A 57,001-nucleotide genomic window follows, 5' to 3' on the forward strand; every position below is an offset into this window, starting at 1 on the left:
ACAATTAAGATGAACCAAAAAGGTATAACTCCTAAATTGATCCACATATAAAGCACATCAATTGTGAAGTAGTTATAAATTTGTTCGATCATATTTATATTATATAAAATCTAACGATGATTCCTATAAGAAATAAGAGAAAAACACTTCAAGTTACTGTTGATGAAATGAGGAATTTTGCGTTTGCCTATGTTGAAAAATATGCACCTTCAAAACAACAACTTAAAACATATTTATTAAAAAAATACATGAAACTCTCTGCAACAGACTCTAGAAAAAAAGATGTAAACAAATTAATTGATATTGTTCTATCTGATCTAGAAAAAAATAAATTTATCAATGATCAATTTTATTCAGAAAGCAAAGCAAAGAGCATGATCCAAAGAGGAAACTCTATAAATAAAATTAGAAATTATTTAATGGGTAAAGGAATTGATGATGGTTTTATTAAGGATACAGTTGAGAAAATAAAAGAAGATAATTCTGATCAGGATTTCTTTTCAGCAATAAAATTATGCAAGAAAAAGAGAATAGGACCAGCAAGAGCAGAAGATAATAGAACTTTGTTTTATAAAAAAGATATTTCTTTACTTGCAAGAAATGGATTTGATTTCGAAACATCCAAAAAAGTGATGGATATTGATAAAAATGAATATGAAAAGATAATTAAATTACTTTAATTTTCTTTTTTTCTCTTCATCAACAAGATGATTTATTTTGTTTCTAATATAATTTTTAACAAAAACAAAAACTAGTAATCCAAAAATTGAGACGGATACTATTATAATTAAAATAATTCTTAATTGCTCATCCATTAAATTATATTTTTACTTTTCAAAATTATACTTGGATTTTTTAAATCTTTCTTACCATATAAAATTTCATTACCATCAAAGTCTCTAACAGATCCTCCTGCATTTTCTAAAATTGCATGTCCTGCTGCAATATCCCATTCATAAGCTCGAGGTTCAGCAACATAACCATCAAACTCACATGCAGCAACAACACAAAATTTTAAAGAACTTTTCATTCTAGTATGTTCTTTTACACCTAAATCATCATAAATTTTTTGTATCTCAGGTTTAATTTTATTGCTGTAAGAAATGAAATTAAGTGGGTCTGTTTTTTTAGACTTTAACTGAGAAAGGTTTATTGTTTCGTTATTAGCAAACTCAAAAGATTTCCCTTTCCCATATGAATAAAACATTCTTTTTTTAGCAGGAGCATTTATTAAACCTGCAACAGGTTTATTATTAATAATTAAACCTGCATTAATAGTAAATTCCTCTAAATTGTTTATGTAATCATAGGTTCCATCTATAGGATCCACCAACCAAAAATCTTTTAATTTAGAATTATCTTTGTTTTCAGAAGTTTCTTCTGAAATAATTGGAATGTCAGGTGTTACTCTTGATATTTCTGAAGATATAAAATTATTTACTTCAATATCACCATTACTCACCGGTGTATTGTCAGATTTAATTTCTTTACTTAATCCTTTTTCTCTAAGCTGAAGAGATAAGTCTCCTGCTGATAAAAAAGTATCAACTAAATCCTCAATAATTTTTTGTAAGTCCATCTTTTATTTACTTATTTTTTTTAATTCTATATTTTTTGCATTTATTACTTTTTTACCTGCATTTTCAAAATTAACAGTAACCTTATCTTTTATGATTGATTGTACTTGTCCAATACCCCAGTCTTTATTCTCAGGATTAGTGACTTTGTCACCTGGTTCATAATCTAAAATCATTTAATTTAACTTATATTGTAAATAAGTATAAATACCACCTAATGAATAAAGAATTAAACTCTATCGGAATTGACAAAAAACCTGAAGATACAACAGTCGTTGTTGCAATGTCTGGTGGAGTAGACTCGTCAACTGTAGCAGGAATTATGAAAAACGAAGGTTACAAAGTTATAGGTATCACTCTTAAACTATATGACGATGGAAAAGAAGTAGCACAATCTAAACAGTGTTGTTCAGGTCAAGATATAATGGATGCAAAACGTGTTGCTCATAAATTAGGTATTGAGCATAAAATTTTATACTATCAAGATAAATTTAAGCAAGGGGTAATAGATAACTTTGTTGATAGTTATTTAAAAGGTGAAACTCCAATTCCATGTGTTCAATGCAATCAAACAGTAAAGTTTAAAGATTTATTTGAAGTTTCAAAAGATCTTAAAGCAGATGCATTAGTTACTGGACATTATGTAAAAAATATCACATCAAACAACATCAATAATATGTACAGAGCAATTGATGAAAATAGAGATCAAAGTTATTTTCTATTCAACACAACTAGAGAGCAATTAGATTATTTAAGATTTCCATTAGGTGGAATGTTAAAAGACAAAACAAGAGAAATTGCTAAAGAGTTAGATTTAAATGTAGCTGATAAACCAGATAGTCAGGATATTTGTTTTGTGCCTAATGGAGATTATGCATCTGTAATTAGAAAATTTAGACCAGACTCTTTTCAAAAAGGAAATATTAAAAATTTAGATGGAAAAGTAATTGGTGTTCATGATGGTATTATTAATTTTACAATTGGACAAAGAAAGGGAATTAAGGTTTCAGATAAAGAAGCTTTATATGTTTTAAAAATAAATTCTGATAAAAATGAAATTATAGTAGGACCCAAAGAAAACCTTGGAAAAAAAGAAATATCTTTAAAAGATTTAAATTTATTAACTGATAAAAAAGACCTTGATCAAAATATATTTGTAAAGGTTAGATCAACAGGCAGTCTTCTTGAGGCAAAAGTACATTTAAAAGATAATAATACTGCAAATGTTCATCTATTAAATCCTGAGGATGGAATATCTCCAGGACAGGCGTGCGTATTCTATAGCAAAGACCAATATGGCCATAGAGTTCTTGGTGGTGGGTGGATTAAAGAATAAAAGAATTATTTCTTCTTATTTTTTCTTTTTGCTCTTCTCTTTTTGGAGCCTTGTTTTCTTCGACCCCTATGTTTCTTCGGATAACTCATTTAGTCCTATTTATTAATTTATTGACGTTTTTTACGGGATATAGCATTGTCTTTTAAACATATCAAATTTTATTATGAGTAATTCTTTTAAAACATTTTTAAAACATACAGCGAAAGACTTTCATAATCAGTCTGTAAATCCACCAATTGTGCGTGCATCAACGATTATTTTCAAATCGATGCAAGATATTAGAAAAACTCAAGAGAAAGCCAAAAAAAATCCGACTGGTGGACATTTTGATTATGGAAGACAAGGAACTTCAACGACTCATATATTGCAACAAATTTTATCTAAACTAGAGGAAAGTTACTTTACTTTTTTAACACCTACCGGATTTGGATCTGTATTTCTTGCAATTTTCAGTGTGACAAGACCTGGTGATGAAATAATTGTTGCTGATACAGTTTACAGTCCAACAAGGTTGCTAACAGAAGATTTTTTAAAAGAATTTAAAATCAAAACAACTTTTTATAATCCTCATGATCTTAAGACATTAGAAAAAGCTATTACAAAAAAAACTAAATTAATTTTTGTAGAAAACCCAGGAAGCAATACATTTGATTTTCAAGATTTAGGTAAAATTATTTCAATTGCAAAAAAACATAAAATTTTAACAGCAATTGATAATACTTGGGGAACTCCTTACTTCTTAAAACCTATTAAACTTGGTTTTGATATGGCAATTGTTTCAGCAACAAAATATTATTCTGGGCACTCTGATGTAATGGGTGGAAGTCTAGCAGTAAATAAAAAAGTTTTTCCTAAAGTTAAAGCAGCAGAAAGAATTACAGGTTTAAGATTAGGACCTGATGATGCTTATATAATTACAAGAGGATTAAGAACTTTAGATGTTAGATTGGATAGGCACAGAGAAAATGCAAAAAAAGTAGCAGAATTTTTATCTAAATTTAAAAATATAAAATTATTGTATCCATACAAAAAAGATTCTTACAATTTTAGAATGTGGAAAAAATATTATTCAGGTGCATCAGGTTTAATGGGTTTAAGAATTAAAGCCAAAAGTGAAAAAGCAGTTGTTAAATTTGTAAATAATTTAAAATTATTTGGACACGGTTACAGTTGGGGAGGGTTTGAAAGTTTAGCTTTACATCAAAATGTTAGAGAACAAGGAAATAGAAGCTATCTTAAATTAGCAAAAAACGAATACATAGTTAGACTGCATATTGGTTTAGAGGATCCTACAGATCTTATAGCTGATATAAAACAAGCTCTCAAAAGTCTTAAATGAGCTCAGAAAATTTTACTATAAGTAAAAAAGCTTTAATTACTCTAATAGCTGCATCGATAGTAGTAATAATTTCTTTAGGTATAAGACAGACTTTTGGTTTGTTTTATTTTGATTTCAATACTGACTTAGATATTTCTATTTCTCATTTTGGATTTGCTATGGGATTGCAGTTATTACTCTGGGGAGTATTTAGTCCATTATTTGGTGTAATTACTGATAAGTATGGAGGAGCAGTTGCAATATTTATTGGTTTTGTTTTTTATTTAGTTGGAGTTTTATTTTTTTATTCTGGATTTAATACCGGAAGTTACTTTACTTTAACTATTGGAGTAATGATAGGGATTGGATTAGGTTCTACTGCAATAGGTATTCCTGTATCAGTTGTAGCTAAGCATTTTCCAGCATCTAATAGAACTATTGCAACAGGTATTGTTACATGCGCAGGTTCTTTTGGATATTTTGTTTCTCCTTTGCTCGTAAGATATTCTTTAGTTGAAACAGGTTGGGAAAATACTCTTTTATACTTTTGTCTTCTTTTAGGAATTGGTTTGGTAGTATCTTTATTTGTTAGCACTCCAAAAATACCAGTTGGTGTTAATAAAGATAACAATCAAACTGCAAGAGAAGCCCTAAGAGAAGCATTTGCAAATAAAAGTTTTATCTATCTTACTTTAGGTTTTTTTGTTTGTGGTTGGCATATAGCTTTAGTAGCAACACATATTCCAACTTATATGGCAGACAAAGGTTTGCCTGACTGGACACCTGCAATGGTACTAGCTTTAATTGGTGTATTTAATATGGCAGGTACAATTACGAGTGGTTATTTAGCAACAAGGTATAGTAAGAAAAAAATATTAAGTGCAATTTACTTATTAAGAGGAGTTTCAATTATTTATTTTATTTTTTTACCACCAAGCATATTTAATTCTGTCATCTTTGGAGTTACTTTTGGATTTTTATGGCTATCTACAGTTCCTCCAACAAATGGAATTGTGGCCCATATATTTGGCACAAAATACGTTGGACTTTTATATGGAATAGTTTTCGTAAGCCATCAAATTGGTTCTTTCTTAGGAGCATATCTAGGTGGTGTATTTTATGAATTAAATGGAAATTTTGACTATGCTTGGTACGGATCTATCGCATTATCATTATTTGCAGGTCTGATACACTTACCTATAGTAGAGAAAGCAATTGAAAGAACACAGCCAGCATAAACTTAAATTCAACCCTTACTTAGAGGATCTGTATCAATCAGATAAGCCTTTAATAATTTATAAAGTAGATGGTGGATACAACATCTATACTGATTTTTCTAAAAAAATCATTTTAACAAAAAAAAATATATATAAATTTCTTAATTCCATCGAGAAAAAAAAGTTTAAAAAAGAAACAGATTTATATCTTGGTTTTTTTGGTTATGAAATTTTATGTAATTTAATTGGTATTAATTTAAAAAATAAAAAAAGAATAAATTTTTATAAAGGAATTTTTTACAAACCTGAGACAATAATTAAAATTAGAAAGGATATTAAAGTTATATCTAATATCAAAAAACACACATTCAATTATCAATTTAATAAAACTCAAATACTAAGTCCTTTCAAGATTAATATTTCTTATGCAAAATATAGAAAAATATTTGAATTATTTTCAAAAAAAATAAGACAAGGAGAAACTTATCAAATTAAAATTTGTACAAAATATAAGAATAAATCTTTAATCAATCCTGTTAATTTTTTTTGGAAATTAATGCGTGTCAATTCTTCACCAGAGTCATTTATGATTAAAGATAAGGATTATTCTATAGTAAGCTGTTCTCCTGAAACATTAATAGATAAGAAAAAAAATAAAATAATCACCAAACCAATAGCTGGTACCTTTAAGAAAAAATTATTATCAAATAAAAGTATAGCTCTTAGGTATTTTAAAAATAATGAGAAAGAAACCAAAGAACACAACATGATAGTTGATATGGAAAGAAGTGATTTATCCAAAATTTGCAAACCCGGAAGTGTAAAAATACTTAAAAAAAAATATGTCGAGGAATATAAGCATCTTTTTCATTATGTGACTTCAATTGGTGGAATATTAAATAAAAATACTAAATTGATTGATATTATTAAAGCAATGATGCCAGGTGGATCTGTAATTGGTTGTCCTAAAATTAGGACTTTAGAACTTTTAAATAATCAAGAAAAAGAAAGTAGAAATATTTTTACTGGGAGTTTTGGATTTATTAAATTTAATCAAGACATGAAGTTTAATATTATAATCAGATCTATATTAAATTATAAAAATCAATCAGAGATTTCAGCTGCGTCTGGAGTAGTGCTGGATAGCTCGCCAAAAAAAGAATTTAACGAAAATTATATTAAAGCAAAATCTTTATTGGAGTTATTTAAATGATTTACATAATTGATCATCAAGACTCTTTCACATGGAATGTTGTTCATCAATTTGCAAAGTTTGATAAAGTAAATTGCTCAAACTATTATGAAGTTAATGAAAGATTGCTAGATAAAAGTGATGTGATTGTTTTATCTCCAGGACCTGGATCACCAAAAGATTATCCCACTACCTCAAAAATCTATAAAAAATATAAAGGAAAGAAAAAAATTATTGGTATTTGTCTTGGATATCAAATGATTTTACATAATGAGGGTGGCAAAATAATACAACAGAAAAAAATTTACCATGGTTTTCAATCTAAAATAAAAACAAATAATCAAAGTAAAATTTTTAAACATAATCAACAGTTTAAAGTGGGAAGATATCATTCATTAAAATTAATGGAGCCATTTAAATCAAATTCTATTAAAATAACTATGAGATGTAGTAAAACAAAAATACCAATGGGCCTTGAGGATAATCAAAACAAAATATATGGATTTCAATTTCATCCAGAATCTTTTTTAACAGAAAATGGTAACACTCTTATTAAAAAAATCTTATCAGCTAAGTAATCTTAAAGAAGTTGCATTTAAAGATCTTTGGGGATCCAGAGGTGTATTTACAACAATGCGAATGGTTGGAAAACCTTCCAAGCTAATATTGTTAAAACCACATATTGAAAATTTAATTAAATCTACAAAAAAATATGAAATTACAAAAAAAAACTTAAAGAATATTATTTTAGATCTAATTAAGAAAAATACACTCTACAAAGGTCCTGACAATTTATTTCGAATTGCTTTAAATAAAAAACTAATATCTGTATCTATAAGAAAAAGACCAAAACTTAAAAAAAATTTTAGTCTTTTATTATTTAAATATAAAAGAGTTGAGCCAAATTATAAAAATCTTTATTACAAAAAAATTTTAGCAAAACTTAATAAGGTTGACTCATCTAAATTTGATATTGCTTTAGTTGCAAACAATAAAATTTTAGAAACTGGTACTTCAAATTTAGTCTTTGTTAAAAAAGGAAAAATATTTTCTCCAAAAAAAAATTGTTATTTTGGAAATACACTTAAATTTATAAGTAAAAAAGTTAAAATTAATTTTAAAGATATATCAATCAAAGAAATTAACGATTTTGAAGAAATTATTCTTATTGGATCAGGAAAGGGAGTTACATCAGTGTCAAAAATAGATGAATTGAAATGGAAAAGTAGAAATAATATTTCCTTTAATAAACTTAGCAATATATATAATACTCTTATTTAAACATGAGAGATCCAAACAATCCTTGTTTATTCTGTGATTCAAAAAAAAGTGGTATTGCTCACGAAAATGATCTTGCTTATGCAAGTTACGACTCTTATCCTGTTTCTGATCATCACTGTTTAATAATTCCAAAGCGACATATTAAAGACTATTTTGACATGACTAATGATGAGTTGATTGCATGCAATGATTTATTGCAAATGATTAAAAATGAGATTTTAGAAAAAGATAATACTGTAAAAGGGTTTAACATTGGCACAAATGCTGGAAAAATTGCAGGTCAATCTATACTGCATTGTCATATACATTTGATACCAAGAAGAGAAGGTGACGTAGATAACCCCCAGGGTGGGGTAAGATCAGTAATACCCAACAAACAACATTACAAACGTAAACCGTAAGTTGTTATTAATGACAATAATGACCAATAGTTTTGGTTGAACTCTTTATTTAACTAGATTAGAAAATCTCAAACTAACTTTATAAATAATTAAAAATTATGTTATCTACAAATCCTTTTTCAATATTAGCTGAAACTATTTCACCTTTTGCAATGCAAAGCTTCATAATTGCTATGGTAATTTTGATTGCAGCTGGAACAATTATACAGATGATTGTTCACAAAAATGTTACTTATTTTTTTAACAATGCAAAAAAAGCAAAAGCAAATGCTGTTAAGGAATTGAGTTCAGGAGAAAGAGCTTCAATTATCGCAAAGACAACAGTTTATGATATCGGCACAACTGCAGAACTTGGATTTGGAAAAAGAAGACTTGCACATGTTCTTGGTATGTACGGGACAATATTATTTTGGGTTGCATCAGCAGTACTAGTATTCTGTTATACAGGAGCTGATAAACCAACTTCATCTACATGGTCAATGATTTGGCATGTAGGAGCAATACTTACATGTATCGGTGGATATTGGTTCTGGTTTTTCTTAAGAGTAGATGTATCTGCGGAAGCGCATCCTTGGTACAGAATAATTAAAGCTGATTTATTTGTTTTAGCTTTATTAGCTTGTTCGACTTTTGGTTTGTTGTGGTCTTACACACAATCTAATGGTCAAGCAGGTTTATCTTATTTATTTTTGACTTTATTTGTTCTTTCAAATTTAGTTTTATTTGGAGGAGTTTATTGGTCTAAATTTGCACACATGTTTTATAAACCTGGTGCAGCAATACAAAAAAACTTAGCAGAAGCAGATGGTTCTCGAGATAACTTACCACCTCCTGCTGATGCGCCTGAACAGTTTGGTTTAGGTATTAAAAGAGAACAACCTAAACACTATTAATATGATGAAATTAAAAAAGGAGAATAAATAATTATGTCAACTTTCGTATACATGACAAGATGTGATGGCTGTGGTCACTGTGTGGATATTTGTCCATCAGATATTATGCACATAGATGAAAATATCAGACGTGCAAAAAATATTGAACCTAACTTTTGTTGGGAATGTTATTCATGTGTAAAGGCATGCCCAAATCATGCAATTGATGTGAGAGGTTATGCTGATTTTGCTCCTATGGGTCATAGCGTTAGAGTTAGAAGAGAAGAAGAAAAAGGAACAATCTCATGGAAGATCAAATTTAGAAATGGAACAGAGAAAAACTTTGTTTCTCCAATTACTACAAAACCATGGGGTAAATTTATTCCAAAACTTGCAGAAGGTGACAAACCAAACCAAGGTGAGATTAATTCACAAAGACTTTACACTGAGCCAGAAGGTTTAAATATTGATGGTGAATTACCATCAGTTCCAAAGGAGTCGTTTAAAAAAGGAGTTTACTACTAATGGCTAGACATAAGACACATTACGAGGATTGCGATATATTAGTTGTTGGTGGTGGTATGGCAGGAACAGGCGCTACGTTCGAAGCTAGACACTGGGGAAGAGATATGAAAATTGTTTGCGTAGAAAAAGCAAACATAGATAGAAGTGGAGCTGTTGCTCAAGGTCTTTATGCAATCAATTGTTACATGGGAATGCAATGGGGAGAAAATCAACCTGAAGACCATGTTAGATATGCAAGAAATGACTTAATGGGAATGGTTAGAGAAGATTTAGGTTACGACATGGCTAGACACGTAGACTCTACTGTTCACATGTTTGATGAATGGGGTCTTCCAATGATGAAAAATGAACAAACTGGAAGATATTTAAGAGAAGGTAAATGGCAGATCATGATCCATGGTGAAAGTTACAAACCTATTGTTGCTGAGGCGGCAAAAAAATCTGCTGATAAAATTTACAATAGAATAATGATCACTCATTTACTTATGGATGAGTCTCAAGATAATAGAATTGGTGGAGCCGTTGGCTTCAACATGAGAACAGGTGATTTTCATGTTTTTAGAGCAAAAGCTGTAATAGTTGCAGCTGGTGGTGCTTCTCATATCTTCAAACCAAGAGCAGTTGGAGAAGGAATGGGTAGAACTTGGTACGCTCCTTGGAGTAACGGTTCAGCATATGCTCTTCCGATTGCTGCTGGAGCTAAAATGACACAAATGGAAAATAGAATTGTGTTATGTAGATTTAAAGATGGTTATGGTCCTGTTGGAGCTTATTTCTTGCACTTAAAAACATATACTCAGAACGCTAATGGGGAAAATTATGAGAAGAAATGGTATGATCAAACCAAAGAGTTAGTTGGCGAATATATTGATCATCACCCAACACCTACTTGTTTAAGAAATCATGCTTTCATTCAAGAAGTTGCTGCTGGCGGTGGGCCAATTCATATGGTTACAACTGAAGCTTTCCAAGATCCACATTTAGAAACAGTTGGTTGGGAGAATTTCTTAGGTATGACTGTTGGTCAAGCTGTAGTATGGGCGTCTCAAAACATTGATCCTAAATACACAAATCCTGAATTAACAACTTCAGAACCTTATGTAATGGGTTCACACGCTACTTGTTCAGGAGCTTGGGTAAGCGGTCCTGAAGATTTATCTCCACCAGAATATTTCTGGGGTTATAACAGAATGCTTACAATTGATGGTTTATTTGGTGCTGGAGACACTGTGGGTGGAAGTGCTCATAAGTTTTCATCTGGATCTTTCACGGAAGGTCGATTAGCTGCTAAAGCTGCTGTTAAGTATATCGAAGATAAAAAAGCTGAAGGAGTAAAGGTTTCAGACAAACAATGTGAGGATTTCAAAGCTATGGTTTACAAACCACTTGTAAACTTCACTGTTGCACAAAACGAAATCACTGGTGGAACTGTTTCTCCTAGCTATATATCACCAATCCAAGGTCTACAAAGACTACAGAAGATTATGGATGAATATGTAGGTGGAATTACATCTAATTATATGACTAATGGCAATATGTTGAAAAGAGGCCTTGAATTACTTGAATGGCTTCAAGAAGATCTTGAGCATGTTGGTGCTGAGGATTATCACCAATTGATGAGAGCTTGGGAGTTGAAACATAGAGCTTTAACTTCTCAGTGTGTAACTGAACATACTTTATTTAGAGAAGAAACTAGATGGCCAGGATACTATTATAGAGGAGATCATATGAAACTTGATGATGATAATTGGCATTGTCTGACAGTTTCTAGAAGAGATCCAAAAACTGGTAAATTTAGTATGGAGAAGGTTCCGGTCTACCACATCGTGGATGAGAACGAGAAGAAAAAAGCTTCTTAAGATACTTTAATTAGAATTAGATAAGTAATGGATATTTTATCAAAAAAAGATGATGAAATATATGAGTTGGCCAAACCTATTTGGTTCAACTTGGTAAAATCATCAAACCTTAAAGATTATGGTGGATTTACTAGAGATTTTTCAACTCAGATGCTATTTGGAGCTAATGAGGTAGAGCTTGGAAAACAATGGGCTAATAATAAGCTAATTACAAATCTTCATGAAACGTTCGAGCCTTTTGGATGTCTTAGAAGAGGAGAGCATATAACTGTTCTAATCAAACAGACTAACAAAGAAATACCAGGAGAATTTTTGGGAAGGTTAGTTTTAGGTGTTGAGGATGAAACGGTTAAAGTTTTTGGCGCAACCATCTATTAGAAAAAAATTTCTCTAATATTAAAATAATATTTGACAATTTGTTCTCTGGGTGTATTGACGCACTTAATGCAATTTTCTAACGTAAAAATTTTTAATAAACTAACTAGCTTAAAAGTTTCTTTAATGAAAACAGGTATATTTTTAAGTCTGGCTGCTTATTGGGGAGTTATTATAGTTGGAACTTTTATTACTTTTAACTAAGTTGTTTTTAAACAATTTATTTATTTAAATGGATGTATTTTTACCCATCGCTCAAGTTTTTGTTAATCCAATAGAAATTTTAATTTTAAGCGCGATCGTTGGTGTCCTTTCTGGATTGTTTGGAGTGGGTGGTGGTTTTTTAATGACACCTTTTTTAATTTTTTTAGGCATTCCTCCTGCATACGCAGTTGCAAATGAAGCAAACAATATCCTAGCTACCTCAGTTTCTGGTTCAACAACACATTACTTAAAAAACACTTTAGATTACAAAATGGGTTTAATGATTGTCATTGGTGGGGCGATAGGTACCTCATTAGGAATTTTTACCTTTTCTTATTTTAAAGGTATCGGGAAGATAGATACTGTAATCTCTTTAGCTTACATGTATATTTTAGCAATCATTGGATCTTTAATGTTAGTCGAGAGCCTAGGTGAGATTGATAAAGCTAAAAGAAATATTTTAGTTAAAAAAAAATTACATGTTCATTATTGGATCCATGGTCTTCCTTTAAGAATGAGATTTCCAAAATCAAAATTATATGAAAGTATTTTTACCCCAATAGTTATTGGTTTAGTAGTTGGTTTTATTGCTGCAATAATGGGAATAGGTGGAGCATTTATATTAGTGCCAGCAATGATTTATATAATTAAGATGCCAACTAAACTTGTTCCCGGAACATCGCTTTTTGTTACTATTTTTGTAAGTGTAATTGTTACTTTCCTGCATTCATTTAATTACGGCTCGATTGATTTACTTTTAGTATTTCTACTTGTTATTGGATCAATAATTGGTGTTCAGATTGGACAAAAACTAGGAGAAAAAATTGATAGCTCAGGATTACGAGCATTGATGGCTATTTTGATTTTAGCAGTTGGTATTGCTATTGCTTATGATTCATTTTTTGCAGATCATGATACAAACTCAACAACAACTTCTGTAATTCCTGATTTAAATTTTTTCTCACAATTTATTTTAGATTTTTCTAATGAGATGCCATTCTTTTATGGTTTGTTTTCAATTATGTTTGCAATATTTCTAGGTGTAGCAGCAGCTTTTATAAGAAGATTTTTTTCAAATTTTAAAAAACAAATGTTGATAAAATCTTAATTAAATAAGAAAAGATATAATTCAATAGTCCCTAAACAAACAATCCCAACAGTAGCCATTCCCACAAATCCAACTACAAAAGGTTTGTATCCCATATTTTTTATATCTCTTAAATTAGTAGACATACCAATTGCTGCCATTGCCATTGTTAGGAATATTTTTGATAAAGATTTAATGTTATCTACAGTGCTAAGCCAAATTTCACTATTGTTTATAATAAAAATTTGATCACCAATATTTCGAAAAATAATCATTGCAACAAATCCAAGGACAAAATAGGGAAAAATATTAATTATTGAGTATTTTTTTTCTTTAGATTGGCCTCTATTATAAAGATACGCAAACAAGGGTATCATAATAATCAAAAAGGTATTTCTGATTAGTTTAGTAACTGTTGCTACATTTAAAGTTTCTGGACTATTGAATTGCTGATCATAGATCAATCCAGCAGCTGCTACTTGTGCTGTTTCATGTATAGAAGTTCCTAAAAACAAACCAATTAGAAGTGGTTCACCATTAAAATAAAAATTTGCAAAGTATGGATAGATCAACATTGAGAGAATTCCAAACAAAGTGATGTTCGCAATTGCATAGGATATCTCATTTTTTTTGGCACCAATAACGGGAGCAGTTGCCATGATTGCAGTTGTTCCACATACCGTGCTTCCGATAGAAATTAGATAAGCCATATTTCTAGGAATCTTTAATTTATTGATTAAAAGTTTAATGACTACTAATACACTTACGATACAAATTACTATTAAAGGAATAGCAATTGCACCAAATTCTAGAAACTCAAAAGGTTTTAATTGAATACCTAAGCAAATTATTCCAAGTTTTAAAATATTTTTTTGAGTAAAATCCAAACCTCTTATGAAACTTTCTCTTATTTTAAAAACATTTCCAAAGAACATTCCTAAAAGGATTGCTATCATTGCAGTGGATATAGGACTTTTTTCATATCCGAGTAACTCTGTGCCTATAATATTATTAAAACCTTGCGATAGCGTGTAAAGAACAAACGCAAGTATAATACCAGGTAAAAGTACCAGGTACTTATTTTTAGACATAAACTAGGGTTATTTATTAAGCACTTCTGTAAAGCTTAGTCATTACGAATTCTCTATGACCTAATGCTTCAGCACAAGTTAACCTTCCATTAGCTGTTCTAACAGTTGCTTTAATTAGTTCATCACCAGCTTGATCCAAATTCATTTCTCTAGAAAGTATTTTAGAAACATCGCAGTCGATATGCTCTTTCATGCTGACTGCTGTTAATGGATTAGCTGTTAATTTAACAACCGGCTCAATTGGGTTTCCAATAATATTTCCTTGTCCTGTTGGGAATAAGTGAATATTAAAACCACCAGCGGCTTGCAAAGTAACACATTCTGCTGCAGCTGAAGAAGTATCCATAAAATATAATCCTGGACCTTTTTGTGGTTCTTCAGCAGGTGTTAAAACATCTACGAATTGTCTTGATCCTATTTTTTGAAAATTTCCAAATGCTTTTTCTTCAATTGTAGACAGACCTCCTGCTATATTTCCAGCAGTGGGTTGACTTTCTGATAAATCATCTGTTGCTTCTTTTAAAATGAAATCATTGTATTCATTCCATGTTTTTTTAAACTTCTCTTGTGCTTCTGGAGTTTTACCTCTTTTTTCACAAACAGTTTCAGCACCTGTAAGTTCTGAAGTTTCACCAAAACATAAATGAACTCCTAATGGTTCTAATTTATCCATTAAATTTCCAACTGTTGGATTAGACGCAAGACCTGAAGTAGTGTCAGATTCTCCACATTTTACTGAAATCCAAAGATCACTTATTGGACATTCTTCTCTTTGTTTTTCAGATGCCCACATTGAAAATTCTTGAGCTTTTTTTGAAGCTTTCATGATTGTCTCAATGTCGCCAGCACCTTCAATACTAAAACCTTCAACAGGTTTTCCAGTTTTTGCTACTTCATCAACAATTCTTTTAGTCCATTTAGGCTCAATGCCAATAATTATAGCAGCAGCAACATTTGGATTTTTTGCTGTACCTATCATTGTTCTAAAATGTAACTCTAAATCAGCACCAAACTGTAATCTTCCATACGAGTGAGGTAACGCAATTGTGCCTTTAATATTGTTTGCGACAGCTTCAGCACAAGCATTTGAAATATCATCAACAGGCAAAATGATTACATGATTTCTTGTTCCAGCTCTGCCATTTTCTCTTTTATAACCTAAAAAACTTTTTGGGATTTCCATATTACTACCACTTCTTTGTTTTAACATTGTGAACATGTACGTGTTCACCTTTTTTGATTGATTTGACTACTTTACCAATATCATGACCGTATTTAATAATAGTGTCACCTTCATTTAAATCGCTCATAGCAATTTTGTGTCCTAGAGGAATTTCATCTTCAGATTGAATGTTAACTGTCTTGTCGTTTTCCATGATCCAGCAAGAGCAGTCCTGTTTTGGAGTGATTTTTTCAATAACAACTACTCCTACGTTGTCTTTTTCGTCGTGTATAATGATGTCTGTAGCCATAATGTTGTGTCGAATTGTTTGTTTGAAATTTAGAAAATCTTATATATTAATCGCGAAAATTGACAAACGAATTTTATAAATTCTTAATTATTATACTTTAGAGAGGTTCTAGTCTTATGACAAAAATGACAACAGAAGAAGCTTTTGTAAAAGTTTTACAAATGCACGGTATTGAGCACGCTTTTGGAATTATTGGTTCTGCTTTTATGCCAATATCAGATATTTTTCCTGATGCAGGAATTACTTTTTGGGATGTAGCCCACGAAACAAATGGTGGTTTAATTGCTGATGGTTATACAAGAGCTACAGGTAAAATGTCTATGGTCATTGCACAAAATGGACCAGGAATAACAGGATTAGTAACTCCAATTAAAACTGCATACTGGAACCATACTCCTCTATTGTTGGTAACACCACAAGCTGCAAACAAAACTATGGGCCAAGGTGGTTTTCAAGAAGTTGAACAAATGAACCTGTTTAAAGATATGGTTTGTTATCAAGAAGAAGTTAGAGACCCTTCAAGAATGGCTGAAGTTCTAAATAGAGTAATCGAAAAAGCTATAAGAGGCTCAGCACCTGCGCAAATAAATGTTCCTAGAGATTACTGGACACAAGTAATAGATATAGATCTTCCCCCAATAGTTAGACTTGAGAGACAGGGCGGTGGTTTTGATGCGATTAATAAAGCAGCAGATTTATTATCTAACGCAAAATTTCCTGTAATACTTTCGGGTGCTGGTGTTGTGATTGGTGGAGCTATAGATGCAACTAAAAATCTTGCTGAAAAATTAGATGCACCAGTATGTTCTGGTTATCAACATAACGATAGTTTTCCAGGAAGTCACCCACTAGCAGTAGGACCTTTAGGTTATAATGGTTCTAAAGCTGCAATGGAATTAATTTCAAAAGCAGATGTTGTTTTAGCACTAGGTACAAGATTAAATCCATTTTCAACTTTACCAGGATATGGAATTGATTATTGGCCAAAAAATGCAAACATCATTCAGGTAGATATCAACCCTGATAGAATTGGTTTAACTAAAAAAGTAACTGTCGGAATTAGTGGTGATGCAAAATTAGTTGCAGAGCAAATTTTAGCAAAACTATCTTCAAACGCTGGAGATACTGATAGACAAGCTAGAAAAGATTTAATTCACCAAACAAAATCTGCATGGTTACAAAAACTTTCAAGTTTAGATCATGAAGATGATGATGAGGGAACAGTTTGGAATAAAGAGGCTAGAGAGAGAGATGCAGACAGAATGTCACCAAGACAAGCTTGGAGAGCCATTCAATCTGGAATGCCTGATGACGTAATAATTTCTAGTGATATTGGAAATAACTGTGCAATAGGAAATGCTTATCCTACTTTTGAAAAACCAAGAAAATATTTAGCTCCAGGTTTATTTGGACCTTGCGGTTATGGATTTCCATCTATACTTGGTGCAAAAATTGGTTGCCCTGATACTCCAGTAATTGGTTTTGCAGGTGATGGAGCTTTTGGAATTAGTATGAATGAAATGAGCTCATGCGCTAGGGAAGAATGGCCTGCAATTACAATGGTAATTTTCAGAAATTATCAATGGGGTGCAGAAAAAAGAAATACTACCCTATGGTTTGATAATAATTTTGTTGGAACTGAGTTAGACCCTGAATTAAGTTACGCCAAAGTTGCTGATGCATGTGGTTTAAAAGGTGTAACTGTTAGAACAATGGAAGAGACAACAAATGCAATCAAGCAATCTTGTGAAGATCAAAAGAAAGGAATTACAACGTTTATAGAAGTAATTCTAAACCAAGAGCTTGGAGAACCGTTTAGAAGAGATGCGATGAAGAAACCGGTAAGAGTTGCTGGTATAAACAAAGCTGACATGAAACCTCAAAAATCTTTAAATGGATGATGTTAAAATAGGCTCTAATAGAAGTTTTGGAATTGTATTTTTTGTAGTTTTTTTAATTATAGCAACATATCCATTGATTAAAGGTGATGTGTTAAGGCTATGGTCTTTAATTATATCAATTGTTTTTTTATTTCTTGGATTAGTAAATTCTAAAATTTTAAATCCACTCAATAAACTGTGGTTTAAATTTGGAATTTTTCTCGGAAAAATAATTTCACCATTAGTTATGGGCATTATATTTTTTTTAGTTGTAACACCTATAGGATTACTGATGAGATTGTTAAATAAAGATTTATTGAATTTAAGATTTAACAATAATGGTTCTTATTGGATTGAAAAATGTGAACCAAAAAGTAAAATGAAAAATCAATTCTAACATGAATTTTATAAAAGAATTTTGGGAATTTTTAAAAGTAAGAAAAAAATATTGGTTGTTACCAATAATAATAGTTTTAGTTTTATTTGGTGGATTAATCGTTTTAACTCAGGGTTCGGCTGTAGCTCCATTTATTTATACTATTTTTTAAAGTGAAGTCCATTCTAGGAATATCAGCTTTTTATCATGATAGCGCGGCATGTATAATTAAAAATGGTGAAATCATCGCTGCTGCACAAGAGGAAAGATTTACAAGAAAAAAACATGATCCAAATTATCCTAAAAATGCAATAAATTTTGTTTTAAATTATTCAAATTTAAAATTAAGTGAAGTTGATCAAATAGTTTTTTTTGAAAAACCTTTTTTAAAATTTGAAAGATTATTAGAGACTTATGTTGCTTTTGCTCCAAAAGGATTTGTTTCATTTAGTAAGGCAATGCCATTATGGATTAAAGAAAAACTTTTTCAAAAAAACTTATTGTTTAACAAGTTAAAAGAACATGATGAAAATTTCAAATCAGATGAAAATATTTATTTTTCAGATCATCATTTAAGTCATGCAGCTAGTGCTTTTTTCCCATCTCCATTTGAAGAAGCTGTTGTTTTAACCGCTGATGGTGTGGGAGAGTGGGCAACAACTACAGTGGCTGTTGGTAAAGGAAATGATTTAGAAGTAAAAAAAGAAATACAATTTCCACATTCTTTAGGACTGTTATATTCAGCATTCACTTATTATACTGGCTTCAAAGTAAATAGTGGAGAATATAAGCTCATGGGATTAGCTCCATATGGTTCGCCAATTTATCAAGATAAAATAAAAAAACTTATAGATGTTAAAGATGATGGAACTTTTCGTTTAAATCAAAAATATTTTAATTATGCAACAGGTCTTACCATGACCAATAATAAATTTCATAAATTATTTGGCAAAGAACCTCGTGACCCCAAAAAAGATCAAATAACCCAATTCCATATGGATATCGCTTCTTCTATTCAAAATGTGACAGAAGAAATAATGATCAAACTAGCAAAAGGAATTCGTAATGAATATGGTATTAAAAATTTATGCCTTGCAGGGGGTGTAGCTTTAAATTGTGTAGTTAATGGCAAAATTTTAAAAGAAAAGATTTTTGATAATGTTTGGATACAACCTGCTGCTGGAGATGCAGGAGGTTCGTTGGGTGCTGCTCTTGCACTTTGGTATATTGAACAAGGTAACTCCAGAACTGTTGACAAAAATGATAGTATGAAAGGTTCATATTTAGGCTGCGAGTTTAATCAACAAGAAATCGAAAAAGAACTAGATTTGCTAGGTGCTAATTTTCAAACATTTGATTACGAAAGTTTAATAGAAAAAACGGCAGAATATTTGGCGAATGAGAAAGCTATTGGATGGTTTCAGGGTAGAATGGAATTTGGTCCAAGAGCATTAGGAGGGAGATCTATATTAGGAGATCCAAGATCTGATAAAATGCAAAAAAATCTTAACTTAAAAGTCAAATATAGAGAGAGTTTTAGACCTTTTGCACCATCAATTTTAAGAGAAGACTTATCAAAATGGTTTGATCTCGATGTTGATAGTCCATATATGCTTTTAGTTTCTGATATTAGTGCCGAAAAAAAAATAGAAATGTCAGAACAGCAAAAACAATTATTTGGTATTGATAAATTAAATACTAAAAGATCTGAAATACCAGCTGTTACTCATGTCGATTATTCAGCTAGAATACAAACAGTTACAAAAAATACTAACAAAAGCTATTTTGATTTAATCACAAAGTTTAAAGAAAAAACAGGATGTCCTGTTATTGTAAATACTTCTTTTAATGTAAGAGGTGAACCAATTGTGAATACACCAACAGATGCTTTTAATTGCTTTATGGGAACAGAATTGGATTATTTAGTGATAGGAAATTGTATTTTAAATAAAAAAGATCAAGATCCTAGTTTAAAGAAAGACTATACAAAAGAATTTGAATTAGATTAAATAATCTCTATGCAAGTTCAAAATGATAGCAGTTGTAGTTGGATAAATGATCTTAATCCAAGAACAAACATCAAGTCTCTTCTATCAAACGACGAGTGTGATTGGTTAATAATAGGAGCTGGTTACACAGGTCTGTCTGCTGCAAGAAAATTAGCTCAAATAAATTCAAATTTAAAAATTATACTAGCAGATGCCCAACTAGCAGGTGAAGGTGCTAGTGGAAGAAATTCTGGTTATTTGGTTGATACAACTTTAAACGATGGTTTTACATCAAATAAAGAACTGCAAAATTACAAAAAGAAAGCTGATATTTATTCATTAGGAATAGATGTAGTAAAAAAATTTATTAAAGAACATCAAGTAGATTGTGATTGGAATGAATGTGGTAAATATTTTGCTTCATCAAAAATTGAAGATAAAAAAATTTTAGAAAATTTTTCAAATACATTATCTAAGCTAAGCTTTGAACATAGTTTATTAGGGAACAAAGAGTTGTCTGAAAAATTGGGCACTAGTTTTTATAATATCGGACTTTACACTAAGGGTGGAATTCTACTACATCCAGGAAAATTAGTTAGAGCAATGGTTGATGCTCTTCCTACCAATGTTATTTTGTATGAAAATTCTTGTTTGTTAAATTGGTCTAAAAATAAAGATTTAATTTATTGTAATTTTAAAAACGGAATAATTAAAACAAAAAATATTATTTTTGCTACGAATGGTTTCTTGAAATCACTTGGGATAAAATCAAAATATAACTTTCCCATTACTTTAACTGCGAGCATGACAAGAAGATTATCTGATAAAGAATTTAAATCTATTGGTAAACCAAAAGAATGGGGTGTATTACCAGTAAGGCCAATGGGTGCAACAATTAGAATCACAAAAGATAGAAGAGTTTTGATTAGAAATACAGCTGAAGTACACAATCCATTTGTTATGTCAAATTCTACTCTTAAAAAAAGATCTTTAAATCAGAAAATTGGAATACAAAAAAGATTTCCACAATTACCCAATGATATAATTAAATCATCTTGGTCTGGAATAGTATCAAGAACAAGGAATAGTTCTCAAATATTTGAAAAAATTGATAGTAATATTTTTGCTGCAGGTTGTTACAACGGTTCAGGTATTGGTGTGGGAACTTTATTTGGTGAACAAATTGCTCTTAAAGCAATTAACGAAAGTACAAATGAAATAAAAACAATAGAAGCAAGGAACAAACCTACATGGTTACCTCCGCAACCATTTTTGAATTTAGGAATAAAAACTAGATTAGTTTACGAACGTTTGAGAGCTAAATCAGAAATCTAATTGGTTCTAATTTTTTGATTTATCACAAGAACTGCACCAATGATTAAAATTGGAAGACCCATTATTAAATCATATTGCCATTCTAAATTTTCAAATATTGTTGAAATAATTAATGCTAATACGGGCATTACAACACCAACATAACCAGCTCTTCCAGGTCCAACTTTTTCAAGTAACTTTAAATAAGATATAAAAGCAAATATTGAACCAAAAATTGAAAGATAAAGCAGTGAAGAGATGTAGCTAAAACTAGTTTCAAATAATAATTCAGCTCCTCTAAATTTTGTAATTATCAGTGTAACAATTGAACCATAAAACATAGCATATGCTATTGTTTGTATTGGAGGAAAATCATGGTTTAAGTTTCTTTGGTGAACCATATTACCTGTTGATGCACTAAATGTTCCAATCAAAGCTAGAAACAATCCTATATGGGTTCCTTCGCTGAAACTAAAATTGAAAATTTCATCATTGAAAATGATCAAAATACCCACCATACCAATTGAAGCTCCAATTAAAGTTTTTATAGAAGGCTTCTTTTTAAAATAGAAGGTTTCCCCAACTATATTCATTATTACTACAGTGGAAAATACAATTGCTGGAAAAGCACTAATCAAATAAGTGTTAGACAAATAGAAAAAAACATAATTTACCGAATACAAACAAACTCCAAAAAACAAAAACCAAAAATGTTGATTAATTGAAAATTGTAATTTTTCTTTTTTAATTATTAAAAAAATAAAAATTATAAATGAAGCTATTAAAAATCTATAAAATACAGATACAAGTGGATCAACATAGCCTAATTGAAATTTAATCAGATACCAGGTGGGTGACCAACAAAAAAGAGTGATTATAAAAAGAATAAAATTATTCATGATTAATTAATTTTTACACACGTATTCTATGAATAAAATTATCCTTATGATTATAATATTATGAAATAACTGCTCTTACAGATCCAAGTTTATCAATTTTTGCTGTATATGTTCCTTTTTTTATAATAGGCACAACCCCAACTGTGGATCCTGTAAAAACATAAAAATCTTTGTCTAAATTAATTTTATCTTTTTTAACTTTATTTAAAACAAATCTTAATGAATTTATTGGATTTACATAAACAGCATTTGTGTTTCCATCTACACTTTGCTTAGCTTTTTTATTTGAAATATTTGTTTTTAAATTACCTATGTTAATTTTTTTAAATTTTTTCTTTTGACCAATCAAAAATTTAATATTACCTCCAAAGTCACTACTTAAATCTCCAAAAGAAGTAATACCTTTTCTTTTTTGCCTATATCCAACTACTTCGATACAGGGTGCCATGTGTGAAATATATTTAGTTACGTTACTATTAGTGATCTTAACTTTTGAAGTAAAAAAAGTTTTTTTGATTAAATAACAAACTTCAAGTTCAATCCCTAAAGCATATTTATTTATTTTTACTTTCTTTCCACTTTTTATTAAGTTTTTTTTGAAAACAGATGCAATAAAAGGCTCTTTTTCTTTTAATTTTTTCATTAACGGAATGCCAGTTCCACCAGCTTTAAAACCTATTGTTGGATCTTTTATTTTGCTTTCACATAATTTTCTAAATTTGTCTGCCTCAGTAAGTTTTTTTGTAAATCTACTAGGTATAGGAGAGATAATTTTATTATTAAGAAAAGCATTAACTAATTTATCTGAAATTTTATCTTTAAGTGTTTTTGTCATAAGAATTTTTAATTTATTTTTTTGATGTTTGATTAATAACAAATATTCCTGAAGTTGTAATTATTATTGCGCCTATAATAGTAAATAAATCTGGAACATCATCATAGAAGAAAAATCCAAAAATTATTGCCCAAAAAATTAAAGTATAATGAAATGGTTGTATTATGCTAGCTCTTGCATTTTTAAGTGCTAATATTTGGAAGTATATACCTAATGAAAAAAATAAACCAATTGGCACAAAGAAATATAAAGAATTAAGATTTACAGGTTGCCAAAAATTAAATGCCATTATTGAGGTTATAATAATCCCAACTAAAGAAGAGTAGAACAAGGATACTTCAGGAGCATCATATTCAGTTATTTTTTTTGTTGCGATTTGATAAAGACCCAGAAAAAAAGCTGCTAGCAACGGAATAAAAGAATTTACACTAAATACATCAGACGCTGGTCTAATAATTATCAAAACTCCAATAAAACCTATAAAGATTGCTATCCAAGTTTTGATTGATACTCTCTCATTTAAAATAAATACAGATAAGGCAACTATAATTATAGGTGCTAGTGCACCTATGCTATGAGCGTTCGCTAAAGACAGGTGTTTAAAAGATAAAACAAAAAAACCAGATTCTAAAATAGATAATAGACTTCTTATAATTTGAAGTTTTAAATTATTAGATCTATAAAAATTATTATTGTTAGCTCTTTTTGCTTCTATCAAGCCCAACAAAAGCACAAAAGTATATTTGATAAATAATAATTGAAATATAGAGTAATGAATAACCGCAGTTTTCTGAATTGCATCAAGAATTGAAAATGAAAAGTAAGCAATTATTGCAAAAATAATTCCTAGGGTTTCTCTTGATTTAAATTTCATTTTTTTTGTTTTAATTTTATCTCAAGTTGTTATTGATTAATTCAGACCGTCATGGATTTTGTATTATTATATTTTGTTATAGCAAGTTTTTTAATAGTGATAGTGCCTGGCCCCACTGTCAGTCTGATAATTGCTAATTCTTTAAGATCTGGTGTAAAAGCAGGATTATTAAACGTTTTTGGTACCCAAGTTGGCGTTTTAATTTTGTTATTTTTATTAGCACTTGGATTTGAATTAGTTTCTCCTTTTCTAGAAGTGATTATTAATTATGTAAGAATACTAGGTTCAATTTATTTAATTTCACTTGGAGTAATTACAATTAAGTCAGATATTGATTTAAACAAAACTCATGTAACTAAATTTGAAAAAAAATATTTTCTCCAAGGATTAATAGTAATTTTAACTAATCCAAAAATATTTTTGTTCCTTGGTGCATTTATTCCTCAATTTATTAATATAAATGAACCTGTTAGTTATCAGATAATTTATTTTGGAATTATCTTTATAATTGTAGCTACAATATTTGATAGCTCATATGCATTTGTATTTGGTAAGTTTAGAGAATTCATAGCATCAAAATATTTAAAAATTTTAAATCAAATTGGTGGGTTTATATTAATCCTGGTTGGCATTTGGATGTTTTTTTATTAATTTTTTTATTTGATTAGAGCAACTGCTTCTTTAGTCAAGATAGCGTATCCTTTATTTGTATAATGATCCCATTTGTTGTTAATATTTTTAAAAATATTTAAAATATTTTTCTCATCATAATTTTTAATCAAATAATCACTGTAATCGAAAAAACTTATGTTTTGTTTTTTTAAATGAGATTTAATCATACTGATTTTATCATTCACAAGTTTTTTAAATTTTTTTTGCTCTAAAGTTTTGGCGTAAAGAATATCTGGGGTTAATGAATTAAAAACAACGTAAAAATTTAAATTATTCTTATCGGTTTCATTAATAAATTGATTAAGTATTTTAATAAATAATTTATCTATTTTTTTATTTTGAAGATATAAATACTCACTACTTGTTGATTGTTTTTTTTTAAAAAATAATTCAATTAAATTCCCAACTTGTTTAAGATTTAAATGGTATACACTAAAAAAATCGTTCCATAATCTTTTTGCTTTATTTCCAAAATATTCATTTAATACTTCAACTTTTTTATCTCTATTATTTTTAGTCGACAAATTTTGTTTATAATTTTCATCATTTAAATACTTTATTAATATCTGATTATTTTTTTCTTTAGAGAGATCATAAAAATCATTTTCTGGAGTAATGAATAAAAATATATTTTTTACTTTATAATCAAACTTATACTCTTTAAATGTAGCATACTCCAATAGTGGACCATTGCCACCAACACCAAAACTTAATGTAGATAGACCTAATTTTTTAAATTGTTGATTTAAATTAAAATTATTATCAACACACATTCCTTGAACGTAAGAATCTCCAATTAGAAGAGTGTCTATATTTTCAATTTTAGAATTATTAAAGCCATTTGCATCTGAATTAAAATAGATTGGTTTATTATTTTCGTCTAAACACAAAAGAATTTTAGAATTTTCATAACCTGATAAAGGCAAAATATCATTTTTTTTATCTAAAAGCTTGTAGCTACCAAAATTTAAATAAATTTTTTTACTCAAATTTTTTTTTAAGTCTTTATTTAAATAATATAATCTTGTTTTTTCAAATATTTTGTCATTATTAAAATTTATGATTAATTCCAAAATATAGAGAAAAAAATAAAGCAATATGAAATTTATAAAAATAATTTTTGTCAATTTATAATATTTCATTATTTTAAAACTGACATTGGGTCCAATCTAGTTTGAAACCAATTAATTCTAAAATCAAGATGAGGTCCAGTTGATCTACCTGTCGATCCTACGGTTCCAATAATATCCCCTTGATTAATTAAATCTCCAACAGAAACTAAAACATTTTCTAAATGTGAATATATAGTTGATATACCATGACCGTGATCCATAATTACTGTACCACCGGTATAATATAAATCATCTTCAGCCATTGTAACTTTTCCCGAGCCAGATGATTTAATCATTGTCCCTTGTTTTGCTGCTATATCAATTCCGTAATGTGGCCATCTAGGTTTACCGTTTAAAATTCTTTGACTCCCATAAACACCACTAATTATTCCTTCAACGGGCATTATAAATTTTTGCTTAAAAAACTGTAATTCGGAATTAATTGCTCTTGCTTCACCAATTGCATTATTTTCTTTTTTTATTCTTTTATAGACAGACTCGGGTGGGGTTACTTTGCTTTCTTCTAAGCCATCTATTCTTTGAATGTTGTATTTTCTTTTTAAAACTTTTTTGGTTATTGTAGATTTTTTTTCATCAAAGATTTTTGTAAAAGTAAGATCATATTTTTGATCTCTATCAATACCAAAAACGAAAAAACCATCTTTTGATACTCTTACTTCTTTTTTTCCAACAATTATCTTTGCACCAGGATTTGTTTTTCCTAAGATAAAATGACCTTGTAAGAATTTACCTTGAAATTCTATTGCGTTTGCAGTTGAAAAAAATAAGAAAAATATTAAAAAAAATCTATTTATTACTGAGCTGTCCATCCACCATCTATTATAATTGATGTTCCAGTTATCATTGAGGAAGCAGGTGAGGCTAAGAAACAAACTGTTGTTGCTACATCACTTTCAGTTGCTGCTTTTCCCATTGGAATATTTCCAAGTGCTAGTTTTTTAAATTTTTTATTTTTAAAGAAATTTTTAACCATTGGAGTTTCAACAAACGTAGGAGCTACTGTGTTAACTCTTATATTTCTTTTAGCTAACTCTACTCCCATACCTTTTGTCAAACCTTCAATCCCAAATTTAGTCATATTGTAAACATTTCTCCCACCCATACCAACATGACCTAATTGAGAAGACATGTTGATAATAGAGCCGGGTCTCTTTTTATTTTTAAGCATTTTTTTAACTACTAGTTGTGCAACGTTAAATGCAGCTTTTAGATTTAAATCTACCAAGTAATTCATGCTTTTTTGTTTAATTTTTTCAAAAGGTTCAGGAATATTAGTTCCAGCATTGTTTACCAACACATCAATAATTTTGATTTTTTCTAATTTTGCTTTTAGATCTTCATAATTCATTACATCACAAGGAACTTTGATTACTTTACCTTTAATTTTTTTAATATCTTTTTCTAATTTATTTAAATCAGATGGAGTTCTGCTTAAAGCTATTACAGTTGCCCCAGCTTCAGCTAGTGCAATAGAACAAGCCCTCCCAAGTCCTTTACCAGCACCAGTAACTAGTGCATACTTATTTTTAAGATTAATTTTTTGAAGATACATTAAAAGAATATTATTTTAATATCTGTATAAATCAACTCAACAGCTACTATTAATATTGCCAATAACCCAACCCATGCAATCCATTTGTATTTTTTTATCCATCCAGAAATTAATGTTGCAGCAGTTGCCATTAAAACAATCGATAGAACCAATCCAAATACAAGTAATCCATAATGATCACCTGCAGCACCAGCAACACCCAAAACATTATCTAAACTCATTGTGAAATCAGCAAGTAAAACCGTCCAAATTGCTTTTAAAAAGCTTGAGTTATCTACTTTTATATCTTCCTCTGAATCTGATCCTTTGATTACATCAACATAAAGTTTGTAGACAATATAAAGAAGTAAAATTCCACCAATAAGTCTCAGTCCAGTAATTTGTAATAAATAAGCTGTTAGTAATGTTAATATTATACGTAATATTACTGCACCACCAATTCCCCAAAATATAACTTTCTTCCTTTGTTCAACAGGAAATTTTGAAGCTACCATTCCAATTATAATGGCATTGTCACCAGCTAGTACTAAATCAATAAAAATAATTTGTGTTAAAATAGCAATTTGCTCGGGAGTAAAAAATTCTGCAAACATTATTGTTGTAGTATCATGTCAGCACCTTTTTCTGCAATCATAATCGTAGGTGCGTTAGTGTTTCCCGAAGTAATGTTAGGCATTATCGATGCATCAATAACTCTAAGATTTTCTATTCCTCTTACTTTTAATTTTTCATCAACTACTGACATTTCATCTTGTCCCATCTTACATGTACCGACAGGATGAAAGATGGTTTGTGCAAAGTTTGATGCTTCTTTTACCAATTCTTCGTCATCATCAATATGAATACCAGGTCTATATTCCTCAGGTGTATATTTCTTAAATGTTTCAGATTCCATTATAATTTTTCTTGTCAATTTTAATCCTTTAGCAGCAATCATCCTATCGTGATCAGTTGACAGGTAATTTTGTTTTATTTTTGCGTAAACGCGTGAATCTTTATCGACAATACTTACATGACCTCTACTTGTGGGTCTTATATTAGAAACAGTTGGAGTGAAGGCGTGAAAATCGTGATTTTTTGTAGCTCCCAATGTATCCATACTCATTGGTTGAACGTGCCATTGTAAATCTGGTAATTCTAAAGAAGGATCACTTTTTGCAAACATACAAAGCTGACTTGCTCCCATAGTCATTGGACCACTTCTTTTAAAAACATATTCTAATCCGATAAGTAAATTTCCAAACAAACTATTAATTTTTTTGTTAAGAGATTTTAAACCATTAATTTTATAAATAGGTCTTAACATTAGGTGATCGTGTAAATTTTCACCAACACCATTTAAATTATGGACCATATCAATTCCCAATTTTTTTAGTTTTTCTGGATTTCCAATTCCTGATACTTGCAATATTTGAGGAGAACCAATTGCACCTGAAGAAACTATAACTTCTCTATTTGCTTCAGCTGTTTTCAATTCATTATCTTGCCAATACTCAACTGATTTTGCCTTTTTATTTTCAAAGTTAATTTTTTTAACATGAGCGTGAGTAATAATTGTTAAATTTTTTCTACGCTTAACAGGGTTTAGATAACCAACAGCAGTGCTGCATCTAAATCCATCTTTTTCTGTTACTTGAAAATAACCACAGCCATGATTATCACCTGTATTAAAATCTTTCGTTTTTGGTACACCAAATTCCTCAGCAGCGTTTTGAAACTCATCTAAAAGAGGAAGATGTATTCTTTGATCTGAGACAGAGAGAGGTCCACCAACTCCATGATATTCACTTTTGCCCCTTTCTTGATTCTCTGCTTTTATAAAATAGGGCAGAACATCATCCCAACCCCAGCCAGTATTTCCAAGCTGTCTCCAAATATCATAATCTCTGTGTTGTCCTCGTATATATAAAAGTCCATTGATAGAAGAGCTTCCTCCTAAAGTTTTTCCACGGGGATAACGTATTGAAATATTATTCATGCTTTCATCTGGTTCTGTCTTGTAACACCAGTCAGTACTAGGGTTATGCATTGTCTTAAAATAACCAACTGGAATATGGATCCATGGGTAATTATCTTTACCTCCAGCCTCAATCAAAAGAACTTTGTGTGAGGAGTTTTCTGATAGCCTATTTGCTAAAACACAGCCTGCAGATCCAGCTCCTAGTATAATAAAATCAAAATTATTCATAAATTAGAACTCTTATAAATTAAAAAAATTATATTTCTAACAAATCTGTTAAAAATTTAAAAATATACCAATATTAACACTTGTTTTAGTTTTCATTCTTTGACAAAGTTTTGACTTTAAAAATAAAGAGAGGGAAACAAATGAAAAAAATCATTTCAATGTTATTTGCAGTTGCAATGGTGTTTGGATTTATTTCAAATGCTAATGCTGCAAAAACACTAAAATGTCAGACAGTTCTTAACACAAAAGCTGATGAAGTTAAGATGTTAAAGGACTTTACTGACACAGTAACAGCGTTAACTGGTGGATCTCTTAAGTTTGAAATTATGCCAGCTGGAGCTGTTGTTGGTGTAAAAGAAACTTTAGATGCAGTTGACAAAGGCCTAATCGATTGTGGTTTCGCATGGACTCACTATTGGTCAGGTGACCATCCTGCAGCTATGCTATTCGGTTCTCCAGTAGCTGGTGGTGGTGTTGGTATTGACAATATTGCATTCTTATCATGGTTCCAGTATGGCGGTGGAAAAGAGTTATACGACAGACTATGGAAAGAAATGGGAAGAGACATCAAAGGATTTATGATTCAACCAGTTGGACCAGAAGCTTTAGGTTGGTTTCCAAAACCAATTAAAGATATGGCTGACTTTAGAAAATATAAATTCAGAACTCCTCCAGGAATTCCAGGACAAACATATAAAGACATCGGTATTGCATCTGTAGCTATGGGAGGTGGAGATATTCTACCAGCTTTAGAAGCAGGAACAATTGATGCCGCTGAATGGTGTTGTCCAAAACCAGACTTAACGTTTGGTTTCCAAAAAGTATTAAAGCACTACTACCTACAAGGTCTACACCAAGTAGTAGTAAATGCTGACTTTTATATTACTGGAAAAACATACAACGCTATGAGCGATCATGAGAAGAAGTCTCTTGAAGTTGCAGCTAATGCATCATTAGCTAAATCTTTAAGTTACAGAATCTATGAAAATGGTAAAGCTTTAAGAGAGCTTACTGAAGTTCATGGAGTTAAATTAGAGGACACACCTTCTGATTACTTCACAGAATACATGGCTGCAGCTAAGAAAAGTTTGGAAACAAACGCTGCAAACAATGCATTCTTTGCAGAAGTATGGGACTCTATGAAAGAATTTGCTGATATAGCAGTTCCTTTCTGGAGTGGTGCTCAAATGTCTAATGCGAAGCTAGGAATGGCTCACGCAGCAACATTAAAGTAATCCAATAATTAATCTATAATTCAATTAGAGCGGACTTAATTGTCCGCTCTAATTTTTCTAACAAAATTTTTATGGCTGAAGAACCAACTAAACTAGATATATCAGATGAAATGATAGCCGAAAGGCGAGGTGGTTCAGGAAAGATGCCAAATGACATGCCATCATGGATGGCAAGTTCTATTGTAAATATTGATAAATTTAGCAAATGGATAGGTAACGTTGTTTGTTGGATACTGATGCCACTTATCTTTGCTATGACTTACGAAGTTTTGGCGAGAAAACTTTTTCATGCACCTACAATTTGGGCTTATGACATAAGTAGATTTTTGTATGGTGCACTATTCATGTTAGGTGCAGGTTATGCACTTTCAAAAGGTGTTCATATAAGAGCAGATTTTTTATACAGAAATTTCAAAACAAAAAACCAAGGAACTATTGATTTTTGGTTATATATTTTATTTTATTTTCCAGGACTAATAGTCTTTCTTTATATGACAATTGGTTATGTAGGTGAATCTATTCAAAGAGGTGAAAGAGGAATGGATACTACATGGATGCCTTATATGTGGCCAATTAAAACTTGTTTATTGGTTGGTATAGTATTTTTATTAATCCAAGGTATTTCAGAATTATTAAAAAGTTATTGGGCTGCTACTAGAGGAAAATGGCCAGGAGAAGATGAATAATGTTAGCTGAATTTATAGATCCAGCATATTTAGGTTTTATTCTGGTAGGAGTAATGCTTTTTGCAATTTTCGTAGGATTTCCTATTTCATTTACACTTATATTTTTAGGTTTTGTATTTGGATATTTAGGGTTTGGAAAATTGGTCTTTTATTTAATGACGCTCCAATTTTCGATGGTCATGACCGAACAAACCCTCGCCGCCGTCCCACTCTTTGTCTTTATGGGTATTATGATGGAGCAGGCAGGTTTGATGGAAAGATTATTCTCATCATTTCAAATGATGCTCGCAAGAGTTAGAGGTGCATTATATTACGCTGTTCTTTTTGTTTCAGTTATTTTTGCTGCAGCAACAGGGATTGTTGGCGCTTCAGTAACTATACTCGGTATCATGGCAGCAAAATCAATGAATAGATCTGGCTATGATGTTAGACTTGCTGCAGGAACGATAACAGCTGGAGGTACTTTAGGAATTTTAATACCTCCAAGTATCATGCTTGTTGTTATGGGCCCAATTATGGAAATTCCAGTTATTGATTTATTTGCGGCTGCTATAATTCCAGGAATTCTTTTAGCAAGTTTATACGCTGGATACACAACAATAAGATGTATGATAAATCCTAAATTGGGACCTGTAATTCCTGAAGAGATGAGAGCCGCTAGTATGAAAGAAGTTTGGATTGAATTCTTCTTAGGTTTAGTTCCACCCGCAGCCTTAGTGTTTGCAGCATTAGGAAGCATACTTTTTGGTTTTGCAACTCCAACAGAAGCAGCTGGCTGTGGTGCAATGGGAGCTTTACTACTTTCTTTAGCATACAAAAAATTAACTTTTTCAAAACTTCAAGAAGCACTTGTTAAAACTTTAGAGATAACAGCTTTAATTATGGTTTTAGTTGCAGCATCAAACTTTTTTGGTGCTGTTTTTGCAAGACTAGGTACTCCAACTTTATTAACTGAATTCTTGTTAGGTTTAGACATGAACAAATATTTAATATTAGCGATTGTAATGGTTGCAATATTTTTATTAGGTTGGCCTTTAGAGTGGGTACCAATCGTAATGATTATTGTGCCAATTATTTTACCATTGATTGAAGCTCTTGGCTTTAATCTTACTTGGTTTGCAATATTAGTTGCTGTCAATCTCCAGACCGCCTGGCTATCCCCACCAGTGGCTTTGTCTGCGTATTTCTTAAAAGGGGTGGTGCCTGAATGGGATTTAAAAGATATTTATTATGGAATGATGCAATTTATGGTGCTTCAAATAATTGGTTTGGTTTTAATTATAATATTTCCTAAAATTGCACTTTGGTTACCAACTCTCCTGTATGGACAGTAGAAATTATTAGTTTAAAATAATTTTTAGTGAATCAGCCTAAAGTTAAATACTCCCTCTCAAATTGGGATTTAGTTTCGGTAAATCCAAATTATAAAACTTGGAATTGGAAAGACCTTTTTTGTTACTGGGGAGTTAATGTACAAAGTGTAATTGGTTTTTCTCTAATTGCCTCACTTTATATAATGTACAATCTAAACACCTTTGTGGTTTTGATAGGAACTTTATTAGGTTCATTTTTTGTTTATTTATTTGCTAATTTTATTGGAAAACCTTCACAAAAGTTTGGATTACCTTTTGTAGTTTTGTTGAGATCTTCTTTAGGATTTAATGGAGCGAAATTTTTTGGATTAATAAGAAGCTTGGTTGGAATTTTCTTATTTGGAATTCAAACTTATTTTTTATCAAAAATTTTAACTTATCTTATTAGAATATTACTTTTCACTATCGATGAGTCATTGTTAGTACAAGATATATTTATTTTTTATTTTTTTGGTTTAAATATTATCGATTGGTCATCAATTTTAATTGTAATTATTTTTCAAACATTTTTGTTTAGTATTGGTGCTCAATATAATAAAAAAATAATAAATTTTTCAGCAATCAGTGTTTATGTAGGAATTATTGTTTTTTTCTTCCTTGTTTTTTTAAGTGATGTCAAATTAACATCAAAAGCCTTTGTAAATATTTTTAATACCAAAAATTTTTTTGATCTTAATAATTTATTACCACTTTTAACTGTAGCAGGAACTGTCTTTGCTTATTTTTCAATATTAATAATTAGTTTTGGGGACATTTCTAGGAATGTTAAAAATACTAAAGAGTTGGGTAAAGGGAATTTAAGTTTGCTTATTAATTTAATTATTTTCTCTTTTTTCTCTATATTTATTGTTGCCGGATCAGATGCACTTTTAAATCAAAAATTTTCAGACATAGACAGAATTTTTACAAATCCCACTGATATAATTGGCAAATATGACAATATTCAAATAACTACATTGGTACTATTTTTTATTATGATTGCCTCGGCATCTACGAACTTAGTAGCTAATTTTATTCCTTCTCAATATTCACTAATAAATTTTGTTCCAAATAAATTATCTTTGAGGAGTGCAAGTTATATAATTTCTTTCCTCGGTTTGTTGGTAGCTATTTTTTGGCTTACAATTTTGAGTCAAATTGGCATTTTATCTTTTATAGATACATTTGGTGCATTTTTTGGACCGTTATTTGGAGTAATAGTTGCTGACTATTATCTGATCAATAAACAAAGCTTGAGTAACAAAGATTTGTATTCAGTAGAAAAAGAAAGTAGTTACTATTATTCAAGAGGGTGGCATATCAAAGGTGTTTACTCAGTATTTCTAGGTTTTATTTTTTCAGCATCAACAATTTGGAACACAAATTTAATGTTTTTACAGTCTTATGCATGGTTAATTGGTGCATTTGTAGCCTGGATAACGTATTACTTGTTGGCAAAAAAATAATATGAAAGCTTTAGTATATACTGGAACGCAAGAATTAGTTTACAGAGACGAACCTAATCCAATTGAAGTTTTGGGAGAAAGTATTTTAAAAATCCATGCTTCAGGAATATGTGGTTCTGATATGCACGCATATCATGGACATGATGAGAGAAGAATTCCTCCGTTAATATTAGGCCATGAAGTTAGTGGTGAAGTCCAAAATGGTAAATTTAAGGGTAAAGACGTTGTTTTAAATCCTCTGATAACTTGTGGTAAATGTGAATACTGCACAAGTGGAAGAGAACATCTTTGTCCTCATAGAATTATTTTAGGTATGAATAAACCAATTGAAAGACAAGGGGTTTTTGCAGAATTTGTCTCAACACCAGACTCAAATATTTATGAAATCCCAGATGGATTAGATAAAAATGAAGCGCCAGTAGCAGAGCCAACTGCAGTTTCTCTACACGCAGTATTAATTGGTGAACAATCTTTAAAAAAACCTTTGTCTGAATGTAAAATTTTGATCCAAGGTGGTGGTGCAATAGGATTATTATGTGGTTTAATTTTATCTAAAATTAAAAATAGTAAAAATATAATTCTCTCTGATCCTAATAAATTGAGATTAAATGAGTGCTCAAAATATTTAGATGCAAAATATGTTGCACCAGACCATAATGAAATAGAAAGTAATAAATTTGACATTGTATTTGATACGGTAGGTTTGGAAATTTCAAGACAACAAGCTATTGAAGTGGTTAAGCCGGGCGGCTCAATTATACACATAGGCTTAACTCAGCCAGCTGGAACCTTTAATTTTAGAAAAATGACACTTCAAGAGGTGACCGTAATAGGAACTTATTGTTATACCAATAAGGATTTTGAGCAAACTTTAGCAATATTAGCTAACAAAGATATAGGTTCTCTAGATTGGATTGAATTTAGAGATTTAAAAAATGGTGGTGATGCCTTTAAACAAATTCATGATGGCACCTGTGTTGCGCCTAAAATTATACTGATACCTTAGAATTAGAATTTAATTTTATAACTCTAGAACTACCCATTTTGAGGTCATTAGACATAATTGGTGCAGATATCATTATTGACCAATAAATTAAAAGTAAAAAAATTGAAATTGTTTTCATATTATTTATTTAAAAATTAATTCTGATTTTTGCATGTTTAAATCTTGTCTAAATAATGTATTAAGAACTTAAATTATGAAAATATTTTTTAAATTCATTGCAATTTTTTTGATTTCAATCAGCTCAGTTATTGCAGATGAAGTTGTAGTTTTTGAGTTTACAGAATCAGAACTTTCAGAATTAACTGTTAGAAAAGTAAGAGGAGCAAAGAACGAGACAAACTATACGGTTGGGAAAAATGAAAATGGAAATTTTTTAAAGGCGGTTGCTGATAATGCAGCATCTGGTCTTGGAAAAGAGGTTAAAATTGATCTTAACAAGACACCTTTTATAAATATTACCTGGAAAATTGAGCAAGATTTGTCTGGAATTAAGGAAGACACAAAAAAAGGGCATGATTTTGCGGCGAGAGTTTTTGCTGTTAAAAAAACAGGTGCAACACCATTATCAAATAGAGCAATTAACTATGTGTTTTCAAGCAACAATGATGTTGGCCAAAGTTGGCCAAGTCCTTACACAAAAAAATCTATAGATAATGTAATGGCAACAACAAAAACTAATTTAAATGAATGGGTAACAGTTAAATCAAATGTAAAAGAAGATTTTAAGAAATTCCACGATTTAGATTTAGATGAATTAGATGGCTTGGCGGTTATGGCGGATACAGATAATTCTAAAATGAAATCTATAGCCTATTTTCAGAACATTTATTTTTCAGCAAATTAAACCAATTTTTGATCATTATTACACCAAGTTTTATTTAAATTTTAATCTGTAATGATAATATCAGAAAATGCACAAACTTTTTACTCACAATATTAAAATTTATTATGAAGATACCGACTCAGGAGGAGTGGTTTATTATGCAAATTATTTAAAATACTTTGAAAGAGCTAGAACAGAAGCGCTATTAACTATTGGTTTAAGTAATTTGAAAATTAAAGATGAGTTTAATTCTTTAATAATCGTTAAGTCATGTAATATTGAATATAAAAAATCAGCATACTTAGAAGATAATTTAACAATAAAATCTTTTATTTCCTCTTTATCAAAAACCTCTTTTGTAATGGATCAGTCAATTTACAGAGATGATTTATTAATTGTGAATGCTAAAATACATTTGGTATTTGTAAATACAATCGGAAAACCTACAAAAATTCCTGAGATAGTTTTAAATAGCTTTGACCCTTATATTTTAAAATCTAAATAGCTGTTACTCTTTTTATATTTTTGAAAAAATTAACTATCATTTTTTCAGATATTAATTTTGTATTTACATTTCTAGGACTTGGATGATAACAAGCGTACAATCTGATTTTGTTTGATAAATCATAATATTTCCCATGCTTAAAAGTATACTTTCCATTTAATTTATTTTTACTTTTGTAATATTTAATACAATTATCAAAAGCAACTTTGCCTAAAGCAACAATTGTTTGGATTTTGCTTAAAGTTTCAATCTCATTTTGAAAATGATTTGAGCAATTTGACAATTCTTCATTTGTTGGTTTGTCACCAGGAGGAACACATTTCAATATATTGGTTATAAAAGTTGATTTTAATTCCAGTCCATCATTTAAACCTTCTGAATAAGGTAGGTTAGAAATATTTGCTTTTTTTAGACAAGAAAACAAGAAATCGCTTGATTTGTCTCCAGTGAAAGGTCTTCCAGTTCTGGTTCCACCATGAGCCGCTGGCGCCAATCCTAAAATTAATAATTTTGAATTTGTCTTACCAAACCCTGGAACTGGTTTTCCCCAGTAAGTTTCGTTTATGTTTTGTTTTCGTTTTTCAGTGGATATTTTTTTAATAAAATTAATTAATCTAGGACATTTTCTACATTTAATAATTTTCTTATTAAGTTGTTTTAATTTATTATTCATAAATGAAAATTTTAAAATTTTTTTTAATTATATTTATATTTTTAAGTTCTCCAATTAAAGCAGTTTCAAATGAAGCTATGATTGGTGAGCTTCAAAAAGGTGGTAAATTAATATTTATTCGGCATGCTTATGCACCTGGAGGAGGAGATCCTTCTAATTTTGATGTCAATAATTGTGAAACTCAAAGAAACTTAAATGACGAGGGAAGAGTACAATCAAAAAAAATTGGAAATTTTTTTAAACAAAATGATATTTTAATAAACAAAATTTACTCTAGTGAATGGTGCAGATGCAAAGAAACTGCAAAAATAGCCTTTAAATATTATGAAACAAAAAATTTTTTGAATTCATTTTTTAGTGCAAAATTTGCTAAAAATAGAAAACAACAAGTTATTGATTTTAATAAATTCTTAAATACGTGGGATCAAAAACAAAATATAATTTTTGTAACACATTACGTGGTAATATCTGAACTTTTAAACTACGCACCATCCTCAGGTGAGATTGTTATTTCAGATAAAAATTTAAAAGTAATTGATACTTTAGAAATAGAATATTAAATTAGTATTTATGTCTTCAAAAAGAGCTATGCGACAAGCACAAAAACAGGCGTTTGCTAGACATAGATCAAATATTTCAAATAGTAGATTTGATTTTAAAAAAAAAAATTTAGATAAACTTAAGGAAAATAAAAAAAAGAAGTCTTAACTTTGATTTGCAAATTTTTCTATTTTTTTACATGTAGAAATTTTTGAAATCCCTTCGATATCATTCATAACACTTTTAATAAATATCTCGGGCTTGTTCTTTTCAATTAATATTTGAGTGTAAAACTGAGGATAACCATGTTTTAAAGTAAAAATTTTACCATCTTCCTCATAAATATTTCTGACATATGAGTTTGATTTTTTTACACTTAAATCAGTAATTCTATATTTTTGATAAGTTTTTTCAGCATAAACATAATTTCTAGTCATAATTAATTCATTAAGATTAAATATGTATTCATTTTTTAAATATTTATCTTCTTTGTGATCACATTTACTTAAAATTATAATTTCTGAAAATGAATGATTTATAAATGACAGAAGGAATAAAATGAGAGAAAAAAAAAATAAATTATTTTTTTTCATTTTTTTCAGCAAAAAATAATCCAATTAAAAATAGTGCCGTCCACCCAATTCCCAGTAACGCTTTAGGGCTAGTTTCAGCACTCCACATATCTAGAACTAAAGCACCAAAGATTAATCCTATAATGTAAATTGTAACTACAATTGTTGATTTACTCATTTTTAAGACTTTTTTTGAATAAAGATATTCCGTTATTTATTTTATGTTCATAAGACTCGTTAAAACTATTTAACTGCCAACCACTTAATCTTTTTTTGATACTTTCTAAATTATTTTGTTTCCATTCATCTGTAGTTTCTTCTTGTTTCCACTGTTTTTTTTCATCATTATTTCTCCCACAGCCATAACAATAACCTGTTGAGGGATCTGTTTTGCAAATACTAATACAAGGCGAAATAATCATAATATTTATATTTTTATATCCTTTTACACTATTATTCGGATTGGACAAATGAGTTCAATAATATATAAAGCACCTAATTTAACTGGGGCGATGGCGGAATTGGTAGACGCGCTGGTCTTAGGAACCAGTCGAGCAATCGGTGAAGGTTCGAGTCCTTTTCGCCCTACCATTAAATAATTATGAAAGTTACTGTAGAAAATAAAAAAGGTTTAAATAAAGATCTAAAAATTTTTATCGATAAAGAGACTATGAACTCTTATATGGATGAAAAATATGAGGAGATTAAAGGAACAGTAAATTTAAAAGGTTTTAGACCAGGAAAAGTACCAAAAGAAATTTTAAAAAGACAATTCGGCAAAGCTGTATTTGGTGAAGTATTAGACAAAGTTTTAAAAGATACATCCACAAAAGCATTGGAAGAAAACAAAATTAAACCAGCAGGTCAGCCAAAATTAGATTTAAAGACATATGGTGAAGATAAAGAATTAGAATATGTCTTGTCAGTTACAGAATTACCTAAAGTAGAGATTAAATCATTAGAAAACATTAAATTTGATGAATACACTGTTAAAATTGATGATAGTGAGACAGATAAAAGAATAAAAGAAATTGCTAAGAACCAACCAAATTTTAAGGAAGGTGCACCTGATACAAAAGCAAAAGAAGGTGATCTAGTTGCATTAGATTACAAAGCAACAATTGATGGAAATGAATTTAAAGGAAGTGAAGGAAAAAATACACAGCTTACATTAGGTAAAGATTTATTTTTGAAAGGTTTCGATAAGCAACTAATTGGTGTTAAAAAAGATGATGAGAAAGTTGTTGAAGCAACACTTCCAGAGAATTACCCTGAAAAAGAATTAGTAAATAAAAAAGCTAAATTTAATTGTAAAATTTTATCAGTCAAACAAGCACAAGAGGTGAAAATAGATGATGATTTTGCAAAAAATTTGGGAGCTAAAGATTTGAAAGATCTTAAAGCTTTAATTTCAAAACAAATAAATGATGAATATAAAAACTCTTTAGATCAACTTTCAAAAAATCAAATTTTAAAAGAAATTGAAAAAATTAAAGTTGAAGAAGTTCCAGAAAACCTAGTTGAAGAAGAAGTTAAGATTCTTTCACAAGGAATGTCTGAAGATGAAGCTAAAAAAAATAAAAAATCTTTTGAGGAAAAAGCAAAAACAAGAATTAAGACTGGATTAATCTTAAATGAATTTGGTGAAAAAAATAAAATCAACGTTAGTGAGCAAGAAATTCAAGCTGAAGTTCAAAAACAATTAAGGATGATGCCAGGACAAGAAAAAATGGTTATGGATTTTTATCAAAAAAATCCATCTGCTTTGGCCAATCTAAGAGGGACAGTCTACGAAGAGAAAATTTTAAATCTGATAAAAGAAAAAGGTAAACCAAATAAAAAAGAAATTTCAAAAGATGAGGCGGAAAAAATCTTAAAAGAAGCTCACAAACATGATCACGACCATGACCATGACCATGATCATTCACATGATAACGAAACTAAGAAAGAAACAAAAAAGAAACCTGCAGCAAAAACTTCAGAGAAAAATAAACCTTCTACAAAAACAGCAAAAGCAAAACCAGCTGCTAAAAAATCAAAAAAAGTTAGCAAAAAGTAATCACAAGTTGTATAACTATATCGAATCAACTTATGACAACAAAATTATCTGAACATATGAGCAATTTAGTGCCAATGGTTGTAGAGCAATCATCTAAAGGTGAAAGAGCTTATGATATTTATTCAAGACTTCTAAAGGAAAGAATTATTTTTTTAACAGGTCAGATAAATGACAATATAGCATCCTTAGTAACAGCTCAGTTATTATTTTTAGAAGCTGAAGATCCTAAAAAAGAAATTTATTTATACATCAATAGTCCTGGTGGACTGGTTACAGCTGGCCTTGGAATTTACGACACCATGCAATATGTAAAACCTGATATATCAACTTTATGTATTGGACAAGCTGCTTCAATGGGATCATTTTTGTTGGCTGCAGGAACTAAGGGTAAAAGGTTTTCGTTACCCAACTCAAGAATAATGGTTCACCAACCTTCAGCAGGTTTTCAAGGACAAGCTACGGACATTGAAATACATGCAAATGAAGTCTTGTCATTAAAGAAAAGATTAAATGAAATTTACTCAAAACACACAGGTAAAACTGTTGATGAAATAAAATCTGCATTAGAGAGAGACAATTTCATGACCGCTGATGTCGCAAAATCATTTGGTCTTATTGACGAAGTAGTAGAAAAAAGATCATAATATACAATATATTGATAACTTACTAATCCAAACTTGATTAGTATGAGTCATCTATAATAAAGTAATGAAATTGATTCGTTTAAAAAATTATGAGTACAAATAATAAAAATATTCTTTACTGTTCTTTTTGTGGAAAGAGCCAACACGAGGTTAGAAAATTAATTGCAGGTCCAACTGTATTTATTTGTGATGAATGTGTTGAGCTTTGTATGGATATAATAAAAGAGGAAAGTAAAGACACTTTTGTTAAACACCAAGACGGTCTTCCTTCACCAAAAGAAATTTGCACAGTGCTAGACGATTATGTAATTGGTCAAGCACATGCCAAGAAAGTTTTGTCGGTAGCTGTTCACAATCATTACAAAAGACTTAACTATGAAAACAAAACTAGTAAGAATGTAGAATTATCTAAATCCAATATTTTATTAGTTGGTCCTACTGGTTGTGGTAAAACTTTATTAGCACAAACTCTTGCTAGGATTTTAGATGTTCCATTTACAATGGCAGACGCAACAACATTGACAGAAGCAGGATACGTTGGTGAGGATGTTGAAAATATTATTTTAAAATTACTTCAAGCTTCAGATTACAATGTTGAAAAAGCACAACGTGGAATAGTATATATCGACGAAGTTGATAAGATTAGTAGAAAATCTGAGAATCCATCCATTACAAGAGATGTATCTGGAGAAGGAGTTCAGCAAGCTTTATTAAAGATAATGGAAGGAACTGTTGCTAGTGTTCCACCTCAAGGAGGTAGAAAACATCCTCAACAAGAATTTTTACAAGTAGACACAACAAATATTCTTTTTATTTGTGGAGGTGCTTTTGCTGGATTAGACAAGATTATTTCTCAAAGAGATAAAGGTACTTCAATTGGTTTTGGAGCGGACGTAAAAAACACTCAAGATAAAAAAACAGGAGAGTGGATGAAGGGTCTGGAGCCTGAGGATTTATTGAAATTTGGATTGATACCAGAGTTTATTGGAAGACTACCAATGATAGCAACTCTTGAAGATTTAGACGAAAAATCATTGATCAAAATTTTACAAGAACCAAAAAACTCTTTAACTAAACAATATCAAGAATTATTTAAGTTAGATGGAGCGAAATTAACATTTAAAGAAAATGCTCTTAAAGAAATAGCTCAAAAAGCAATTAACAAAAAAACAGGAGCAAGAGGTTTGAGATCAATATTAGAAAATATTTTATTAAAAACTATGTATGATCTTCCAAGTCAAGACAATATTGAAGAAGTAATTGTTGATGCAGGAGCTGCTAAAGGTCAATCGCAACCGATTTTAGTTCATTCTAAAGGCGAAAATAAATCTAAGTCTGGCAAAACATCAGCGGCTTAATATCCTTAATAAGTAACAAAAACCTATTGCAATATAATATATAATATCCATATTATTCCTATGGACGTTAAAATATCATTGCCGTTATTACCTTTAAGAGACATTGTAGTCTTCCCAAGCATGGTAATTCCTCTTTTTGTAGGAAGAGATAAATCTATTTCTGCACTTAATGAGGTGATGAAAAAAGATAAGAAGATCATTCTTGTTACACAAAAAAATTCAGAGATAGATGATCCCAAAAAAACGGACGTATTTATGTATGGTTGCGAAGGAAGCATCCTACAATTATTAAAGTTACCCGATGGAACTGTAAAAGTTTTAGTTGAAGGTATTAAAAGAGTTAAAATTTTAGACTTTAAAGATAATGAGAAATTTATTACGTGTGATTATACATATTTCAATGACATCTTACCAAAAGATGAGGATTTATTTCCTTTAGCAGCTACTGCTTTAAGAAGATTAGAAAAGTTAACTTCTATAAATAAGAAAATTTCGAACGAAACAATAAACACCATTAAGCAGCTAAAAGATCCTTCTCAAATAGCTGATAATATTGCCTCACACATCACAGCTACAATTTCAGAAAAACAACAAATTTTTGAAACCGTTGATGTTAAAAAGAGATTAAACGCCATAATTAAAATTATGGAGAACGAAACAAGCATAATTGGCGTAGAGAAAAGAATTCGAGGAAGAGTTAAAACTCAAATGGAGAAAACTCAGAGAGAATATTACTTAAATGAACAACTTAAAGCTATTCAAAAAGAACTTGGTGAGATTGAAGACGGCAAAGACGAAACAACTAGTTTAAATAAAGCTATCACAAAAGCAAAAATGCCAAAAGAAGTTGAAAAGAAATGTCTACAAGAACTTAAAAAATTGAAAAACATGAGCCCAATGTCAGCTGAAGCTACGGTGGTTAGAAACTACCTTGATTGGATGACGGAACTACCTTGGCACAAAAAAAGTGAAGTTGATATCGATTTAACGAAGGCATTAAATATTCTTGATAAAGATCATTTTGGACTAGAGAAAGTTAAAGAGAGAATAATAGAATTTTTAGCTGTTCAAAAAAGAATGGAAAAAATTAAAGGCCCAATATTATGTTTAGTTGGTCCTCCTGGTGTTGGTAAAACATCTTTAGGTAAATCTATCGCAAAAGCAACTAACAGAGAATTTGTTAGAATGTCCGTAGGTGGGATGAGAGACGAAGCAGAAATAAGAGGGCACAGAAGGACTTATATCGGATCATTACCAGGTAAAATAATTCAAATGATGAAAAAAGCTGGAACAAAAAATCCTTTAATTTTATTAGATGAGATAGATAAAATTGGAAATGATTATAGAGGTGATCCATCCTCAGCATTATTAGAAGCACTAGACCCAGAACAAAATACAACTTTTAACGATCACTATTTAGAAGTTGATTATGATTTATCTGATGTAATGTTTGTAACAACGGCAAATACTTTAAATATATTGCCTCCATTATTGGACAGAATGGAAGTAATAAGATTAGCTGGTTATACTGAGGATGAAAAAATAAGTATAGCTAATAAATATCTACTTCCTAAACAAATTAAAGATAATGGTGTTAAAGAAAAAGAAATGAAATTGGAAGACGACATCATAAAAGAAGTAATTAGAGGATACACAAAAGAATCAGGAGTTAGAAATTTAGAAAGAGAAATTTCTAAACTTGCTAGAAAAGTTGTTAAGAAAATTGTAGCGGGTGAGGAAAAAGAAGTTCAAATTAATAACAAAAACTTATCTGATTTTCTTGGTGTAGCTAAATTTAAGTTTGGTGAGTTAGAATCTGAAAATAGAGTTGGTATTGTAACTGGACTTGCTTGGACTGAGTACGGTGGGGAAATTTTAAAAATTGAAACAGTAACTATGCCTGGTAAAGGTAGAATGCAAATTACTGGTAAGCTAGGTGATGTAATGCAAGAGTCTGTAAAAGCTGCAAAATCTTTTGTTAGATCAAAATGTCTGGAGTATGGAATCATTCCACCTCTATTTGAGAAAAAAGATTTTCACATTCATGTACCAGAAGGAGCAACACCAAAAGATGGTCCATCTGCTGGAATAGGAATGGTCACTTCAATTGTTTCATCGATTACAAATATACCTGTGAGAAGAGATGTTGCGATGACTGGTGAGGTAACATTAACAGGTCAAGTATTACCAATAGGTGGCCTTAAAGAAAAATTACTAGCTGCTCATAGAGCTGGAATTAAAGAAGTTTTGATTCCAAAAGAAAATGAAAAAGATTTGGTGGATATGCCTAAGAAAATTATAGATGATATTAAAATTACACCAGTTGAATATGCTGACCAGGTAATTAAAATTGCTTTAACTAAAGAACTTAAACCTACAGAATGGGTTGAGGTAGATTTAGCTAAAAAAGACGATAAATCTCAAGCTAGTATTCAATAATAATTAATTTACTTTATTTAAGTGTTGATGTAATAAGTAGCTCTGTTTTGGGGCGGTTAGCTCAGTTGGTAGAGCATCTCGTTTACACCGAGGGGGTCAAAGGTTCGAGTCCTTTACTGCCCACCAAACAAATTAAGTGGGGGTGTAGCTCAGTTGGTTAGAGCGATCGCCTGTCACGCGATAGGTCGAGGGTTCGAGTCCCTTCACTCCCGCCACTTTTTCCCATTAAACTGTATATTAATATTAACAAAATGTGACTTATCTTCCCTTCAACATCAGATAAAAACTGATATATAGATTTCCATGTTATCTGAATTTTTAAAAGATTACCTACCAATTATTCTATTTTTAGTTATCGCTCTTGGTTTAAGTGTTGCTTTTGTAGTGTTAAATTTTTTACTTTCTCCAAAAAAACCTGATCCAGAAAAGTTATCTGCATATGAATGTGGTTTCGAACCATTTCAAGACTCTAGAATGGAGTTCGATGTAAGATTTTACTTAGTTGCAATTCTATTTATCATATTTGATCTTGAAATTGCCTTTCTATTTCCATGGGCAATATCATTAGGAAACATTGGTCTATTAGGTTTTTCATCAATGATGATTTTTCTATTCATACTAACAGTTGGTTTTATTTATGAGTGGAAAAAAGGCGCTCTAGATTGGGAATAAAATTAATTTAATGAACGATAAAATAGAACAAGTTCCTGAAGAGTTTAAACAACTTGCTAAAGATTTTAGTAAAAATGGTTTTATAACCACATCGTTGGATAACTTAATTAATTGGTCAAGATCTGGCTCTTTGCATTGGATGACTTTTGGTCTTGCATGCTGTGCGGTTGAAATGATGCAAACAGCAATGCCTAGATATGACCTGGAAAGATTTGGAGCTGCTCCACGTGGATCACCAAGACAATCAGATGTAATGATTGTTGCCGGAACATTGACAAATAAAATGGCACCAGCTTTAAGAAAAGTTTATGATCAAATGCCAGAACCGAGATATGTAATTTCTATGGGTAGCTGTGCTAATGGTGGAGGTTATTATCATTATTCTTATTCAGTTGTTAGAGGGTGTGATCGTATAGTTCCAGTTGATGTATATGTTCCAGGATGTCCTCCTTCAGCTGAGGCGTTATTATATGGAATTTTGCAATTACAAAAAAAAATTAGAAAAAAGGGATCTTTTATAAGATAGTCATGAATAGTTTAGAGGATCTAGAAAAAAAAATTAATTCTGAGTTAACCACGAAAATTAACAATTCAGAAATAAAACATAATCAAATTTATCTAGAGACAGATAAAGATGATTTTTTAGATGTAATTTTATTTTTAAAAACTAATTTAGATACAAAATTTCGACAGTTAATAGATATTACAGTTGTAGATTATCCTGAAAATAATCAAAGATTTCAATTAGTTTACTTATTTTTAAGTCATGAATTTAATCAAAGACTAATTCTAAAATACTCTATTTCTGAAAATGAAGTTATACCTTCTTTAACAAGCGTTTTTCCTGCAGCAAATTGGATGGAAAGAGAAGTTTTTGATATGTATGGTGTAAATTTCAAAGATCATCCCGACTTAAGAAGAATACTTACAGATTATGGGTTTGAAGGACATCCTTTAAGAAAAGATTTTCCTTTAACTGGTCATTCTGAAGTTAGGTATAGCGAAGATCAAAAAAAAGTTATCAGCGAACCAGTTAAACTAGAGCAAAATTATAGAAATTTTGATTACGAGAGTCCTTGGGAAGGAACAAAATATATTAAAGAAGAAATTGAAAATAATGACAAAAAAAATTAAAAATTTAAATCTAAACTTTGGTCCTCAACATCCAGCAGCTCACGGTGTATTAAGATTAATATTAGAATTAGATGGTGAGGTTGTTGAAAAAGCAGACCCACATATAGGCTTGCTTCACAGAGGTACGGAAAAATTAATTGAAAACAAAACTTACATGCAAGCCGTTCCGTATTTTGATCGTTTGGATTATGTAGCGCCAATGAATCAAGAACATGCCTTTGCCCTTGCTGTAGAAAAAATTCTTAAAATAGATGTACCGATTAGAGCTCAGTATATAAGGGTTATTTTTTGTGAAATTGGAAGAATATTAAGTCATATTCTTAACGTTACTACTCAAGCGCTTGATGTTGGCGCTTTAACTCCATCACTTTGGGGATTTGAAGAGCGAGAAACATTAATGACTTTTTATGAAAGAGCCTCTGGATCAAGATTACACGCTAACTACTTTAGAGCAGGTGGTGTTCACCAAGACTTACCCAAAGGTTTAGAGGAAGATATCTCAAACTTTTGCGACACATTTCCAAAAGTGATTAATGATTTAGAAAGTCTCTTAACAGATAATAGAATTTTTAAACAAAGAAACGTTGATATTGGAATTGTAAGTAAAGAGGATGCTTTAGATTATTCGTTTTCAGGAGTTATGATTAGAGGATCAGGAGTGCCTTGGGATTTAAGAAAGTCACAACCTTATGATTGTTATGAGGATTTAGATTTTAAAATACCAGTTGGAAAAAATGGTGATTGCTACGATAGATATTTATGCAGAATTGAAGAAATGAAAGAGAGTGTTTCTATTATTAAACAATGTTTATCTAAAATGGAAAAAGGTCCAATTAAATCATTAGATGGTAAAATTAGTCCACCATCAAAAAAAGATATTAAACAATCAATGGAAGCGTTAATTCATCATTTTAAATTATTTACAGAGGGTTATAGAGTACCTAAGGACGAAATTTATACAGCTGTTGAAGCACCAAAGGGAGAATTTGGAGTTTATTTAATTTCTGATGGTTCGAGCAAACCTTATAAATGCAAGATTAGAGCACCAGGATTTTCACATTTGCAATCAATGGATTATTTAATTAAAGGACACATGTTAGCAGATGTACCAGCTGTTCTAGGTTCATTAGATATTGTTTTTGGTGAGGTTGATAGATGAGCTTAAGAAAACCAGCAAAAGATCAACCAGAAAGTTTTGAATTTAATGCTTCCTCTTTAGAAGCTGCAAATAATATTGTTGCAAAATATCCAAAAGGAAAACAACAAAGCGCTGTGATGGCCTTACTTTATATTGCTCAAAGACAAAATAATAATTGGATACCATTAGCTGCAATGAAGTATATCGCTAAGTTTTTAGACATGCCTTATATAAAAGTTTATGAGGTGGCTACTTTCTACACAATGTACAATCTATCACCTGTTGGAAAATATTTTGTTCAAGTATGTACCACAACACCATGTATGATTAGAGGTGCAAATAAATTGGTTGAAGCTTGTAAGGAAAAAATTTCTGAAAATGAATGTGAATTATCAAGCGACAAGAGTTGTTCATGGATGGAGGTTGAGTGTCTTGGTGCATGCGTGACTGCTCCTATGATGCAAATAAATGATGATTATTACGAAGATCTTGATAAAGAAAAAACATCTGAGATTTTGGATAAAATTTTAAATGGAGAAACTCCAAAACCAGGTTCATACAGAGGAAGAATTAATAATGAGCCAGAGAACAATAGAAAAACACTAACGGATTTAAAAAATGCTTAAAGATCAAGATAGAATTTTTCAAAATTTATATAACGATAAAGGCTCTGATGTAGCAGCGTCACAATCAAGAGGTGATTGGGTAAACACTAAAGAAATTACTGAAAAAGGAAGAGATTGGATTATTAATGAAATTAAAGAGTCTCAGCTTAGAGGTCGAGGTGGCGCAGGATTTCCTACAGGTTTAAAGTGGTCATTTGCACCAAAAGAAGTTGGATCAAGACCACACTATTTAGTTATTAATGGTGATGAATCTGAACCAGGTACTTGTAAAGATAGAGATATTTTAAGATTTGAACCTCATAAATTAATAGAGGGTTGTCTAATAGCATCATACGCAGTTCAAGCACACGTCTGCTACATATATATTAGAGGAGAATATTTTATTGATGGTCAAAAACTCCAAGCTGCAATAGATGAGGCTTATGAGAAAAAACTATTAGGAAAAAATGCAGCTGGAACTGGGTGGGATTTAGATATTTATATCCATTATGGAGCAGGAGCGTATATTTGTGGTGAAGAAACAGCATTACTTGAAAGTTTAGAGGGTAAAAAAGGTCAACCAAGATTAAAACCACCTTTCCCAGCTTTGATTGGATTATATGGATGCCCAACTATAATTAATAATGTTGAAACGATTGCTGTAGTGCCAACTATTCTAAGAAGAGGAGCGAAATGGTTTGCTTCTTTAGGAAGAGAAAAAAATACAGGTACTAAAATATTCTGTATTTCTGGAAATGTTAATAATCCGTGTAATGTAGAAGAGGAAATGAGTATTCCTTTAAAAGAATTAATAGAAGTTCACGCTGGTGGAGTGATTGGTGGATGGGATAATTTACAAGCTGTAATACCAGGTGGATCTTCTATGCCTCTAATTCCAAAAGATAGATGCGAAACATTAAAGATGGATTTTGATGCGTGTGTCGAAGAAAAAAGTGGATTAGGAACAGCAGGAATAGTGGTTATCAATAAAGATCAAGACATTATTAAATGTATGGCGAGAATTGCTAGATTTTACAAACATGAAAGTTGTGGACAATGTACACCTTGTAGAGAAGGTTCTGGATGGATGTGGCGAATGCTTGAGCGTATGGCAAAAGGCGATGCAACTAAAGATGAAGTTGACATGTTAGGAGATGTAACAACCCAAATCGCTGGTCATACAATTTGTGCGTTTGGAGAAGGTTCTTCATGGCCAGTTCAAGGTTTGTTAAGACATTTTAAAAAAGAAATTCAAGAAAGAAACAATTTGGACCCAATTGTTCAAAAAAAAAATAATATACCTTATTTGGTTGATCAACATTTATTAGATAAAAAAAATGCTTAAATTAAAAGTAAATGACATTGATGTAGAAGTTGAAGAAGGACTAACAGTTCTTCAAGCATGTGAAAAAGCAGGAGTTGAGATACCTAGATTTTGTTATCATGAAAAATTATCTATAGCTGGAAATTGTAGAATGTGTTTGGTGGAAATGGAGAAATCACCGAAACCTATTGCTTCATGCGCAATGCCTGCTGCCGAAGGAATGAACATTAAAACAAACACAAGTTTAGTTGAAAAGGCTAGAAAAGGTGTAATGGAATTTTTACTAGCAAATCACCCTTTAGATTGTCCTGTATGTGACCAAGGTGGTGAGTGTGATCTGCAAGATCAATCAATGTTTTATGGGGTAGACAAATCAAGATTCAAAGAAAATAAAAGAGCAGTTCCTGAAAAAAATATGGGACCATTAATCAAAACTCAAATGACAAGATGTATACATTGTACAAGATGTGTGCGATTTGCTACTGAAGTTGCAGGAGTTCCAGAACTTGGTGCTATAGGCAGAGGTGAAGATATGCAAATTACAACATATCTTGAGCAATCAATGAAATCAGAATTATCTGCCAATGTAGTTGATTTATGTCCTGTAGGAGCCTTGACATCAAAACCTTATGTTTTTGAAGCGAGACCATGGGAATTAAAAAAGACTGAAACAATTGATGTTATGGATGCAATCGGTTCAAATATTAGAGTTGATACATACGATTGGGAAGTAAAAAGAGTTCTCCCAATAATAAATGAAGATATTAATGAAGAATGGATTTCAGATAAAACTAGATATGCGTGTGATGGTTTACTTCATCAAAGATTAGATACTCCATATATTAAATACAACGGTAAATTTGAGAAAGCTTCATGGCAAGAAGTTTATAAAATAATAAAATCTAAATTAGAAAATACATCTAAAGAAAAAGTATCTGGTTTTGTTGGAGATTTAACAAACATGGAAACTGCTTACATTTTTAAAGAATTTTTTGAGCGAACAGTTGAAACTGATAATTATGAGTCAAGATCAGATAATAGATATATTAATATTTCAAAAAGAGAAAATTATTTGTTTAATTCCTCAATTAATGGAATTGAAGATGCTGATTTAATTTTATTATTGGGCGCCAATCCTAGATACGAAGCTACAATTTTAAATGCAAGAATTAGAAAATCTTATCTAAATAATAGTACAAGAATTGTATCATTAAATGATTGTGGAGATCTAACTTATCCTTATGAAAGTTTAGATGGGCAAACTAAAACAATTAAAGAAATTATAGATGACACACATAAACTTTCAAAAGAAATAGAAAGTGCAAAAAAACCAATGATCATAATTGGTGAGTCCTTACTAAGATTAGAAAATGCACAATATCTGTTTAATAATTTAAAAGATTTTTTGAATAAAAAAAACAAGTTCTCAGAATATTGGAATCCTTTGAATGTTTTATCATGTGATGCAGCAACTGTAGGAAATTTTGATTTAGGAGTTTTAAACAATAAAACAAATTTAATAGAAGATTTAAAATCAAATAAATTTGAAATAGTGTTTTTAATAGGTCAGGATAATTTAAATTTTGTTAAAAAAAATGAATTTGTTATTTATCAAGGAAGCCATGGTGACAAAGGGGCAGAGTGTGCAGATATAATTTTGCCTGGCTCAGCTTACACAGAACAAGACGGTTATTATACAAATTTAGAGGGAAAAATTCAAAAAGCATTTAAGGCCTCTTATCCTCCTGGAGATGCAAAAGAAGATTGGCAGATAATAAATGAACTAGCTGAATTCATGAATAATAGAAAATTGTTTAACGATAAAGAAGAGCTATATAGCAGCATGTTAAATTATTTGAAATTGCAAAGTGAAAAACAAACTGAACAAAATAACAACAACTCGAATTATGATTTTAATAATGAAAATTTAAAAATTGAAATTAAAGATTATTATTTTTCTAATGTTGTTGCTAAATCATCAAAAACAATGATTGAGTGCAATAATGCAAAAACGAATTTAAAATCAACAGGCACAGAAGGTTAAGATGGAATATTTTAATATAGTTTTTCAAGAGGTATACAAAATTCTATTTTTGTTAGTTCCAGTTTTGGTTTCTGTAGCTATGATTGTTTGGCTAGATAGAAGAGTTTGGGCTTTTGTTCAAAAAAGACAAGGACCAAATGTGGTGGGACCATTTGGATTACTTCAATCATTGGCTGATGCTTTGAAATATATTTTTAAAGAAATAATTATTCCATCAAGCTCTAACAAAGTAATCTTTATATTAGCACCTATTGTTACTATGACATTAGCTTTGATTGCGTGGGCTGTTATACCATTTAGCGCAACCCAGGTTTTAGCGGATATTAATGTCGGTATACTTTATCTATTTGCTGTTTCATCCCTAGGTGTTTATGGAATAATTATGGGAGGATGGGCTTCAAATTCTAAATATCCTTTTTTAGGTGCAATTAGATCTGCGGCTCAAATGGTATCATATGAAGTTTCAATTGGGGTTATTATTATCAATGTATTGTTGTGCGTAGGCTCATTGAATTTAAATGACATCGTAATTGCTCAACAAAATCTATGGTTTGTAATTCCGTTATTTCCAATGTTTGTAATATTTTTTATCTCTGCTTTAGCTGAAACTAATAGACCACCTTTTGATTTACCTGAAGCTGAAGCAGAATTAGTTGCTGGATACCAGACAGAATATTCAGGAATGATGTATGCAATGTTTTGGTTAGGTGAGTATGCAAACATCTTATTGATGTGTGCTATGGGAGCTATATTATTCTTAGGTGGTTGGTTATCTCCAATAGATATTTATCCATTTACTTTAGTTCCAGGTGCAATTTGGTTAATTTTAAAAATTTTACTTTTATTTTTCTTATTTGCTTTAGTAAAAGCAATTGTACCAAGATATAGATATGACCAATTAATGAGATTAGGTTGGAAAGTATTTCTTCCTTTGTCATTAACTTGGGTTGTTTTAACTGCAAGTTATTTATTTTACTTTAACCTTTTACCAACAAACTAATTATGAATTTATCCAGATTTTTTAAAACTATTTTCATGGTTGATTTTGTAGGCGGTTTGTTCATTGCAATAAAAGAATTGTTTAAACCAAAAAAAACAATCAATTATCCTTTTGAAAAAGGAAAAATAAGCCCAAGATTTAGAGGTGAGCACGCTTTAAGAAGATATCCAAATGGAGAAGAAAGATGTATTGCATGTAAACTTTGTGAAGCTGTATGTCCAGCCCAAGCAATTACAATTGAATCTGCTCAAAGAGAAGATGGCAGTAGAAAAACTACTCGTTATGACATTGATATGATGAAATGCATTTATTGTGGTCTATGTGAAGAAGCTTGTCCTGTTGATGCAATAGTCCAAGGTCCAAATTTTGAATTTTCGACTGAGACAAGAGAAGAATTATATTACACAAAAGAGAAATTATTAGATAACGGTGACAGATGGGAGAATATTCTAGACGCTAATATTAAAGCGGATAGTTCACATAGATAAATGATTGCTCACGCTATTTTCTTCTACACTTTTTCTATAATTGCGGTTGTGTCTGCAATAATGGTTACAGTATCAAAAAATACTGTCCATTCAGTTTTCTTTTTAATATTAGATTTTATCAGTATTTCTTGTCTATTTATTATGATTGGTGCCGAGTTTTTGGGTATGATAATGTTAATTGTTTACGTTGGAGCAGTAGCAGTTTTATTTCTTTTTGTTGTAATGATGCTAAATGTTGCTCAACAAAAAAATCAATGGTTTGCCTCTGCTGCTAGCTCAAAACATATTCCTGTTGGATTAATTATTAGCACAATCATTTTCTTTGAACTAATTATTGTAATTGGTGGATGGAAATACAAACCAGAGATTTTTGATATTAACAATTCATCAAAAGTTTCAGACTTAAGTAACACACACTCATTAGGTCAAATATTATACACTGATTACATACATGTATTTCAAATTAGCGGTATGATTTTGTTAGTTGCGATGGTTGGAGCAATAGTTCTGACTTTTAGACAAAGGTCAAACGTCAAAAGACAAAGTTATTTAAAACAAATTTCTCGTGAAAGAGCTGAAGGAGTAAGTGTTATAGAAGTTGCTTCTAACAAAGGAGTTAAAATAGATGACTGAGATAGGTTTAGGGCACTATTTAACTTTAGGTGCTGTGATTTTTTCAATTGGAGTTATTGGAATTTTTCTTAACAGAAAAAATATTATTGTTATATTGATGAGTATTGAGTTGATTTTATTAGCTGTAAACATCAACTTAGTTGCTTTTTCAATTTTTCTTGGAGATTTAGCTGGTCAAGTATTTACCTTATTTATTTTAACTGTAGCAGCTGCAGAAGCTGCGATTGGTTTAGCTATAATCGTTGTTTACTATAGAAACTCTGGAACTATCAGAGTTGAAGAAATTGATGAGTTGAAAGGATAATAATGGAACTTTCAATTTTATTTCTTCCATTAATAGCATCAATTATTTCAGGCTTTTTTGGACGTTACATTGGTGATAGAAATTCTGAAATAGTAACTAGTGCATTAGTTTCTATATCTGCAATTTTATCAATAATTGTTTTATATCAGGTAATCATTAATCAATATGAAGAAAATATTGTTATAGCAACTTGGATTAATTCAGGTTCACTTGATGTTAATTGGTCAATGTTAATTGATCCTCTATCAGCGGTAATGTTAGTAGTTGTAACTTCTGTATCTGCTTTAGTGCATATTTATTCAATTGGTTACATGTCCCACGATTCACATAAACCAAGATTTATGGCTTACCTGTCATTATTTACATTTGCAATGTTAATGCTTGTAACGTCAGATAATTTTATTCAACTATTTTTTGGTTGGGAGGGAGTTGGACTTTGCTCATATTTTTTAATTGGTTTTTGGTTTAAAAAAGAGAGTGCTAATGCAGCTGCAATCAAAGCTTTTGTTGTTAATAGAGTAGGTGACTTTGGTTTTGCATTAGGTATTTTTTTAGTCTTTTATTTGTTTGGGACTGTCAATTATGATGAAGTTTTCCAGCAAATTCCAACTGTGGTAGATAAAAATTTATCCTTCTTAGGTTTTGAAGTTAAAGCGATAGATTTGGTTTGTTTATTGTTATTTATCGGAGCTATGGGTAAATCAGCTCAAATTTTACTTCATACTTGGTTGCCAGATGCAATGGAAGGACCAACACCAGTTTCTGCTCTAATTCATGCTGCAACAATGGTTACTGCAGGCGTATTTTTAGTTGTTAGATGCTCACCTATTTATGAATTTTCTCCAGTAATTTTAAATTTGATTACTGTAGTTGGAATGACAACAGCTTTTTTTGCTGCAACTGTAGCTTTAGTTCAAACAGATATTAAAAAAATAATTGCTTACTCAACATGTAGCCAACTTGGTTATATGTTTTTTGCAGCTGGTGTAGGCGCTTACAATGTAGCTATGTTTCATTTATTTACGCATGCATTTTTTAAAGCTTTATTATTTTTAGGATCAGGGTCAGTAATTCATGCTTTTAAAGATGAGCAAAATATTAATAACATGGGAGGTGTATGGAGAAAATTACCTTACACTTATGCTTTAATGATTATAGGAACTCTTGCTTTAACAGGTTTTCCTTTCTTATCAGGCTTTTATTCAAAAGATGCAATTATTGAATTTGCATATTTGAAAGGAAATACAACAGGTTATTATGCAGCTGGTATTGGAATAGTTACTGCATTTTTAACGTCAGTTTATTCGTGGAGACTAATATTCAAAACATTTCATGGCGAATATAATAATAAAGAGATTAAAATTGAAGAAACGCACGAGTCACCTTTGGTAATGCTTGTTCCGTTATTTGTGCTTTCTATTGGTGCAATTTTTGCAGGCATGTTATTTAAAGATTTGTTCATTGGACATGGTGGTGAAAATTATTTTTGGTCAGAATCAATCAAATTTTTAGAACCTCTTAGCACAGATCATCCGCCAACATGGTTTTTACTTTTAACACCTAGTTTAGTTATCCTATCAATACCTATTGCTTATTACTTATTTGTTAAGAACAAAGAGTTGCCAAATGAAATAGCTTCAATGAATAAACCTTTATACAATTTCCTTGTCAATAAATGGTACTTTGATGAGTTGTATGAGGTTATTTTTATTAAATCATCGAAAAAACTAGGGACATTTTTATGGAAAGTTTGTGATGGAACTATAATAGATGGATTTGGTCCTGATGGAATTTCTTCTTTTATAAAAAAATGTTCTATTAAAGCAAATAAATTTCAAAGTGGTTTTATCTATCAATATGCTTTTGTAATGTTGTTAGGTTTTTCTGCTTTATTAACCTTCTTGATAGTTAAATAATGAGCTTTCCAATTTTATCATCTTTAATCTTGTTACCTACTATTGGAGCTCTTTTTTTATTTTTTACAAAAGATAAAGATGGAAATAATTCAACAGCTAAATATGTAGCTTTATTTACAAGTATAGTTAATTTTTTAATTTCTATTTATTTGTGGATATCATTTGACCAAAGCATATCTGATTTTCAATTTGTTGAAGACAGAACATGGATTAAAGGATTTATTGATTATAAAGTTGGTGTCGATGGAATTTCTATATTATTTATAATCTTAACAACCTTCATAACTCCACTTTGTATTATTTCAGTTAACAATTCAGTAAAAAATAGATTAAGAGATTTTTTAATTGCAATTTTAATCATGGAAAGTTTCATGATTGGTGTGTTTTGTGCACTTGATTTAGTTGTTTTTTATTTATTTTTTGAGGCTGGATTAATTCCAATGTTTTTAATTATTGGTATTTGGGGTGGTCCAAAACGTGTTTATTCCGCATTTAAATTTTTCCTATATACTTTGCTTGGATCAGTCTTAATGCTGGTTGCGATCATTTCAATATACTGGATATCAGACACAACAGATGTAGTTAAACTTTATGAAATTGGAATTGACGCTAAATACCAAAATTTATTGTGGTTAGCTTTCTTTAGTTCTTTTGCAGTAAAAACACCTATGTGGCCTGTTCACACTTGGTTGCCAGATGCCCATGTTGAAGCTCCTACAGCCGGTTCAGTTTTGTTAGCTGCTATCTTGTTAAAAATGGCAGGATATGGTTTTATTAGATTTTCACTAGGGTTATTTCCTGTGGCTTCTGAAGTATTCACACCTCTTATTTATACTTTAAGTGTTATAGCAATAATTTTTACTTCTT

At 30.4% G+C, this 57,001-nt stretch carries 65 protein-coding genes and 3 tRNA genes (2 of these 68 running past the window's edge); 49 read left to right on the forward strand and 19 right to left on the reverse strand.

The features are described from left to right. Positions 1-92 carry the beginning of an ABA4-like family protein gene (locus tag ACTTA0_RS04160; protein ID WP_440676201.1) on the reverse strand. The gene continues 382 nt to the left of window position 1, outside the view, so 92 of the gene's 474 nt are visible here — the first part of the coding sequence; its start codon is at positions 90-92; its stop codon lies beyond the left edge, outside the window. Positions 93-116: 24 nt separating this feature from the next. Here ACTTA0_RS04160 and ACTTA0_RS04165 point away from each other — a divergent pair, with 24 nt between their 5' ends. Continuing rightward, positions 117-680, forward strand: a complete 564-nt coding sequence (locus ACTTA0_RS04165) for a regulatory protein RecX (RefSeq protein ID WP_262589365.1) — start codon at positions 117-119, stop codon at positions 678-680. On the opposite strand, the gene ACTTA0_RS04170 is transcribed toward ACTTA0_RS04165, so the two are convergent. Genes ACTTA0_RS04170 through ACTTA0_RS04180 form a run of 3 tightly spaced genes read right to left on the reverse strand, consistent with a single transcriptional unit; the run spans position 672 to position 1,753 of the window. Then, entirely contained in the window at positions 672-815 is a 144-nt protein-coding gene (locus tag ACTTA0_RS04170; RefSeq protein WP_179850440.1) for a hypothetical protein, read from the reverse strand. The genes ACTTA0_RS04165 and ACTTA0_RS04170 overlap by 9 nt on opposite strands. Continuing rightward, positions 815-1,579 (reverse strand): 3'(2'),5'-bisphosphate nucleotidase CysQ family protein, encoded by a 765-nt coding sequence (locus tag ACTTA0_RS04175; protein WP_440676202.1) that lies wholly within the window; start codon positions 1,577-1,579, stop codon positions 815-817. Before ACTTA0_RS04175 ends, ACTTA0_RS04170 begins: the two co-directional genes overlap by 1 nt. 3 nt (positions 1,580-1,582) lie before the next feature. Beyond that, a complete protein-coding gene (locus tag ACTTA0_RS04180; protein WP_440676203.1) occupies positions 1,583-1,753 on the reverse strand; it encodes a DUF3553 domain-containing protein in 171 nt (56 codons plus the stop codon). A 41-nt stretch (positions 1,754-1,794) separates the two neighbouring features. Here ACTTA0_RS04180 and mnmA point away from each other — a divergent pair, with 41 nt between their 5' ends. The 13 genes from mnmA to ACTTA0_RS04245 all read left to right on the forward strand — a co-directional run bounded on the left by mnmA (position 1,795) and on the right by ACTTA0_RS04245 (position 13,265). Then, the gene (gene mnmA / locus ACTTA0_RS04185; protein ID WP_440676204.1) at positions 1,795-2,913 is read left to right on the forward strand and encodes a tRNA 2-thiouridine(34) synthase MnmA; all 1,119 of its coding nucleotides are present in this window, start codon (positions 1,795-1,797) and stop codon (positions 2,911-2,913) included. Positions 2,914-3,076: 163 nt separating this feature from the next. Further along, entirely contained in the window at positions 3,077-4,252 is a 1,176-nt protein-coding gene (locus ACTTA0_RS04190; protein ID WP_440676205.1) for a trans-sulfuration enzyme family protein, read from the forward strand. Next, entirely contained in the window at positions 4,249-5,469 is a 1,221-nt protein-coding gene (locus tag ACTTA0_RS04195) for an MFS transporter (RefSeq protein ID WP_440676206.1), read from the forward strand. Before ACTTA0_RS04190 ends, ACTTA0_RS04195 begins: the two co-directional genes overlap by 4 nt. Further along, positions 5,447-6,661, forward strand: a complete 1,215-nt coding sequence (locus ACTTA0_RS04200) for a chorismate-binding protein (RefSeq protein WP_440676207.1) — start codon at positions 5,447-5,449, stop codon at positions 6,659-6,661. Before ACTTA0_RS04195 ends, ACTTA0_RS04200 begins: the two co-directional genes overlap by 23 nt. Next, a complete protein-coding gene (locus tag ACTTA0_RS04205) occupies positions 6,658-7,218 on the forward strand; it encodes an aminodeoxychorismate/anthranilate synthase component II (protein WP_440676208.1) in 561 nt (186 codons plus the stop codon). Before ACTTA0_RS04200 ends, ACTTA0_RS04205 begins: the two co-directional genes overlap by 4 nt. Continuing rightward, positions 7,178-7,921, forward strand: a complete 744-nt coding sequence (locus tag ACTTA0_RS04210) for an aminotransferase class IV (protein ID WP_440676209.1) — start codon at positions 7,178-7,180, stop codon at positions 7,919-7,921. Before ACTTA0_RS04205 ends, ACTTA0_RS04210 begins: the two co-directional genes overlap by 41 nt. A gap of 2 nt (positions 7,922-7,923) precedes the next feature. After that, positions 7,924-8,322, forward strand: coding sequence for an HIT family protein (locus tag ACTTA0_RS04215; protein ID WP_440676210.1), 399 nt, complete (start codon positions 7,924-7,926; stop codon positions 8,320-8,322). A 98-nt stretch (positions 8,323-8,420) separates the two neighbouring features. Then, complete coding sequence (locus ACTTA0_RS04220) at positions 8,421-9,215, forward strand: adenylyl-sulfate reductase (protein ID WP_440676211.1); 795 nt, start codon at positions 8,421-8,423, stop codon at positions 9,213-9,215. 33 nt (positions 9,216-9,248) lie between these two features. Beyond that, positions 9,249-9,719 carry an adenylyl-sulfate reductase subunit beta gene (aprB, locus tag ACTTA0_RS04225; RefSeq protein WP_075506608.1) on the forward strand — a complete coding sequence of 157 codons (471 nt, stop codon included), beginning with the start codon at positions 9,249-9,251 and terminating at the stop codon, positions 9,717-9,719. Then, on the forward strand, positions 9,719-11,578 hold the full coding sequence (gene aprA / locus ACTTA0_RS04230; RefSeq protein WP_440676212.1) for an adenylyl-sulfate reductase subunit alpha: 1,860 nt from the start codon (positions 9,719-9,721) through the stop codon (positions 11,576-11,578). The genes aprB and aprA overlap by 1 nt, the downstream gene beginning before the upstream one ends. A 27-nt stretch (positions 11,579-11,605) precedes the next feature. Beyond that, positions 11,606-11,956 carry a hypothetical protein gene (locus ACTTA0_RS04235; protein WP_440676213.1) on the forward strand — a complete coding sequence of 117 codons (351 nt, stop codon included), beginning with the start codon at positions 11,606-11,608 and terminating at the stop codon, positions 11,954-11,956. 66 nt (positions 11,957-12,022) lie between these two features. Then, positions 12,023-12,157 carry a hypothetical protein gene (locus ACTTA0_RS04240; RefSeq protein ID WP_262589346.1) on the forward strand — a complete coding sequence of 45 codons (135 nt, stop codon included), beginning with the start codon at positions 12,023-12,025 and terminating at the stop codon, positions 12,155-12,157. 28 nt (positions 12,158-12,185) lie between these two features. Beyond that, a complete protein-coding gene (locus tag ACTTA0_RS04245) occupies positions 12,186-13,265 on the forward strand; it encodes a TSUP family transporter (protein ID WP_440676214.1) in 1,080 nt (359 codons plus the stop codon). Here the strand turns inward: ACTTA0_RS04245 and ACTTA0_RS04250 are convergent. Genes ACTTA0_RS04250 through ACTTA0_RS04260 form a run of 3 tightly spaced genes read right to left on the reverse strand, consistent with a single transcriptional unit; the run spans position 13,262 to position 15,807 of the window. Further along, a complete protein-coding gene (locus ACTTA0_RS04250; RefSeq protein ID WP_440676215.1) occupies positions 13,262-14,335 on the reverse strand; it encodes a YeiH family protein in 1,074 nt (357 codons plus the stop codon). The two genes, ACTTA0_RS04245 and ACTTA0_RS04250, sit on opposite strands and share 4 nt — an antisense overlap. A gap of 16 nt (positions 14,336-14,351) precedes the next feature. After that, entirely contained in the window at positions 14,352-15,518 is a 1,167-nt protein-coding gene (locus ACTTA0_RS04255; RefSeq protein WP_440676216.1) for a UxaA family hydrolase, read from the reverse strand. Positions 15,519-15,522: 4 nt separating this feature from the next. Beyond that, entirely contained in the window at positions 15,523-15,807 is a 285-nt protein-coding gene (locus ACTTA0_RS04260; protein WP_075506614.1) for a UxaA family hydrolase, read from the reverse strand. Between the two features lie 116 nt (positions 15,808-15,923). Between ACTTA0_RS04260 and xsc the strand changes: the two genes are divergently transcribed. Genes xsc through ACTTA0_RS04285 form a run of 5 tightly spaced genes read left to right on the forward strand, consistent with a single transcriptional unit; the run spans position 15,924 to position 21,386 of the window. After that, positions 15,924-17,708 carry a sulfoacetaldehyde acetyltransferase gene (gene xsc / locus ACTTA0_RS04265; protein ID WP_440676217.1) on the forward strand — a complete coding sequence of 595 codons (1,785 nt, stop codon included), beginning with the start codon at positions 15,924-15,926 and terminating at the stop codon, positions 17,706-17,708. Then, positions 17,701-18,084: an SxtJ family membrane protein gene (locus ACTTA0_RS04270; RefSeq protein WP_440676218.1), complete on the forward strand. Its 384-nt coding sequence runs from the start codon at positions 17,701-17,703 to the stop codon at positions 18,082-18,084. Before xsc ends, ACTTA0_RS04270 begins: the two co-directional genes overlap by 8 nt. Before the next feature lies 1 nt (position 18,085). After that, entirely contained in the window at positions 18,086-18,235 is a 150-nt protein-coding gene (locus ACTTA0_RS04275) for a DUF5989 family protein (RefSeq protein ID WP_440676219.1), read from the forward strand. A gap of 1 nt (position 18,236) precedes the next feature. Beyond that, positions 18,237-20,072 (forward strand): carbamoyltransferase family protein, encoded by a 1,836-nt coding sequence (locus ACTTA0_RS04280; protein WP_440676220.1) that lies wholly within the window; start codon positions 18,237-18,239, stop codon positions 20,070-20,072. 9 nt (positions 20,073-20,081) lie between these two features. Further along, a complete protein-coding gene (locus ACTTA0_RS04285) occupies positions 20,082-21,386 on the forward strand; it encodes an NAD(P)/FAD-dependent oxidoreductase (protein ID WP_440676221.1) in 1,305 nt (434 codons plus the stop codon). Here the strand turns inward: ACTTA0_RS04285 and ACTTA0_RS04290 are convergent. Genes ACTTA0_RS04290 through ACTTA0_RS04300 form a run of 3 tightly spaced genes read right to left on the reverse strand, consistent with a single transcriptional unit; the run spans position 21,383 to position 23,973 of the window. Continuing rightward, on the reverse strand, positions 21,383-22,264 hold the full coding sequence (locus ACTTA0_RS04290) for a DMT family transporter (RefSeq protein WP_440676222.1): 882 nt from the start codon (positions 22,262-22,264) through the stop codon (positions 21,383-21,385). The two genes, ACTTA0_RS04285 and ACTTA0_RS04290, sit on opposite strands and share 4 nt — an antisense overlap. Before the next feature lie 58 nt (positions 22,265-22,322). Then, positions 22,323-23,099 (reverse strand): fumarylacetoacetate hydrolase, encoded by a 777-nt coding sequence (locus tag ACTTA0_RS04295; protein WP_440676223.1) that lies wholly within the window; start codon positions 23,097-23,099, stop codon positions 22,323-22,325. A gap of 13 nt (positions 23,100-23,112) precedes the next feature. Then, complete coding sequence (locus ACTTA0_RS04300; protein WP_440676224.1) at positions 23,113-23,973, reverse strand: DMT family transporter; 861 nt, start codon at positions 23,971-23,973, stop codon at positions 23,113-23,115. Between the two features lie 51 nt (positions 23,974-24,024). Between ACTTA0_RS04300 and ACTTA0_RS04305 the strand changes: the two genes are divergently transcribed. After that, a complete protein-coding gene (locus ACTTA0_RS04305) occupies positions 24,025-24,624 on the forward strand; it encodes a LysE family translocator (RefSeq protein ID WP_440676225.1) in 600 nt (199 codons plus the stop codon). A gap of 5 nt (positions 24,625-24,629) precedes the next feature. On the opposite strand, the gene ACTTA0_RS04310 is transcribed toward ACTTA0_RS04305, so the two are convergent. The 5 genes from ACTTA0_RS04310 to ACTTA0_RS04330 form a co-directional block, all read right to left on the reverse strand. Continuing rightward, complete coding sequence (locus tag ACTTA0_RS04310) at positions 24,630-25,634, reverse strand: hypothetical protein (RefSeq protein WP_440676226.1); 1,005 nt, start codon at positions 25,632-25,634, stop codon at positions 24,630-24,632. Positions 25,635-25,786: 152 nt separating this feature from the next. Next, positions 25,787-26,587 (reverse strand): M23 family metallopeptidase, encoded by an 801-nt coding sequence (locus ACTTA0_RS04315; RefSeq protein ID WP_440676227.1) that lies wholly within the window; start codon positions 26,585-26,587, stop codon positions 25,787-25,789. After that, complete coding sequence (locus ACTTA0_RS04320) at positions 26,572-27,330, reverse strand: SDR family NAD(P)-dependent oxidoreductase (RefSeq protein WP_440614478.1); 759 nt, start codon at positions 27,328-27,330, stop codon at positions 26,572-26,574. Before ACTTA0_RS04320 ends, ACTTA0_RS04315 begins: the two co-directional genes overlap by 16 nt. Next, a complete protein-coding gene (locus ACTTA0_RS04325) occupies positions 27,330-27,923 on the reverse strand; it encodes a TerC family protein (protein ID WP_075506621.1) in 594 nt (197 codons plus the stop codon). The genes ACTTA0_RS04320 and ACTTA0_RS04325 overlap by 1 nt, the downstream gene beginning before the upstream one ends. Continuing rightward, complete coding sequence (locus ACTTA0_RS04330) at positions 27,923-29,518, reverse strand: GMC family oxidoreductase (protein WP_440676228.1); 1,596 nt, start codon at positions 29,516-29,518, stop codon at positions 27,923-27,925. The genes ACTTA0_RS04325 and ACTTA0_RS04330 overlap by 1 nt, the downstream gene beginning before the upstream one ends. 140 nt (positions 29,519-29,658) lie before the next feature. On the opposite strand from ACTTA0_RS04330, the gene ACTTA0_RS04335 reads away from it, so the two are divergent. The 7 genes from ACTTA0_RS04335 (at position 29,659) to ACTTA0_RS04365 (ending at position 36,591) form a co-directional block, all read left to right on the forward strand. Further along, the gene (locus ACTTA0_RS04335) at positions 29,659-30,753 is read left to right on the forward strand and encodes a TRAP transporter substrate-binding protein (protein WP_262589327.1); all 1,095 of its coding nucleotides are present in this window, start codon (positions 29,659-29,661) and stop codon (positions 30,751-30,753) included. A 71-nt stretch (positions 30,754-30,824) separates the two neighbouring features. After that, complete coding sequence (locus ACTTA0_RS04340) at positions 30,825-31,439, forward strand: TRAP transporter small permease subunit (RefSeq protein WP_440614476.1); 615 nt, start codon at positions 30,825-30,827, stop codon at positions 31,437-31,439. Next, positions 31,439-32,773 (forward strand): TRAP transporter large permease, encoded by a 1,335-nt coding sequence (locus ACTTA0_RS04345; RefSeq protein WP_440634050.1) that lies wholly within the window; start codon positions 31,439-31,441, stop codon positions 32,771-32,773. The genes ACTTA0_RS04340 and ACTTA0_RS04345 overlap by 1 nt, the downstream gene beginning before the upstream one ends. Before the next feature lie 26 nt (positions 32,774-32,799). Further along, on the forward strand, positions 32,800-34,257 hold the full coding sequence (locus tag ACTTA0_RS04350; protein ID WP_440676229.1) for a cytosine permease: 1,458 nt from the start codon (positions 32,800-32,802) through the stop codon (positions 34,255-34,257). Between the two features lies 1 nt (position 34,258). Further along, positions 34,259-35,263: an alcohol dehydrogenase catalytic domain-containing protein gene (locus ACTTA0_RS04355; protein WP_440676230.1), complete on the forward strand. Its 1,005-nt coding sequence runs from the start codon at positions 34,259-34,261 to the stop codon at positions 35,261-35,263. Positions 35,264-35,456: 193 nt separating this feature from the next. Further along, entirely contained in the window at positions 35,457-36,107 is a 651-nt protein-coding gene (locus ACTTA0_RS04360) for a DUF3047 domain-containing protein (protein ID WP_440676231.1), read from the forward strand. Between the two features lie 67 nt (positions 36,108-36,174). Continuing rightward, positions 36,175-36,591, forward strand: a complete 417-nt coding sequence (locus ACTTA0_RS04365) for a YbgC/FadM family acyl-CoA thioesterase (protein WP_440676232.1) — start codon at positions 36,175-36,177, stop codon at positions 36,589-36,591. Here the strand turns inward: ACTTA0_RS04365 and ACTTA0_RS04370 are convergent. Further along, the gene (locus tag ACTTA0_RS04370) at positions 36,584-37,264 is read right to left on the reverse strand and encodes a uracil-DNA glycosylase (RefSeq protein ID WP_440676233.1); all 681 of its coding nucleotides are present in this window, start codon (positions 37,262-37,264) and stop codon (positions 36,584-36,586) included. The two genes, ACTTA0_RS04365 and ACTTA0_RS04370, sit on opposite strands and share 8 nt — an antisense overlap. 2 nt (positions 37,265-37,266) lie before the next feature. On the opposite strand from ACTTA0_RS04370, the gene ACTTA0_RS04375 reads away from it, so the two are divergent. Then, entirely contained in the window at positions 37,267-37,824 is a 558-nt protein-coding gene (locus tag ACTTA0_RS04375; protein WP_440676234.1) for a histidine phosphatase family protein, read from the forward strand. A gap of 10 nt (positions 37,825-37,834) precedes the next feature. Continuing rightward, positions 37,835-37,972 (forward strand): hypothetical protein, encoded by a 138-nt coding sequence (locus ACTTA0_RS04380; protein WP_440676235.1) that lies wholly within the window; start codon positions 37,835-37,837, stop codon positions 37,970-37,972. Here the strand turns inward: ACTTA0_RS04380 and ACTTA0_RS04385 are convergent. Genes ACTTA0_RS04385 through ACTTA0_RS04395 form a run of 3 tightly spaced genes read right to left on the reverse strand, consistent with a single transcriptional unit; the run spans position 37,969 to position 38,798 of the window. Next, positions 37,969-38,397 carry a hypothetical protein gene (locus ACTTA0_RS04385; RefSeq protein ID WP_440676236.1) on the reverse strand — a complete coding sequence of 143 codons (429 nt, stop codon included), beginning with the start codon at positions 38,395-38,397 and terminating at the stop codon, positions 37,969-37,971. The two genes, ACTTA0_RS04380 and ACTTA0_RS04385, sit on opposite strands and share 4 nt — an antisense overlap. Continuing rightward, complete coding sequence (locus tag ACTTA0_RS04390) at positions 38,384-38,554, reverse strand: hypothetical protein (RefSeq protein WP_440676237.1); 171 nt, start codon at positions 38,552-38,554, stop codon at positions 38,384-38,386. The genes ACTTA0_RS04385 and ACTTA0_RS04390 overlap by 14 nt, the downstream gene beginning before the upstream one ends. Beyond that, positions 38,547-38,798 (reverse strand): DUF1289 domain-containing protein, encoded by a 252-nt coding sequence (locus ACTTA0_RS04395; RefSeq protein WP_440676238.1) that lies wholly within the window; start codon positions 38,796-38,798, stop codon positions 38,547-38,549. The genes ACTTA0_RS04390 and ACTTA0_RS04395 overlap by 8 nt, the downstream gene beginning before the upstream one ends. A gap of 84 nt (positions 38,799-38,882) precedes the next feature. Between ACTTA0_RS04395 and ACTTA0_RS04400 the strand changes: the two genes are divergently transcribed. From ACTTA0_RS04400 to ACTTA0_RS04495, 20 genes are all read left to right on the forward strand, one after another. Continuing rightward, positions 38,883-38,967, forward strand: a tRNA-Leu gene (locus tag ACTTA0_RS04400). Positions 38,968-38,977: 10 nt separating this feature from the next. After that, positions 38,978-40,435 carry a trigger factor gene (gene tig / locus ACTTA0_RS04405; protein ID WP_440676239.1) on the forward strand — a complete coding sequence of 486 codons (1,458 nt, stop codon included), beginning with the start codon at positions 38,978-38,980 and terminating at the stop codon, positions 40,433-40,435. 32 nt (positions 40,436-40,467) lie between these two features. Further along, entirely contained in the window at positions 40,468-41,079 is a 612-nt protein-coding gene (gene clpP, locus ACTTA0_RS04410; RefSeq protein WP_262589313.1) for an ATP-dependent Clp endopeptidase proteolytic subunit ClpP, read from the forward strand. An 89-nt stretch (positions 41,080-41,168) separates the two neighbouring features. Further along, on the forward strand, positions 41,169-42,437 hold the full coding sequence (gene clpX, locus ACTTA0_RS04415; RefSeq protein ID WP_440676240.1) for an ATP-dependent Clp protease ATP-binding subunit ClpX: 1,269 nt from the start codon (positions 41,169-41,171) through the stop codon (positions 42,435-42,437). 60 nt (positions 42,438-42,497) lie between these two features. Further along, positions 42,498-44,876, forward strand: coding sequence for an endopeptidase La (gene lon, locus ACTTA0_RS04420; RefSeq protein WP_075506633.1), 2,379 nt, complete (start codon positions 42,498-42,500; stop codon positions 44,874-44,876). Positions 44,877-44,926: 50 nt separating this feature from the next. After that, positions 44,927-45,002: transfer RNA gene (locus ACTTA0_RS04425), tRNA-Val, on the forward strand. 12 nt (positions 45,003-45,014) lie between these two features. Next, positions 45,015-45,091 (forward strand) — tRNA-Asp (locus ACTTA0_RS04430). Positions 45,092-45,179: 88 nt separating this feature from the next. Further along, positions 45,180-45,548, forward strand: a complete 369-nt coding sequence (locus tag ACTTA0_RS04435) for an NADH-quinone oxidoreductase subunit A (RefSeq protein WP_075506634.1) — start codon at positions 45,180-45,182, stop codon at positions 45,546-45,548. Positions 45,549-45,558: 10 nt separating this feature from the next. Continuing rightward, entirely contained in the window at positions 45,559-46,074 is a 516-nt protein-coding gene (locus ACTTA0_RS04440) for a NuoB/complex I 20 kDa subunit family protein (protein ID WP_425321967.1), read from the forward strand. A gap of 2 nt (positions 46,075-46,076) precedes the next feature. Beyond that, positions 46,077-46,682 (forward strand): NADH-quinone oxidoreductase subunit C, encoded by a 606-nt coding sequence (locus ACTTA0_RS04445; RefSeq protein ID WP_440676241.1) that lies wholly within the window; start codon positions 46,077-46,079, stop codon positions 46,680-46,682. Beyond that, positions 46,666-47,841 carry an NADH-quinone oxidoreductase subunit D gene (locus tag ACTTA0_RS04450; protein ID WP_218836792.1) on the forward strand — a complete coding sequence of 392 codons (1,176 nt, stop codon included), beginning with the start codon at positions 46,666-46,668 and terminating at the stop codon, positions 47,839-47,841. Before ACTTA0_RS04445 ends, ACTTA0_RS04450 begins: the two co-directional genes overlap by 17 nt. Further along, positions 47,838-48,446: an NADH-quinone oxidoreductase subunit NuoE gene (gene nuoE / locus ACTTA0_RS04455; RefSeq protein WP_075506638.1), complete on the forward strand. Its 609-nt coding sequence runs from the start codon at positions 47,838-47,840 to the stop codon at positions 48,444-48,446. Before ACTTA0_RS04450 ends, nuoE begins: the two co-directional genes overlap by 4 nt. Then, positions 48,439-49,770, forward strand: coding sequence for an NADH-quinone oxidoreductase subunit NuoF (nuoF, locus tag ACTTA0_RS04460; protein ID WP_440651301.1), 1,332 nt, complete (start codon positions 48,439-48,441; stop codon positions 49,768-49,770). Before nuoE ends, nuoF begins: the two co-directional genes overlap by 8 nt. Continuing rightward, positions 49,763-51,793, forward strand: coding sequence for an NADH-quinone oxidoreductase subunit NuoG (gene nuoG / locus ACTTA0_RS04465; protein ID WP_440676242.1), 2,031 nt, complete (start codon positions 49,763-49,765; stop codon positions 51,791-51,793). The genes nuoF and nuoG overlap by 8 nt, the downstream gene beginning before the upstream one ends. A gap of 1 nt (position 51,794) precedes the next feature. Further along, positions 51,795-52,793, forward strand: a complete 999-nt coding sequence (gene nuoH, locus ACTTA0_RS04470; RefSeq protein ID WP_440676243.1) for an NADH-quinone oxidoreductase subunit NuoH — start codon at positions 51,795-51,797, stop codon at positions 52,791-52,793. A 2-nt stretch (positions 52,794-52,795) separates the two neighbouring features. After that, complete coding sequence (gene nuoI / locus ACTTA0_RS04475; RefSeq protein WP_075506642.1) at positions 52,796-53,281, forward strand: NADH-quinone oxidoreductase subunit NuoI; 486 nt, start codon at positions 52,796-52,798, stop codon at positions 53,279-53,281. Next, on the forward strand, positions 53,282-53,914 hold the full coding sequence (locus ACTTA0_RS04480) for an NADH-quinone oxidoreductase subunit J (RefSeq protein WP_440676244.1): 633 nt from the start codon (positions 53,282-53,284) through the stop codon (positions 53,912-53,914). It begins immediately after the preceding gene. Further along, positions 53,907-54,218 (forward strand): NADH-quinone oxidoreductase subunit NuoK, encoded by a 312-nt coding sequence (gene nuoK, locus ACTTA0_RS04485; protein ID WP_075506644.1) that lies wholly within the window; start codon positions 53,907-53,909, stop codon positions 54,216-54,218. Before ACTTA0_RS04480 ends, nuoK begins: the two co-directional genes overlap by 8 nt. A gap of 2 nt (positions 54,219-54,220) precedes the next feature. Beyond that, on the forward strand, positions 54,221-56,134 hold the full coding sequence (gene nuoL, locus ACTTA0_RS04490; RefSeq protein WP_440676245.1) for an NADH-quinone oxidoreductase subunit L: 1,914 nt from the start codon (positions 54,221-54,223) through the stop codon (positions 56,132-56,134). Continuing rightward, on the forward strand, positions 56,134-57,001 hold the 5' portion of the coding sequence (locus tag ACTTA0_RS04495) for an NADH-quinone oxidoreductase subunit M (RefSeq protein WP_440676246.1). The gene runs 614 nt beyond the window's last position; the window shows 868 of its 1,482 coding nt (coding positions 1-868); its start codon is at positions 56,134-56,136; its stop codon lies beyond the right edge, outside the window. The genes nuoL and ACTTA0_RS04495 overlap by 1 nt, the downstream gene beginning before the upstream one ends.

The organism is Candidatus Pelagibacter sp. HIMB1593, assembly GCF_052047755.1.
In the GTDB taxonomy this organism is placed as follows: Bacteria; Pseudomonadota; Alphaproteobacteria; order Pelagibacterales; family Pelagibacteraceae; genus Pelagibacter.

Coding starts and splice junctions, on each gene's coding strand:
- nuoI (WP_075506642.1), top strand. CDS start 52,796: ATGAATTTATCCAGATTTTTTAAAACTATTTTCATGGTTGATTTTGTA.
- ACTTA0_RS04220 (WP_440676211.1), top strand. CDS start 8,421: ATGTTATCTACAAATCCTTTTTCAATATTAGCTGAAACTATTTCACCT.
- ACTTA0_RS04340 (WP_440614476.1), top strand. CDS start 30,825: ATGGCTGAAGAACCAACTAAACTAGATATATCAGATGAAATGATAGCC.
- ACTTA0_RS04325 (WP_075506621.1), bottom strand. CDS start 27,923: ATGTTTGCAGAATTTTTTACTCCCGAGCAAATTGCTATTTTAACACAA.
- ACTTA0_RS04395 (WP_440676238.1), bottom strand. CDS start 38,798: ATGATTATTTCGCCTTGTATTAGTATTTGCAAAACAGATCCCTCAACA.
- ACTTA0_RS04260 (WP_075506614.1), bottom strand. CDS start 15,807: ATGGCTACAGACATCATTATACACGACGAAAAAGACAACGTAGGAGTA.
- ACTTA0_RS04290 (WP_440676222.1), bottom strand. CDS start 22,264: ATGAATAATTTTATTCTTTTTATAATCACTCTTTTTTGTTGGTCACCC.
- ACTTA0_RS04210 (WP_440676209.1), top strand. CDS start 7,178: ATGGTAACACTCTTATTAAAAAAATCTTATCAGCTAAGTAATCTTAAA.
- nuoH (WP_440676243.1), top strand. CDS start 51,795: ATGGAATATTTTAATATAGTTTTTCAAGAGGTATACAAAATTCTATTT.
- ACTTA0_RS04345 (WP_440634050.1), top strand. CDS start 31,439: ATGTTAGCTGAATTTATAGATCCAGCATATTTAGGTTTTATTCTGGTA.
- ACTTA0_RS04275 (WP_440676219.1), top strand. CDS start 18,086: ATGAATTTTATAAAAGAATTTTGGGAATTTTTAAAAGTAAGAAAAAAA.
- aprA (WP_440676212.1), top strand. CDS start 9,719: ATGGCTAGACATAAGACACATTACGAGGATTGCGATATATTAGTTGTT.
- ACTTA0_RS04440 (WP_425321967.1), top strand. CDS start 45,559: ATGAACGATAAAATAGAACAAGTTCCTGAAGAGTTTAAACAACTTGCT.
- ACTTA0_RS04170 (WP_179850440.1), bottom strand. CDS start 815: ATGGATGAGCAATTAAGAATTATTTTAATTATAATAGTATCCGTCTCA.
- nuoK (WP_075506644.1), top strand. CDS start 53,907: ATGACTGAGATAGGTTTAGGGCACTATTTAACTTTAGGTGCTGTGATT.
- ACTTA0_RS04355 (WP_440676230.1), top strand. CDS start 34,259: ATGAAAGCTTTAGTATATACTGGAACGCAAGAATTAGTTTACAGAGAC.
- ACTTA0_RS04165 (WP_262589365.1), top strand. CDS start 117: ATGATTCCTATAAGAAATAAGAGAAAAACACTTCAAGTTACTGTTGAT.
- ACTTA0_RS04190 (WP_440676205.1), top strand. CDS start 3,077: ATGAGTAATTCTTTTAAAACATTTTTAAAACATACAGCGAAAGACTTT.
- lon (WP_075506633.1), top strand. CDS start 42,498: ATGGACGTTAAAATATCATTGCCGTTATTACCTTTAAGAGACATTGTA.
- ACTTA0_RS04175 (WP_440676202.1), bottom strand. CDS start 1,579: ATGGACTTACAAAAAATTATTGAGGATTTAGTTGATACTTTTTTATCA.
- ACTTA0_RS04235 (WP_440676213.1), top strand. CDS start 11,606: ATGGATATTTTATCAAAAAAAGATGATGAAATATATGAGTTGGCCAAA.
- ACTTA0_RS04320 (WP_440614478.1), bottom strand. CDS start 27,330: ATGTATCTTCAAAAAATTAATCTTAAAAATAAGTATGCACTAGTTACT.
- ACTTA0_RS04375 (WP_440676234.1), top strand. CDS start 37,267: ATGAAAATTTTAAAATTTTTTTTAATTATATTTATATTTTTAAGTTCT.
- aprB (WP_075506608.1), top strand. CDS start 9,249: ATGTCAACTTTCGTATACATGACAAGATGTGATGGCTGTGGTCACTGT.
- nuoG (WP_440676242.1), top strand. CDS start 49,763: ATGCTTAAATTAAAAGTAAATGACATTGATGTAGAAGTTGAAGAAGGA.
- ACTTA0_RS04365 (WP_440676232.1), top strand. CDS start 36,175: ATGCACAAACTTTTTACTCACAATATTAAAATTTATTATGAAGATACC.
- ACTTA0_RS04380 (WP_440676235.1), top strand. CDS start 37,835: ATGTCTTCAAAAAGAGCTATGCGACAAGCACAAAAACAGGCGTTTGCT.
- nuoE (WP_075506638.1), top strand. CDS start 47,838: ATGAGCTTAAGAAAACCAGCAAAAGATCAACCAGAAAGTTTTGAATTT.
- ACTTA0_RS04215 (WP_440676210.1), top strand. CDS start 7,924: ATGAGAGATCCAAACAATCCTTGTTTATTCTGTGATTCAAAAAAAAGT.
- ACTTA0_RS04195 (WP_440676206.1), top strand. CDS start 4,249: ATGAGCTCAGAAAATTTTACTATAAGTAAAAAAGCTTTAATTACTCTA.
- ACTTA0_RS04180 (WP_440676203.1), bottom strand. CDS start 1,753: ATGATTTTAGATTATGAACCAGGTGACAAAGTCACTAATCCTGAGAAT.
- ACTTA0_RS04450 (WP_218836792.1), top strand. CDS start 46,666: ATGACAAAAAAAATTAAAAATTTAAATCTAAACTTTGGTCCTCAACAT.
- ACTTA0_RS04250 (WP_440676215.1), bottom strand. CDS start 14,335: ATGTCTAAAAATAAGTACCTGGTACTTTTACCTGGTATTATACTTGCG.
- ACTTA0_RS04255 (WP_440676216.1), bottom strand. CDS start 15,518: ATGGAAATCCCAAAAAGTTTTTTAGGTTATAAAAGAGAAAATGGCAGA.
- ACTTA0_RS04305 (WP_440676225.1), top strand. CDS start 24,025: ATGGATTTTGTATTATTATATTTTGTTATAGCAAGTTTTTTAATAGTG.
- ACTTA0_RS04205 (WP_440676208.1), top strand. CDS start 6,658: ATGATTTACATAATTGATCATCAAGACTCTTTCACATGGAATGTTGTT.
- ACTTA0_RS04390 (WP_440676237.1), bottom strand. CDS start 38,554: ATGAGTAAATCAACAATTGTAGTTACAATTTACATTATAGGATTAATC.
- ACTTA0_RS04445 (WP_440676241.1), top strand. CDS start 46,077: ATGAATAGTTTAGAGGATCTAGAAAAAAAAATTAATTCTGAGTTAACC.
- ACTTA0_RS04480 (WP_440676244.1), top strand. CDS start 53,282: ATGATTGCTCACGCTATTTTCTTCTACACTTTTTCTATAATTGCGGTT.
- ACTTA0_RS04315 (WP_440676227.1), bottom strand. CDS start 26,587: ATGGACAGCTCAGTAATAAATAGATTTTTTTTAATATTTTTCTTATTT.
- ACTTA0_RS04295 (WP_440676223.1), bottom strand. CDS start 23,099: ATGACAAAAACACTTAAAGATAAAATTTCAGATAAATTAGTTAATGCT.
- ACTTA0_RS04240 (WP_262589346.1), top strand. CDS start 12,023: ATGCAATTTTCTAACGTAAAAATTTTTAATAAACTAACTAGCTTAAAA.
- clpP (WP_262589313.1), top strand. CDS start 40,468: ATGACAACAAAATTATCTGAACATATGAGCAATTTAGTGCCAATGGTT.
- ACTTA0_RS04245 (WP_440676214.1), top strand. CDS start 12,186: ATGGATGTATTTTTACCCATCGCTCAAGTTTTTGTTAATCCAATAGAA.
- tig (WP_440676239.1), top strand. CDS start 38,978: ATGAAAGTTACTGTAGAAAATAAAAAAGGTTTAAATAAAGATCTAAAA.
- xsc (WP_440676217.1), top strand. CDS start 15,924: ATGACAAAAATGACAACAGAAGAAGCTTTTGTAAAAGTTTTACAAATG.
- ACTTA0_RS04385 (WP_440676236.1), bottom strand. CDS start 38,397: ATGAAAAAAAATAATTTATTTTTTTTTTCTCTCATTTTATTCCTTCTG.
- nuoF (WP_440651301.1), top strand. CDS start 48,439: ATGCTTAAAGATCAAGATAGAATTTTTCAAAATTTATATAACGATAAA.
- nuoL (WP_440676245.1), top strand. CDS start 54,221: ATGGAACTTTCAATTTTATTTCTTCCATTAATAGCATCAATTATTTCA.
- ACTTA0_RS04300 (WP_440676224.1), bottom strand. CDS start 23,973: ATGAAATTTAAATCAAGAGAAACCCTAGGAATTATTTTTGCAATAATT.
- ACTTA0_RS04360 (WP_440676231.1), top strand. CDS start 35,457: ATGAAAATATTTTTTAAATTCATTGCAATTTTTTTGATTTCAATCAGC.
- ACTTA0_RS04270 (WP_440676218.1), top strand. CDS start 17,701: ATGGATGATGTTAAAATAGGCTCTAATAGAAGTTTTGGAATTGTATTT.
- ACTTA0_RS04330 (WP_440676228.1), bottom strand. CDS start 29,518: ATGAATAATTTTGATTTTATTATACTAGGAGCTGGATCTGCAGGCTGT.
- ACTTA0_RS04370 (WP_440676233.1), bottom strand. CDS start 37,264: ATGAATAATAAATTAAAACAACTTAATAAGAAAATTATTAAATGTAGA.
- ACTTA0_RS04435 (WP_075506634.1), top strand. CDS start 45,180: ATGTTATCTGAATTTTTAAAAGATTACCTACCAATTATTCTATTTTTA.
- mnmA (WP_440676204.1), top strand. CDS start 1,795: ATGAATAAAGAATTAAACTCTATCGGAATTGACAAAAAACCTGAAGAT.
- ACTTA0_RS04335 (WP_262589327.1), top strand. CDS start 29,659: ATGAAAAAAATCATTTCAATGTTATTTGCAGTTGCAATGGTGTTTGGA.
- ACTTA0_RS04285 (WP_440676221.1), top strand. CDS start 20,082: ATGCAAGTTCAAAATGATAGCAGTTGTAGTTGGATAAATGATCTTAAT.
- clpX (WP_440676240.1), top strand. CDS start 41,169: ATGAGTACAAATAATAAAAATATTCTTTACTGTTCTTTTTGTGGAAAG.